General features: G+C 66.7%; 53 protein-coding genes and 4 pseudogenes (2 of these 57 running past the window's edge). 22 read left to right on the top strand and 35 right to left on the bottom strand.

Annotation, left to right across the window (positions count from 1 at the left end; translation table 11 throughout):
* The 7 genes and pseudogenes from tatC to D3874_RS30165 form a co-directional block, all read right to left on the bottom strand.
* On the bottom strand, positions 1-49 hold the 5' portion of the coding sequence (gene tatC / locus D3874_RS09825; protein WP_119777932.1) for a twin-arginine translocase subunit TatC. It extends 785 nt beyond the left edge of the window; the window shows 49 of its 834 coding nt (coding positions 1-49); its start codon is at positions 47-49; the stop codon falls past the left edge of the window.
* A 1-nt stretch (position 50) separates the two neighbouring features.
* A complete protein-coding gene (tatB, locus tag D3874_RS31145; protein WP_119777931.1) occupies positions 51-485 on the bottom strand; it encodes a Sec-independent protein translocase protein TatB in 435 nt (144 codons plus the stop codon).
* Between the two features lie 67 nt (positions 486-552).
* Positions 553-789, bottom strand: a complete 237-nt coding sequence (locus D3874_RS09815; protein ID WP_119777930.1) for a twin-arginine translocase TatA/TatE family subunit — start codon at positions 787-789, stop codon at positions 553-555.
* Positions 777-1,433: a TOBE domain-containing protein gene (locus tag D3874_RS29200; RefSeq protein ID WP_147385603.1), complete on the bottom strand. Its 657-nt coding sequence runs from the start codon at positions 1,431-1,433 to the stop codon at positions 777-779. The genes D3874_RS09815 and D3874_RS29200 overlap by 13 nt, the downstream gene beginning before the upstream one ends.
* Positions 1,328-1,950: pseudogene (locus D3874_RS29195) on the bottom strand (ABC transporter ATP-binding protein). Before D3874_RS29195 ends, D3874_RS29200 begins: the two are co-directional and overlap by 106 nt.
* Before the next feature lies 1 nt (position 1,951).
* Entirely contained in the window at positions 1,952-3,046 is a 1,095-nt protein-coding gene (locus tag D3874_RS09795) for an ABC transporter permease (RefSeq protein WP_233559893.1), read from the bottom strand.
* A complete protein-coding gene (locus D3874_RS30165) occupies positions 3,013-3,648 on the bottom strand; it encodes an ABC transporter permease (RefSeq protein ID WP_233559892.1) in 636 nt (211 codons plus the stop codon). Before D3874_RS30165 ends, D3874_RS09795 begins: the two co-directional genes overlap by 34 nt.
* 166 nt (positions 3,649-3,814) lie before the next feature.
* Between D3874_RS30165 and motA the strand changes: the two are divergent.
* The 5 genes and pseudogenes from motA to cysN all read left to right on the top strand — a co-directional run.
* Positions 3,815-4,567 (top strand): annotated as a pseudogene (motA, locus tag D3874_RS09790) (flagellar motor stator protein MotA); the annotation flags it as partial.
* Between the two features lie 112 nt (positions 4,568-4,679).
* Positions 4,680-5,720: a flagellar motor protein MotB gene (locus tag D3874_RS09785; RefSeq protein WP_119777926.1), complete on the top strand. Its 1,041-nt coding sequence runs from the start codon at positions 4,680-4,682 to the stop codon at positions 5,718-5,720.
* A gap of 82 nt (positions 5,721-5,802) precedes the next feature.
* Positions 5,803-6,252, top strand: a complete 450-nt coding sequence (locus tag D3874_RS09780; RefSeq protein ID WP_119777925.1) for a molybdenum cofactor biosynthesis protein MoaE — start codon at positions 5,803-5,805, stop codon at positions 6,250-6,252.
* Positions 6,253-6,370: 118 nt separating this feature from the next.
* Positions 6,371-7,279, top strand: a complete 909-nt coding sequence (gene cysD / locus D3874_RS09775) for a sulfate adenylyltransferase subunit CysD (RefSeq protein WP_119777924.1) — start codon at positions 6,371-6,373, stop codon at positions 7,277-7,279.
* Positions 7,279-9,177, top strand: coding sequence for a sulfate adenylyltransferase subunit CysN (gene cysN, locus D3874_RS09770; RefSeq protein ID WP_119777923.1), 1,899 nt, complete (start codon positions 7,279-7,281; stop codon positions 9,175-9,177). The genes cysD and cysN overlap by 1 nt, the downstream gene beginning before the upstream one ends.
* 400 nt (positions 9,178-9,577) lie before the next feature.
* On the opposite strand, the gene D3874_RS09765 is transcribed toward cysN, so the two are convergent.
* Positions 9,578-12,454: a CARDB domain-containing protein gene (locus D3874_RS09765; RefSeq protein WP_158595921.1), complete on the bottom strand. Its 2,877-nt coding sequence runs from the start codon at positions 12,452-12,454 to the stop codon at positions 9,578-9,580.
* Between the two features lie 17 nt (positions 12,455-12,471).
* Positions 12,472-12,834 carry a CARDB domain-containing protein gene (locus D3874_RS09760; protein ID WP_119777921.1) on the bottom strand — a complete coding sequence of 121 codons (363 nt, stop codon included), beginning with the start codon at positions 12,832-12,834 and terminating at the stop codon, positions 12,472-12,474.
* 384 nt (positions 12,835-13,218) lie between these two features.
* Here D3874_RS09760 and D3874_RS09750 point away from each other — a divergent pair, with 384 nt between their 5' ends.
* Positions 13,219-13,401: a hypothetical protein gene (locus tag D3874_RS09750; protein WP_199699005.1), complete on the top strand. Its 183-nt coding sequence runs from the start codon at positions 13,219-13,221 to the stop codon at positions 13,399-13,401.
* Positions 13,402-13,405: 4 nt separating this feature from the next.
* On the opposite strand, the gene D3874_RS09745 is transcribed toward D3874_RS09750, so the two are convergent.
* The gene (locus tag D3874_RS09745; RefSeq protein ID WP_119777920.1) at positions 13,406-13,669 is read right to left on the bottom strand and encodes a hypothetical protein; all 264 of its coding nucleotides are present in this window, start codon (positions 13,667-13,669) and stop codon (positions 13,406-13,408) included.
* A gap of 154 nt (positions 13,670-13,823) precedes the next feature.
* Between D3874_RS09745 and D3874_RS09740 the strand changes: the two genes are divergently transcribed.
* The 4 genes from D3874_RS09740 to D3874_RS09725 all read left to right on the top strand — a co-directional run bounded on the left by D3874_RS09740 (position 13,824) and on the right by D3874_RS09725 (position 17,375).
* Positions 13,824-14,474 carry a GAF domain-containing protein gene (locus tag D3874_RS09740; RefSeq protein ID WP_119777919.1) on the top strand — a complete coding sequence of 217 codons (651 nt, stop codon included), beginning with the start codon at positions 13,824-13,826 and terminating at the stop codon, positions 14,472-14,474.
* 84 nt (positions 14,475-14,558) lie between these two features.
* Complete coding sequence (locus D3874_RS09735; RefSeq protein ID WP_158595920.1) at positions 14,559-15,257, top strand: S8 family serine peptidase; 699 nt, start codon at positions 14,559-14,561, stop codon at positions 15,255-15,257.
* The gene (locus D3874_RS31140; protein ID WP_119777917.1) at positions 15,244-15,588 is read left to right on the top strand and encodes a hypothetical protein; all 345 of its coding nucleotides are present in this window, start codon (positions 15,244-15,246) and stop codon (positions 15,586-15,588) included. The genes D3874_RS09735 and D3874_RS31140 overlap by 14 nt, the downstream gene beginning before the upstream one ends.
* On the top strand, positions 15,549-17,375 hold the full coding sequence (locus tag D3874_RS09725; RefSeq protein WP_119777916.1) for an ATP-binding cassette domain-containing protein: 1,827 nt from the start codon (positions 15,549-15,551) through the stop codon (positions 17,373-17,375). The genes D3874_RS31140 and D3874_RS09725 overlap by 40 nt, the downstream gene beginning before the upstream one ends.
* 113 nt (positions 17,376-17,488) lie before the next feature.
* Here D3874_RS09725 and D3874_RS09720 read toward each other — a convergent pair whose 3' ends face one another.
* Positions 17,489-18,415, bottom strand: a complete 927-nt coding sequence (locus tag D3874_RS09720) for a tetratricopeptide repeat protein (protein WP_158595919.1) — start codon at positions 18,413-18,415, stop codon at positions 17,489-17,491.
* A 116-nt stretch (positions 18,416-18,531) separates the two neighbouring features.
* Here D3874_RS09720 and D3874_RS09715 point away from each other — a divergent pair, with 116 nt between their 5' ends.
* Complete coding sequence (locus tag D3874_RS09715; RefSeq protein WP_158595918.1) at positions 18,532-19,239, top strand: Crp/Fnr family transcriptional regulator; 708 nt, start codon at positions 18,532-18,534, stop codon at positions 19,237-19,239.
* Positions 19,240-19,260: 21 nt separating this feature from the next.
* Positions 19,261-21,114, top strand: coding sequence for an adenylate/guanylate cyclase domain-containing protein (locus D3874_RS09710; protein WP_119777913.1), 1,854 nt, complete (start codon positions 19,261-19,263; stop codon positions 21,112-21,114).
* Between the two features lie 3 nt (positions 21,115-21,117).
* Here D3874_RS09710 and D3874_RS09705 read toward each other — a convergent pair whose 3' ends face one another.
* The 8 genes and pseudogenes from D3874_RS09705 to D3874_RS32400 all read right to left on the bottom strand — a co-directional run.
* On the bottom strand, positions 21,118-22,047 hold the full coding sequence (locus tag D3874_RS09705) for a branched-chain amino acid ABC transporter permease (protein WP_119777912.1): 930 nt from the start codon (positions 22,045-22,047) through the stop codon (positions 21,118-21,120).
* A 2-nt stretch (positions 22,048-22,049) separates the two neighbouring features.
* The gene (locus D3874_RS09700) at positions 22,050-22,904 is read right to left on the bottom strand and encodes a branched-chain amino acid ABC transporter permease (RefSeq protein ID WP_119777911.1); all 855 of its coding nucleotides are present in this window, start codon (positions 22,902-22,904) and stop codon (positions 22,050-22,052) included.
* 72 nt (positions 22,905-22,976) lie between these two features.
* Positions 22,977-23,168: a hypothetical protein gene (locus D3874_RS31550; RefSeq protein ID WP_338016699.1), complete on the bottom strand. Its 192-nt coding sequence runs from the start codon at positions 23,166-23,168 to the stop codon at positions 22,977-22,979.
* On the bottom strand, positions 23,165-24,184 hold the full coding sequence (locus tag D3874_RS09695) for an ABC transporter substrate-binding protein (RefSeq protein WP_338016698.1): 1,020 nt from the start codon (positions 24,182-24,184) through the stop codon (positions 23,165-23,167). The genes D3874_RS31550 and D3874_RS09695 overlap by 4 nt, the downstream gene beginning before the upstream one ends.
* A gap of 35 nt (positions 24,185-24,219) precedes the next feature.
* Entirely contained in the window at positions 24,220-24,672 is a 453-nt protein-coding gene (locus tag D3874_RS32410; RefSeq protein WP_456306408.1) for an ABC transporter ATP-binding protein, read from the bottom strand.
* Entirely contained in the window at positions 24,606-24,953 is a 348-nt protein-coding gene (locus D3874_RS32405) for an ATP-binding cassette domain-containing protein (protein ID WP_456306407.1), read from the bottom strand. The genes D3874_RS32410 and D3874_RS32405 overlap by 67 nt, the downstream gene beginning before the upstream one ends.
* A complete protein-coding gene (locus tag D3874_RS09685; RefSeq protein ID WP_456306406.1) occupies positions 24,946-25,515 on the bottom strand; it encodes an ABC transporter ATP-binding protein in 570 nt (189 codons plus the stop codon). Before D3874_RS09685 ends, D3874_RS32405 begins: the two co-directional genes overlap by 8 nt.
* 65 nt (positions 25,516-25,580) lie before the next feature.
* Positions 25,581-25,628: pseudogene (locus D3874_RS32400) on the bottom strand (hypothetical protein); the annotation flags it as partial.
* Positions 25,629-25,948: 320 nt separating this feature from the next.
* Here D3874_RS32400 and D3874_RS09680 point away from each other — a divergent pair.
* Complete coding sequence (locus tag D3874_RS09680; protein WP_274380614.1) at positions 25,949-26,620, top strand: response regulator; 672 nt, start codon at positions 25,949-25,951, stop codon at positions 26,618-26,620.
* A gap of 3 nt (positions 26,621-26,623) precedes the next feature.
* Here the strand turns inward: D3874_RS09680 and D3874_RS09675 are convergent, their stop codons facing one another.
* A complete protein-coding gene (locus tag D3874_RS09675; RefSeq protein WP_119777909.1) occupies positions 26,624-30,052 on the bottom strand; it encodes an ATP-binding protein in 3,429 nt (1,142 codons plus the stop codon).
* 356 nt (positions 30,053-30,408) lie between these two features.
* Between D3874_RS09675 and D3874_RS09670 the strand changes: the two genes are divergently transcribed.
* The 3 genes and pseudogenes from D3874_RS09670 to D3874_RS09660 all read left to right on the top strand — a co-directional run bounded on the left by D3874_RS09670 (position 30,409) and on the right by D3874_RS09660 (position 34,768).
* Positions 30,409-32,004 (top strand): MFS transporter, encoded by a 1,596-nt coding sequence (locus D3874_RS09670; RefSeq protein ID WP_338016697.1) that lies wholly within the window; start codon positions 30,409-30,411, stop codon positions 32,002-32,004.
* A gap of 89 nt (positions 32,005-32,093) precedes the next feature.
* Positions 32,094-34,063 (top strand): annotated as a pseudogene (acs, locus tag D3874_RS09665) (acetate--CoA ligase).
* A 213-nt stretch (positions 34,064-34,276) separates the two neighbouring features.
* Positions 34,277-34,768, top strand: coding sequence for a hypothetical protein (locus D3874_RS09660; protein WP_147385601.1), 492 nt, complete (start codon positions 34,277-34,279; stop codon positions 34,766-34,768).
* Between the two features lie 27 nt (positions 34,769-34,795).
* Here D3874_RS09660 and pap read toward each other — a convergent pair whose 3' ends face one another.
* Positions 34,796-36,295: a polyphosphate:AMP phosphotransferase gene (gene pap, locus D3874_RS09655; RefSeq protein ID WP_119777906.1), complete on the bottom strand. Its 1,500-nt coding sequence runs from the start codon at positions 36,293-36,295 to the stop codon at positions 34,796-34,798.
* A 158-nt stretch (positions 36,296-36,453) separates the two neighbouring features.
* Positions 36,454-39,498, bottom strand: coding sequence for a hypothetical protein (locus D3874_RS09650; RefSeq protein ID WP_119777905.1), 3,045 nt, complete (start codon positions 39,496-39,498; stop codon positions 36,454-36,456).
* 607 nt (positions 39,499-40,105) lie between these two features.
* Between D3874_RS09650 and D3874_RS09645 the strand changes: the two genes are divergently transcribed.
* Together D3874_RS09645 and D3874_RS09640 are read left to right on the top strand one after the other, a co-directional pair.
* Positions 40,106-40,351 carry a hypothetical protein gene (locus D3874_RS09645; RefSeq protein ID WP_119777904.1) on the top strand — a complete coding sequence of 82 codons (246 nt, stop codon included), beginning with the start codon at positions 40,106-40,108 and terminating at the stop codon, positions 40,349-40,351.
* A gap of 136 nt (positions 40,352-40,487) precedes the next feature.
* On the top strand, positions 40,488-41,147 hold the full coding sequence (locus tag D3874_RS09640) for a class I SAM-dependent methyltransferase (protein ID WP_119777903.1): 660 nt from the start codon (positions 40,488-40,490) through the stop codon (positions 41,145-41,147).
* Here D3874_RS09640 and D3874_RS09635 read toward each other — a convergent pair.
* From D3874_RS09635 to D3874_RS09620, 4 genes are all read right to left on the bottom strand, one after another.
* The gene (locus D3874_RS09635; protein WP_119777902.1) at positions 41,144-41,524 is read right to left on the bottom strand and encodes a hypothetical protein; all 381 of its coding nucleotides are present in this window, start codon (positions 41,522-41,524) and stop codon (positions 41,144-41,146) included. The genes D3874_RS09640 and D3874_RS09635 overlap by 4 nt on opposite strands.
* 412 nt (positions 41,525-41,936) lie before the next feature.
* On the bottom strand, positions 41,937-42,419 hold the full coding sequence (locus D3874_RS09625) for a hypothetical protein (protein WP_119777900.1): 483 nt from the start codon (positions 42,417-42,419) through the stop codon (positions 41,937-41,939).
* Between the two features lie 96 nt (positions 42,420-42,515).
* A complete protein-coding gene (locus tag D3874_RS32395) occupies positions 42,516-42,971 on the bottom strand; it encodes an aldehyde dehydrogenase family protein (RefSeq protein ID WP_456306405.1) in 456 nt (151 codons plus the stop codon).
* Positions 42,972-42,985: 14 nt separating this feature from the next.
* On the bottom strand, positions 42,986-44,050 hold the full coding sequence (locus D3874_RS09620; protein WP_456306404.1) for an aldehyde dehydrogenase family protein: 1,065 nt from the start codon (positions 44,048-44,050) through the stop codon (positions 42,986-42,988).
* A 266-nt stretch (positions 44,051-44,316) separates the two neighbouring features.
* On the opposite strand from D3874_RS09620, the gene D3874_RS09615 reads away from it, so the two are divergent.
* Entirely contained in the window at positions 44,317-45,036 is a 720-nt protein-coding gene (locus D3874_RS09615) for a hypothetical protein (RefSeq protein WP_147385600.1), read from the top strand.
* A gap of 72 nt (positions 45,037-45,108) precedes the next feature.
* On the opposite strand, the gene D3874_RS09610 is transcribed toward D3874_RS09615, so the two are convergent.
* Both D3874_RS09610 and D3874_RS09605 read right to left on the bottom strand, forming a co-directional pair.
* On the bottom strand, positions 45,109-45,318 hold the full coding sequence (locus D3874_RS09610; RefSeq protein ID WP_233559891.1) for a Flp family type IVb pilin: 210 nt from the start codon (positions 45,316-45,318) through the stop codon (positions 45,109-45,111).
* 107 nt (positions 45,319-45,425) lie between these two features.
* Positions 45,426-45,599: a Flp family type IVb pilin gene (locus tag D3874_RS09605; RefSeq protein WP_119777897.1), complete on the bottom strand. Its 174-nt coding sequence runs from the start codon at positions 45,597-45,599 to the stop codon at positions 45,426-45,428.
* A 244-nt stretch (positions 45,600-45,843) separates the two neighbouring features.
* Here D3874_RS09605 and D3874_RS09600 point away from each other — a divergent pair, with 244 nt between their 5' ends.
* On the top strand, positions 45,844-46,455 hold the full coding sequence (locus tag D3874_RS09600) for a class I SAM-dependent methyltransferase (protein WP_119777896.1): 612 nt from the start codon (positions 45,844-45,846) through the stop codon (positions 46,453-46,455).
* A 16-nt stretch (positions 46,456-46,471) separates the two neighbouring features.
* Here D3874_RS09600 and D3874_RS09595 read toward each other — a convergent pair whose 3' ends face one another.
* A complete protein-coding gene (locus tag D3874_RS09595) occupies positions 46,472-47,548 on the bottom strand; it encodes a hypothetical protein (RefSeq protein WP_119777895.1) in 1,077 nt (358 codons plus the stop codon).
* Positions 47,518-48,294 carry a hypothetical protein gene (locus D3874_RS28470; protein ID WP_158595917.1) on the bottom strand — a complete coding sequence of 259 codons (777 nt, stop codon included), beginning with the start codon at positions 48,292-48,294 and terminating at the stop codon, positions 47,518-47,520. The genes D3874_RS09595 and D3874_RS28470 overlap by 31 nt, the downstream gene beginning before the upstream one ends.
* A 117-nt stretch (positions 48,295-48,411) precedes the next feature.
* Between D3874_RS28470 and D3874_RS09585 the strand changes: the two genes are divergently transcribed.
* Entirely contained in the window at positions 48,412-49,650 is a 1,239-nt protein-coding gene (locus D3874_RS09585; protein WP_119777893.1) for a TIGR03862 family flavoprotein, read from the top strand.
* A 4-nt stretch (positions 49,651-49,654) separates the two neighbouring features.
* Here D3874_RS09585 and glpX read toward each other — a convergent pair whose 3' ends face one another.
* The 4 genes from glpX to D3874_RS09565 are packed head-to-tail and all read right to left on the bottom strand — an operon-like array spanning position 49,655 to position 54,947.
* Positions 49,655-50,659 carry a class II fructose-bisphosphatase gene (glpX, locus tag D3874_RS09580; protein ID WP_119782229.1) on the bottom strand — a complete coding sequence of 335 codons (1,005 nt, stop codon included), beginning with the start codon at positions 50,657-50,659 and terminating at the stop codon, positions 49,655-49,657.
* Positions 50,660-50,701: 42 nt separating this feature from the next.
* Positions 50,702-52,006, bottom strand: coding sequence for a homoserine dehydrogenase (locus D3874_RS09575; RefSeq protein ID WP_119777892.1), 1,305 nt, complete (start codon positions 52,004-52,006; stop codon positions 50,702-50,704).
* Complete coding sequence (locus tag D3874_RS09570) at positions 52,003-53,235, bottom strand: LL-diaminopimelate aminotransferase (RefSeq protein ID WP_199699004.1); 1,233 nt, start codon at positions 53,233-53,235, stop codon at positions 52,003-52,005. The genes D3874_RS09575 and D3874_RS09570 overlap by 4 nt, the downstream gene beginning before the upstream one ends.
* Positions 53,236-53,291: 56 nt before the next feature.
* A complete protein-coding gene (locus D3874_RS09565; protein WP_119777890.1) occupies positions 53,292-54,947 on the bottom strand; it encodes an OmpA family protein in 1,656 nt (551 codons plus the stop codon).
* A 150-nt stretch (positions 54,948-55,097) separates the two neighbouring features.
* Between D3874_RS09565 and D3874_RS09560 the strand changes: the two genes are divergently transcribed.
* Positions 55,098-56,900, top strand: a complete 1,803-nt coding sequence (locus D3874_RS09560; protein ID WP_119777889.1) for a PHA/PHB synthase family protein — start codon at positions 55,098-55,100, stop codon at positions 56,898-56,900.
* 141 nt (positions 56,901-57,041) lie between these two features.
* Here the strand turns inward: D3874_RS09560 and D3874_RS09555 are convergent, their stop codons facing one another.
* A protein-coding gene (locus tag D3874_RS09555; protein WP_119777888.1) for a DEAD/DEAH box helicase crosses the window boundary here: on the bottom strand, positions 57,042-57,258 show its end. It continues 1,088 nt past the right edge of the window; the window shows 217 of its 1,305 coding nt (coding positions 1,089-1,305); its start codon lies off the right edge, out of view — the gene reads right to left on this strand; its stop codon occupies positions 57,042-57,044.

Here is a 57,258-nt window from a genome sequence, read left to right as displayed (position 1 = left end):
CGCGGCTCGATTCGATCTCGGCTTCGTCGGTCTCGGTCTTCGTCGCCATGTCAGACCCCTGCCCCGGTCGAACCAGCCGACGCTTTCGGCGTCTCCGGATCGGGCGAATTCGCTTCAGGCCAGGGTGATTCCGGCGCCTTGATTTCCGGCGAGTTGGCCTCCGGCAAAGGCAACTCCTCGGCCGGCAACGCCTCGGCGACTTCGGCCTTGTCGCCCAGGGCCGGCTCCGGCGTCACCGGCGGCTTCTCGATCTGCGGCAGCGCCGGCGAACCCGAGAAGGCCCGTTCCATGTCGGCCTTGGCCTTGGCCATTTCCTCGTCGCGCATCATCTGGTCGAAGGTGGACTGGAAATTGGACGCCATCCCCCGCGCCCGCCTGACCCAGCGGCCAACCGTGCGCAACAGATCGGGAAGCTCTTTGGGACCAACGACCAAAAGCGCCACAATGCCTACGAGAAGGATCTCGGACCACGCGAGATCGAACATGCGCCGGTCTCCAGCGGGGCCATTGCCCCGCAAGGTAAAATGCTAAGGACGCTGAACCTGTTTGGGCTCAGACCTTCTGGGGATCCTGGCTTTTCACCGGTTCGGCATGGTTGTCGATCGTCGCCGGGCGCGCGGTCTCGGCCGCGGGAGCAGGCGGGGTCGGCTCGTCGGCCATGCCTTTCCTGAAACTCTTCACGCCCTTGGCGACATCGCCCATCAGTTCAGAAATCTTGCCACGGCCGCCAAACAGAAGGACGACCAAGGCGATGACGATCAGCCAGTGCCACATGCTCATCGCACCCATCGCCGATACTCCTTTTTAATGCTCGGCCTCAACGCGGCCGGATATTGCCCCAAGGGTGCGCAGCAGGCAACGCGCAGATCTGCGGTGCCCGCTCCGCGATAGTGCTTATTTGGGGCTAGATGACGCCCGTGAAAAGGCAAAACATTGCCCAAGGTCGAGGGTGAGGCGCATTTCTGTCCCGGCCGGCGGTAAAGTGGGGGGGTCAGGCGGGCCGCGACCGATTGTCCCGCCGCCCCGACCATGACATCCACAAGACTGTCGGCCCCCAGCAGGCGAGCCCGCTGCACCGTTGCGACGACCCCGGCAGCGCCGGCGGGCGCGATGCGGATGGCATGGGGGCGGATCAGGACCTCGGCCGGCGACCCGGCCGCCAGGCCCGGCGCCGGCACGCCGCCCAGCGGCGTCTCGACCACGCCGTCGGCGCCGACGGTACCCTCGAACGCCGTCGCTTCGGAAAAGAAGCGGGCGGCCCCCTCGTCCACCGGCCGATTGTAAAGCTCCTCGGGCGAACCCAGTTGCACCACCCGGCCCGCGCGCATCAGCGCGATGCGATTGGCCATGCGCATGGCCTCCTCGGGGTCATGGGTGACCAGCAGGACGGCGGCACCGGTCGAGGCCAGCAGGGCCAGGGTCTCGTCCCGCACCGGTCGCGCAGGCGCACGTCCAGGCCGGAAAAGGGCTCGTCCATCAGCATGACATCGGGGCGCGGCGCCAGCGCGCGGACCAGGGCCACGCGCTGCTGCTCGCCGCCCGACAGCATGTGCGGGAAGCTGCGCGCCCGGTCGCCCAGGCCGACCTTGACCAGGGCGGCGCGCGCATCGGCCACCGCATCCCGCCCGGCCTGCCGGGCCACCCCGAAGGCGACGTTGTCGACGATCGAGAGATGGGGAACAGCGCGTAATCCTGGAAGATCAAGCCGACGTGGCGCTTTTCCGGCGGCGTCGCCACGCCCGGCCCGGCCACGATGCGATCGCCGATCGAAATTTCACCGGTCTGCAGAGCCTCGAGGCCGGCCGCCAGCCGCAAGGTCGTGGTCTTGCCGCAGCCGGATGGCCCCAGCAGGCAGACGACCTCGCCAGGCGCCACGACCAGATCGAGATTGTCGACGGCGACCCGGCCGCCAAAACGGTGGGTGACATTCCTGAACGCAAGACCGGCCATGCTATTCCCCGGCCACGGCACCCGATCCAGGCCTGGAACGGGCGATGGCGCGACTCATCAAGATTACCGGCAGGACGCCGACGAGAACGATCGCCAGCGCCGGCAGGGCCGCTTCCGACAGTCGTTCATCGCTGGCCAGTTCATAGGCCTTTACCGACAGCGTGTCGAAGTTGAAGGGGCGCATCATCAAGGTCGCCGGCAATTCCTTCATGACCTCGACGAAGACCAGCAGCCCGGCCGTCGTCAGGCTGGCGCGCATCATCGGCAGATGCACCCGGTGCAGCGTGTCCAGCGGGCTCCTCCCTAAGCTGCGCGCGGCGGCGTCCATGTTGGGGGTAACCTTGTCCAGGCCGGCCTCGATCGTGTTGAACGCCACCGCCAGGATGCGCACCAGATAGGCAAAGATCAGCGCGGTCAGCGAGCCCGTCAGCAGCAGGCCGGTGGAAAGGCCGACATTGGCCCGCATCCAGGCGTCGACCGCGTTGTCGAAGGCTGCCACCGGCACCAGCACCCCGACGGCGATCACCGCCCCCGGAATGGCGTAGCCCAGGGCGGCGACCCGGATGGCGAAGCGGCCGGCCGGCCCCATCCCTAAGCGGCGCCCATAGCCCAGCAGCACGGCCAGCGCGACCGCGAGAACGGCGGTCGGCGCCGCCACCGTCAAGGTATTGCGGGCATAGGTGAAGAATTGGGCCAGGCCCATCCCGCCTTCGCCCAGCGCCCAGATCCCCAGGGCCAGGGCCGGCAGGACGAAACCCAGCAGAATCGGCAGGGCACAGGCCACCGCGGCCCCGAAGGCGCCCAGGCCGTGCAGGGCCAGGCTGGGCAAAGGCCGATAGCGGGTGGAGGTGTGATGGAAGCGCGCAGCACCCCGGGCATAGCGCTCGCCCACCATCAAGACGGCGATGGCCAGCAGCAGCATCGCCGAAAGATGCATGGCCGAAATGGGATCGCCCAGGCCCAGCCAGGTGCGGAAAATGCCGGCCGAAAAGGTGTCGACGGCGAAGTATTGCACGGTACCGAAATCGCCCAGGGCCTCCATCAGCGACAATGTGACGCCGGTCACCAGGGCCGGGCGGGCCAGCGGCAGCCCCAAGCGCCAGAACGCCCCCAGGGCGAGCAGCCCAGGGTGCGGCCGATCTCCAGCACACAGACCGATTGTTCAAGGAAAGCCGCCCGCGTCACCAGATAGACATAAGGATAAAGCACCAGCACCATCATCGCGACGGCACCCGGCAGCGAGCGGATCTCGGGGAACCAATAGTCGCGCACCGCCCAGCCGGTCAGGTCGCGCAGCGTCTCCTGCACCGGCCCCGCCACGTCGAACAGGCCGGTGTAGGTATAGGCGAGGACATAGGCCGGCACCGCCATGGGCAGGAAAAGGGCCCATTCGAACAGCCGACGCCCGGGAAAGCTGCACATGGTAACCAGCCAGGCGGTCCCGGCCCCGATCACTGCGGTGCCGACGCCGACGCCGGCCATCAGCAGAAGGCTGTTGGTAATGTAGCGCGGCAGCACGGTTTCGCTCAGGTGCAGCCACATCTCGCCGGCCGGGGTCAGCGCGGCCGAGGCGACGGTTATCACCGGCAGCGCGAACAGGATCGCAACAGCCCAGGCCAGCAGCGCCCAGCCGTTGAACGGCCGGCGGTTGCGCGACCAGGGAAAGCCCGCCGACGGGCGGAGATCCGAAAGGGCCAAGGGAACCAAGTCCTGATGAGACGCAGCCGGGGGTGTCGGGAGCGCGAATGATTATCAGTATCTGCGCGGTATGCAACCCTATGATCACGCGCCGGGATAAGCGCTTGTTAACCACCAGGGGGCAAAGTCTCAAGGTATTCGTCGCCCTGGAAATCCTGGTCACCCCATGCTGCTGATTGTCGGATTCGTCGTCGTGCTCGGCTGTGTCATCGGCGGCTATGTCCTGGCCGGCGGGCATGTCGAGGTCTTGTGGCAGCCCTATGAATTCCTGATCATCTTCGGGGCGGCGGGCGGCGCCTACATTATCGGCAACCCGATCACCGTGCTGAAGAAGACCGGCGGTGCCGTGGCCTCGGCGATGAAGGGCCCGCGCTACAAGAAGGAAGCCTTCCTCGAACTGTTGTCCCTGCTCTACTCGGTCTTCAAGCTGGCCAAGACCAAGGGCATGCTGGCGCTGGAGCAGCATGTCGAGAACCCGCACGACAGCGCCCTGTTCAACCAGTTCCCGATCTTCGCCAAGGATCATCATGCGATGACCTTCCTGTGCGACTACCTGCGCCTGATGACGCTGGGCACCGAGAACAGTCACGAAATGGAAGCGCTGATCGACGAGGAACTGGATACCCACGCCCAGGAGGAACACCAGGTCAGCCACGCGATCCAGAACATGGCCGACGGCATGCCGGCCCTGGGCATCGTCGCCGCGGTGCTGGGCGTCATCCACACTATGGGCTCGATCACCGAGCCGCCCGAGGTGCTGGGCCACCTGATCGGCGGCGCCCTGGTCGGCACCTTCGTCGGCGTCTGGACCTCCTACGGCTTCATCGCCCCCATCGCCAACTCGATCAAGTCGACCCACGAGTCCGAGATGCGCTACCTCCACTGCATCAAGGCCGGCCTGCTCGCCCACCTCCAAGGCTATCCCCCGCGGTCTCGATCGAATTCGCCCGCAAGGCCCTGCAAAGCCACGTTCGCCCGACCTTCTACGAGGTCGAGGAATCGACCCAGAAGCTGCAGCCGGTGTAACCGCCATGGCTGGCCAGAACGATCTCCGTCCGATCATCATCAAACGGGTCAAGAAGGTCGAGGGCGGCCACCACGGCGGTGCCTGGAAGGTCGCCTATGCCGACTTCGTGACCGCGATGATGGCCTTCTTCCTGCTGCTATGGCTGCTGAACGCCACCTCGGAAGCGCAGAAGCAGGGCATCGCCGACTATTTCGACCCGGTCAGCGTCAGCGAAACCACCTCGGGCGCCGGCGGCGTGCTGGGTGGCCAGACCATCACGCAGGACAGCAACCGCAACGACGGCGGCAGCCCCACCGGCCTCGTCACCCAGATCGAACCCGACAGCGAGACGACCGACCAGGAGGAAACCGACCAGCCCCTGCCCTTGAGCGGCCTGGCCCAGAACGGCCCCGCCGACAGCACCCAGTCCGCCAACGGCGGGCTCATGAGTTCGGCGATCGCAGCACCGATCCCCGGCGCTGCCAGCGCCGCGCCGCCAAGCCCGCAATCGGCCGAAACGATCGCCCAGACCAACGCCCAGGCGCGCGCCGAACAGCAGCGCTTCAGCGCGACGGCCGAAAGCCTGCGCCAGGCGCTGCAGGCATCGCCCGAACTGCGCGAGGCGGCAAAACAGGTGCTGATCGACATCACCCCGGAGGGCATGCGGATCCAACTGGTCGATGCCGAGGGCAAGCCGATGTTCCAGACCGGTTCGTCGCGCATGTCCGACGAGATGGTGGCCCTGCTCGGCAAGATCGCCGGCGTGATCACCCGCCTGCCCAACCGGATCGCGATCGCCGGCCACACCGACGCCGCTCCCTATCGCACCACCAACGGCTATTCCAACTGGGAACTGTCGGCTGACCGGGCCAATTCCAGCCGCCGGGTGCTGACCGAATCCGGCGTGCGCCCGGCGCGGATCTACCAGATCTCGGGCAAGGCGGCGTCCGAGCCCCTGATCCCCGACAATCCCCTCGACCCGGCCAACCGGCGCATCACCATCACCCTGCTGCGCGAAAGCCCGGTCCTGCCGCCCGGCATCGCCATGGTCCCTGCGGTGCCCTGAGAGGCTTCTCCGAGACAGGGCTTGACGCCGCCGTGGTGACGGGAGAAGCCTGCGCTCTTCAGGCAAATCGGGCGGATCGGCTGTGGCAGTACGTATTCAGCAAGAGGATTTCGATACTGGCGCCGAGCTGGACAGGCTGGGCGGGTCGGCCGACGTCGGCGCCGTCGCCTCCTTCGTCGGCCTGGTGCGGGCGCGCGGCGACCACGACGACGTCACCGCCATCGAACTCGAGCACTATCCCGGCATGACGCAAAAGGCGCTCGAAGCGATCGAGGCCGAGGCGCGCAGCCGCTTCCCCCTGACCGACAGCCTGATCATCCACCGGGTCGGCCGCCTCACGCTCGGCGCCCGCATTGTGCTGGTCGCCACCGCCTCGCCCCATCGCGCCGCCGCCCTTGAGGCTTGCGCCTTCCTGATCGACTGGCTAAAGACCGGCGCACCGTTCTGGAAACGGGAGATCACCGCCGATGGCAAGGCCGCCTGGGTCGCGTCGAAAGCCAGCGACGACGCGGCCACAGACCGTTGGCGGTGAAAACTTCGCCCTTCTGCCTCGCCCGGGACTTGACAGAAATCGCCCGCGGCGTTCTTGTGCTCAAGCGTTTAGAAAATGACAATTTTCCATTTACGTCGATCGTCGGGAAGCAAAGCTCGTGTCCACTGACAGCCTGACCCACCTGCAACGGCTCGAAGCCGAGAGCATCCACATCATGCGCGAGGTGGTGTCCGAGACCGAGCATCCGGTGATGCTCTATTCGATCGGCAAGGACAGCGCGGTGATGCTGCACCTGGCCATGAAGGCCTTCTACCCGTCCAAGCCGCCCTTCCCCCTGCTCCATGTCGACACGACCTGGAAGTTCAAGGAAATGATCGCCTTCCGCGACCAGATGGCGGCCAGCCTTGGCCTCGACCTGCTGGTGCACACCAACCCGGAGGGCGTGGAGATGGGCATCAACCCCTTCATCCACGGCTCGGCCCTGCATACCGACATCATGAAGACCCAGGGCTTGAAGCAGGCCCTGGACAAGTACGGCTTCGACGCGGCCTTCGGCGGCGCCCGGCGGGACGAGGAAAAGAGCCGCGCCAAGGAGCGCATCTTCTCCTTCCGCTCGACCCAGCACCGCTGGGACCCCAAGAGCCAGCGGCCCGAGCTCTGGCGCCTCTACAACACGCGCAAGAACAAGGGCGAGTCGATCCGCGTCTTCCCGCTGTCGAACTGGACCGAGCTCGACATCTGGCAATATATCCACCTGGAGAAGATCCCCATCGTGCCGCTGTATTTCGCCGCGGAACGCCCGGTGGTGGAGCGTGACGGCACCCTGATCATGGTCGACGACGACCGCATGCCCATGCGCCCGGGCGAGAAGCCGCAGATGAAGAAGGTGCGGTTCCGCACCCTGGGCTGCTACCCGCTGACCGGGGCGATCGAGTCGGAGGCCGACACGCTGACCGCGATCATCCAGGAAATGCTGCTGACCACGACCTCCGAACGCCAGGGCCGGGTGATCGATCACGATCAGTCGGGCTCGATGGAAAAGAAGAAGCAGGAGGGGTACTTCTGATGGCCCACGTCTCCGACCTCATCGCCACCGACATCGACGAATACCTCAAGGTCCACGAGCGCAAGAGCCTGCTGCGCTTCATCACCTGCGGCTCGGTCGACGACGGCAAGTCGACCCTGATCGGCCGCCTGCTCTATGATTCGAAGATGATCTTCGAGGATCAGATGGCGGCCTTGGAAGCCGACTCCAAGAAGGTCGGCACCCAGGGCGGCGAGATCGATTTCGCCCTGCTGGTCGACGGCCTGGCGGCCGAGCGCGAGCAGGGCATCACCATCGACGTCGCCTATCGCTTCTTCTCGACCGAGCGGCGCAAGTTCATCGTCGCCGATACCCCGGGCCACGAGCAGTACACCCGCAACATGGTCACCGGCGCCTCGACCGCCGACGTCGCCGTGATCCTGATCGACGCGCGCAAGGGCGTGCTGACCCAGACCCGGCGGCACTCGTACCTGGTCTCGCTGATCGGCATCCGCAAGGTGATCCTGGCCATCAACAAGATGGACCTGGTCGATTACGACCATGCCACCTTCGACCGCATCCTGGGCGATTACACGGCCTTTGCCGCCCAGATCGGCCTGAGCGACATCACCGCGATCCCGTTGTCGGCCCTCAAGGGCGACAACATGCTGGAACCCAGTCCTGCCACGCCCTGGTACCACGGCCCCACCCTGATGGGTTACCTGGAAACGGTCGAGGTGGCGGATGCCACACGGGGCGCGCCGTTCCGCCTGCCCGTGCAGTGGGTGAACCGGCCCAATCTCGATTTCCGCGGCTTCTCGGGCGTCATCACCGGCGGTGAGATCCGCCCGGGCGATGCCATCCGCGTCGCCCCCTCGGGCAAGACCTCGACGGTGACCCGCATCGTCACGCAAGGCGGCGATCTCGACGTGGCCGTGGCCGGCCAGTCGGTCACCCTGACCCTGGCCGACGAGATCGACATCTCGCGCGGCGACGTCATCGCCCACAAGGACAGCCCCGCCCATGTCGCCGACCAGTTCGAGGCGACGGTGGTCTGGATGCACGACCAGCCCATGCTGCCGGGCCGGCCCTACCTGCTGAAGCTGGGCGCCAAGACCGTCACCGCCTCGATCACCGAGCCCAAGTACAAGGTGAACGTCAACACGCTGGAGCACCTGGCGGCCAAGAAGCTGGAACTCAACGAGATCGGCGTGTGCAACATCGCGACCGACCAGCCGGTGGCCTTCGACCCCTACGCCGAGAACCACGACACCGGCGGCTTCGTCCTGATCGACCGGCTGACCAACAACACGGTGGGCGCTGGCCTGATCCACTTCGCCCTGCGCCGCTCGGAGAACATCCACTGGCAGGCGCTGGACGTGGCCAAGAAGGAGCGCGCCCAGCTCAAGAACCAGAAATCCTGCATCCTGTGGTTCACCGGCCTGTCGGGTGCGGGCAAATCGACCATCGCCAACCTGGTCGAAAAGCGCCTCTACACCCTGGGGCACCACACCTATCTGCTGGACGGCGACAACGTCCGCCACGGCCTGAACAAGGACCTGGGCTTCACCGATGCCGACCGCGTGGAGAACATCCGCCGCGTCGCCGAGGTCTCCAAGCTGATGGTCGATGCCGGCATGATCGTCCTGGTCTCGTTCATCTCGCCCTTCCGGGCGGAACGGCGCATGGCCCGCGACATGGTCGAGGTGGGCGAGTTCTTCGAAGTCTTCGTCGACACGCCCCTGGCGGTGGCCGAGGAGCGCGACGTGAAGGGCCTCTACAAGAAGGCCCGGCGCGGCGAGATCAAGAACTTCACCGGCATTTCCAGCCCCTACGAAGCACCGGAACACCCGGAAATCCACCTCGACACCACCAGCCTCAGCTCCGAAGCCGCCGCCGAGGCGATCGTGGCGCGGCTGAAGGAAGCCGGGGTGATCTGAGCACCATTTCGGCCTCACCCCTGGGCAGACACACGAATGTCCAGAATTTGGAGGCTGGCTTGGGAACCACTTTTTATCGTCATGCCCGGCCTTGTGCCGGGCATCCACGTCGGGACGAATACAGGTACTGCGCGAGTTTGCTGCGGATTTGGCGCGCTCACGGATGGCCTCTAGGGAAACGGTGAATCCCTATGGCAACGCGAGACGCCTTATCGAATGTGAGCTGGCGGCGATAATCTCACGCTCGTCTCGCTCAAGTTGCGCCGAGTCTCAAACAATCTGAGCCAATAGGCCGCAATAGTCTCAGCTAGTTCGAGCCGAAACCCGTCATGATCTTGCACCGAAGCGCCGATGGTTGCGAGCCACCACAGGTAGCTCCAACTTCAAGGCATAGGTTGTGTCAAATCAAGAATGCATCAACGACACCTGCGGTTGCATGCAAATGCTCCAATTCCGATGCAGTATAATCATGGTACGTTACATCCCCAATGTCGACTCCCATCGGAGTATCATCAGAAACGGACGCTGTATCATTTGTATCCCAAACAACTCCTGGGGTGGCCGACTTGTTCAATGGGTCATAATACACCGTGCGATCGTCGCTAAAGTACTTTCCGCTAGACTTCCGCGCACTCGCTTCGATGATCTGATAACCGTTGCCTACCGACATCATAACGTGCTCTTCAATCCAGATTACGGCGCCAACAGTTTCCAAAGCGGTCTGCAGAGTGACTTGGGTAACACCAAGTTCATTCGCAATGGCATACTTCCATCCAGCGGACGAGAACTCAAATGAGCTGGGATTACTTGGGTCTGCGAGGCCGATCCTATTTCCAGTCTCTTGATAGATGCAATAACTGACAAACTCCGCGCAATCCCAAGGCCCTGAGAAGTCGGCATCATTTATAGTTGTTGAATTGAACGTCGTATAAGTTCTAGAACCATCCGCATTCAGACGGTACCTCCAGTAATAGTCTTCCCCGAGGTGACTGCGAGCTTCCGCAAGCATTTCAGTAGCAGACGCCGCTCCACTGATGAACGTCGTAGCCAGTCTGTAGTTGGACGACGCCACGCCGAAGGGATCGACGTGCAAGTAGTAGACCTGCCCGGCGGTAACATTGAACGAGATCGACTCGCTGGAATTGCCCTCCAGTTCGCCCGCTACGATCTGAGTCCCGCTGCTGTTCAGCGCCCGAATATCGAGGTCTGCCGACAGTCCGGTCAGATTCGCCGTAACGTGGCCGCTGCTGGCCGCCGTGAAGTGGAAGAAGTCGTTGGAGTCCGGACTGCTGCCGACCGATTGCAAGACCGTATTGCCCAGTGTCAAGTCGGTCGCCGTCGCCAACGTGTTGCCCGCGTCCGTCGTCATTCCGGTCACCGTCCCGGTGACGACGAAGTTGAACGCGCTTTCGTTGGGATCGTTGCTGGCGAACGTGATCTGTCCGGTCTTGGTCCCGGCTGTCGCTGCGTCCATCCGCACCCGGAACGTGTCCGTGGCGCCGGGGGCCAGCGAGGTCACCAGACCGTTGACGAGGGTGAAGCCTGTGGGAAGCGTCAGGTTCGACAGGTTGAGCGTGCCGCCGCCATCATTGCGCACGGTGAAGGTCCGCGTCACGCCCGCGCTGCCGACCTCGACGCTGCCGAAGTTGGTGTGATCGGTGGCGACCGGCGTCGTGTCCCCATCGGCAATGCTCACCGCATTGCCCAGAACCGTCACCTCGGGCGTCGTAGGCGCCGCCGTTACGGTCAGCCGGACGCCACTGGAGGGATTGTTGCTCTCGTTGGACTCGGAGATGGCCTTGTTGTAGTCCGCCACCGCGCCGATGTAATAGCTGCCGGCAGCCCACCCGGTGGTGTCGATCGTGAACGTCTCGGTCCGGCCGGTATTGGCGGCGAGTGACCCGTTCGAGTCGGTGCCGACCCGTGTGTCGCTGGTCGAAATGGTGCTGTCGCTCGACCGGTAGATGCCTGTCACCGAGGACGGGGCGCTGCCCGTGCCGAAGTTGCTGAGACGGTAGGTGAGCGTGACGCCGCCGCCCGCGACGACGCTGGAGGCGCTGAGGGTCGGCGGATAGGAGTCGCCGGCGTTCTGTACGTCAAGGTCGGGAAGCTGCACAGGCGGCGCCGTTACGGTCAGCCAGACGCCGCTGGAGGGGTTGTTGCTCTCGTTGGACTCGGAGATGGCGTTGGCGTAGTCCGCCACTGCGCCGATGTAGTAGCTGCCGGCAGCCCACCCGGTGGTGTCGACGGTGAAAGTCTCGGTCCGGCCGGTATTGGCGGCGAGCGACGCGTTCGAGTCGGTGCCGATCCGCGTGTCGCCAGTGGATATGGCGCCGTCAGTCGACCGATAGATGCCTGTCACCGAGGACGGGGCGCTGCCCGTGCCGAAGTTGCTGAGACGGTAGGTGAGCGTGACGCTGCCGCCCGCGACGACGCTGGAGGCGCTGAGGGTCGGCGGATAGGAGTCGCCGGCGTTCTGCACGTCAAGGTCGGGAAGCTGCACAGGCGGCGCCGTCACGGTCAGCCAGACGCCGCTGGAGGGGTTGTTGCTCTCGTTGGACTCGGAGATGGCGTTGTTGTAGTCCGCCACCGCGCCGATGTAATAGCTGCCGGCAGCCCAACCGGTGGTGTCGACGGTGAACGTCTCGGTCCGGCCGGTATCGGCGGCGAGTGACCCGTTCGAGTCGGTGCCGACCCGTGTGTCGCTGGTCGAAATGGTGCTGTCGCTCGACCGGTAGATGCCGGTCACCGAGGACGGGGCGCTGCCCGTGCCGAAATTGCTGAGACGGTAGGTGAGCGTGACGCTGCCGCCCGCGACGATGCTGGAGGCGCTGAGGGTCGGCGGATAGGAGTCGCCGGCGTTCTGTACGTCAAGGTCGGGAAGCTGCACAGGCGGCGCCGTCACGGTCAGCCAGACGCCGCTGGAGGGGTTGTTGCCCTCGTTGGACTCGGAGATGGCGTTGTTGTAGTCCGCCACCGCGCCGATGTAGTAACTCCCCGGTGTCCAGCCCGAAGTGTCGATCGTGAACGTCTCGGTGCTGCCGCTATTGGCGGCGAGTGACCCGTTCGAGTCGGTGCCGATCCGTGTGTCGCCAGTGGATATCGTGCCGTCGGTCGACCGGTAGATGCCAGTCACCGAGGACGGGGCGCTGCCCGTGCCGAAGTTGCTGAGACGATAGGTGAGCGTGACGCTGCCGCCCGCGACGACGCTGGAGGCGCTGAGGGTCGGCGGATAGGAGTCGCCGGCGTTCTGCACGTCAAGGTCGGGAAGCTGCACAGGCGGCGCCGTCACGGTCAGCCAGACGCCGCTGGAGGGTTGTTGCTCTCGTTGGACTCGGAGATGGCGTTGGCGTAGTCCGCCACCGCGCCGATGTAATAGCTGCCGGCAGCCCAACCGGTGGTGTCGACGGTGAAAGTCTCGGTCCGGCCGGTATTGGCGGCGAGTGACCCGTTCGAGTCGGTGCCGACCCGTGTGTCGCTGGTTGAAATGGTGCTGTCGCTCGACCGGTAGATGCCGGTCACCGAGGACGGTGCGCTGTCGAGGCCGAAGTTGCTGAGACGGTAGGTGAGCGTGACGCTGCCGCCCGCGACGATGCTGGAGGCGCTGAGGGTCGGCGGATAGGAGTCGCCGGCGTTCTGCACGTCAAGGTCGGGCATAGCCACCCCCAAAAAAGACGCATTGCCAAACCAGGAGATTCTATACTATTCGTTGATTCTGTCGAGGAGATTCGTCGCTTGGTTGTCTCCGAGAGGCGACGCGTTGGGGCGACGTAGGTCAACGCTTTTCAGGAATGGCTGTAGGGGCTCGGAATCATCGGCGCTCTTGGAGAATTCGAGCGCGGTTTCATCCAAAAGCGCACCGGCGCCGGTCTCGATGCCACACGAGCCCGCGGTCGTCCGGGCGGCTGAGTCAAGTCCGTCGAAGGCATAGGCTGCGTGGCGACGTGGATGGCCGGGACTTCGCCCGGCCATGACGGTAGGGGTGGCGGTGTTCAGGCGCCAATGTAATGCTCTGAAGCCTCAAATCCCGGACATACGGAAATGCCGACGACCGATCCCAAGATCCTGGACATGTCCCAACGGGTGAGCTTTGCAGACGAGGCCGCCGCTGCCTGGGCCGAATACCAGGAGACCGGCCTTCACCTGACACAGCAGGAAATCGAAACCTGGCTGGACAGTTGGGGCACCGACGCCGAAACCGAAGTTCCCCGCTGCCACAAGTAGCGCGCTACGCCCTGAAATACGCCCCGCAACTGCCGCAGACGACGTCGACATAGAAGTCGGTGTTCAGGCCCATGGTCCGGCCGACATGGCCGCACCAGGGGCATTGGACATAGTCGCTGTACCAGTCCTGGAGTTCGACGCCGTCGATCGGGCGCGGGCGCGACAGCAGGAGCCCCAGGCGGGCCATGTCGATGGCGCCTTCGTCCACAGGATCGATTTTCACCCCGCGCCGGATTGTGGTGCCGCCGCCCGATTCGCTCGTCGCCATGTCCCGGGGGCCTCCCGCCCGTCGATAGACGAAACCAGCATGCCGTGCCGCGCGGCTTCGCGCTATGAATTCGCTCACAGCCAACAGGCCGGCGTCTGTCGCAGTTTGCCGATCACGCTGCTACACTCCGGCCCGTCAATAAGGGGGAAACTCAATGACCACCGACCGTTCGCTGTTGAGCCACTATCTGGGCATCGCGCCGTCCACGCGCGAGGAAGGCGTGCTGCGCCTGCTGCTCGAGACGGCGATTCGCACGGTCGATGCCGCCGAAGGCTCGGTCCTGGCCTATGACCACGATGCCAATGACCTGCGCTTCGTGATGGTCGCCAACGGCCCCGGCTCGCTGATCGGCCAGCGCGTGCCGATCGGCGCCGGCCTGACCGGCCTCGCCGCCCTGACCCACGAAGTGCAGATCGGCGCGCCGACCTTCAAGACCGTGGACGATGCCAACAAGGCGACCGGCGTCGAGGGCGAGCCCAGCGCGGTCATCGCCGCCCCCATGGTTTCGGGCGACACCCTGATCGGCGTGCTGACGGCGGTGCGCTTCAAGAGCGGCCACCGCTTCACCACCGACGACGGCCGCGCCTATGGCAATTTCGCCACCGTCGCCGCCCTGATGCTGGACCAGCACAACCGCCTGCGCAGCATGACCGGCGACCGCGGCGGCGAACTCACCACCGCCGGCGGCTATGGTCCCGAGGAAGCCCGCATCCTCAACGCCCTGGGCACGGTGGCCCGGACCCGGCCCGACCGGCTGCCCCGCCTCGCCCAATTGTTCGAGCAGATGGTCGACATCGCGTCCTGAGGCCGCATGAACATGCCGCCTCGGTTCCTTCTTGAAGCATCCGCGATCGACTTCCGCGATCTGGCTACCCGAGAGCTCGAGCCGGTGGAGGTTGCCGTCATCGATTCAGGGGTGGATGCCACCCATCCCGACCTGGCCGGCCGGGTGGTCAGTCAATGGACCGTGGAAGGCGATGTGGGCCAGCTTGCCGTGCAGCCCCTGGGCACGGGGATCAACAACGACACTTTCGGCCACGGCACCGCGGTCGCCGGCATCATCGCGCGCATGGCGCCCAATGCCCGGATTCACGACATTCGCGTGCTCGACGCCCGCAACAAGGGCGATCCCACCGCCTCGCTGGTCGCCTTCCGCCACATCCTGGCCCAGCGCCTGCGCCTGGTGAACATGAGCCTGGCCATCCCGGCCTCGCAGCGCGAGCCGCTCTACAAGCTGTGCGAAAGCGCCTATCAGCGCAACCAGGTGGTGGTCGCGGCCAAGCGCAACGTGCCGGTCACCGACGAAGGCCTGCCGGCGGAATTCTCCAGTGTGATCTCGGTCGACAATCACGATCTGCCCTCGTCCTACGAGGTCGATTTCATCGGCCAGGGCCTGATCGAATTCGCCGCCCTGGGCAACGAGTTGACCGTGCCGGCGCCGGGCGGCGGCTATACGGTGAAGACCGGGACCAGCTTTGCCACCCCCACGGTCTGCGCCATGTGCTGCCTGTTCCTGGGGCGCTGGCCGGAATTGCGTCAGTTCGAACTGAAAACCATCCTGAAGGCGCGCGCCGATGGCATCGATTGACAATCCGCCGCCCGGAGCCCTCAAGGGCGAGATCCCGCCAGGTGCCGTCCTGAAGGGCGGGCCGACGCCCGGCCCGGGTCCGGGTCCACAGGGCATTCCCCTGCCCCTGGCCGGCGCGCCCAAAGGTGCCCCGCCCGGGGCCATGCCGCCGCCGGGTGCCATGAAGGGCATGCCGCCGGCCGGCGGCATGAAGGGGCCGATGGGGGGCTTTCCGGGCCTGCCCTTCCCGCCGACGCCGATGAACTTTGGCAAGCTGGTGCGCTGGGCCTTGATGCTGGCGCGCTCGGCCCCTTGCCGTTCCTGCTCTCGGTCGGCATCGGCGCCCTGGTGAACGGCCTCACCCCCTATACCCAACAGGTGCTGGTGTCGCTGACCTCGGCCCTGGAAGGCAAGCCGGGGCCCGGCGGCAATATCGTCGACCCGCGCATGATGGCCCTGCTCTATGCCGTGCTGGCGGTGGTGGTGATCCTGCTCTCCATGGCCAGCAAGCTGATCACCACCTGGTCGAACGAACGCATGTTGGTCACCCTGCGCGGCCTGCTCCACGACCGCATGCTGCTGCTGGGGCCGATCTTCCACGGCAAGGTGACCGGCCCGCAACTGGTCCAGATCATCAACAATTTCTCGGCCGGCGCGCAGTTCACCCTGCGCGAGATCCTGGCCTATCCCTTGACCCGCGGCGTCGGCCTGGTGACCGCCGGGGTCTTCCTGGCCGACAACCTGGCCGCCTTCGCCGGCATTCCGCCGTTCATGCGCTGGGTCCTGCTGGCCCTGGTGGTGATCATCCCGCTGATCGGCTGGAAGCTGTCGGGCGTGGTCGGCCGCGCCTTCGAGCAGGTCCGCGCCGAGGAGGCGGCCTTCGCCGACGAGCTGGGCAATTCGACCGCCCAGCCGCTGGAAGTGCAGTTGATGCGTGCCCATGCCCAGCGCTCGCGCTCGATCGCCGAGCGCCTGACCTCGGTCATGCGGGCGAAACTGCGGGCGACCCTGCGACGCGAGGCGGCCCAGCAGTTCCAGGGCTCGATGTCGACCATCCTGACCACGGTCATCCTGATCTATGCCGCCTTCTCCTTCGATGCCTCGACGCCGGTCGGCGCCCTGCTGGGCCTGATCTTGATGGTGCCGCTGGTGGTCGGGCCGATCCAGGAACTGGTGACGTTCTTCACCGGCCTGTCGGTGAACTGGCCGATGATCCGCCCGGTGGGCGAGATCATCGACGCCAAGCCGGAAATCGAGGATGCCGCCGCTGCCCGGGATATCGCCATCACGCAACGCTCGGCCGAGCTGAAGAATGTGATCTTCGGCTACCCGCCGGCCAAGACGCCGATCATCCTGAACGGGGTCAGCCACAAGTTCCGGGCCGACGCCATCACCGCCATCGTCGGCGGCTCGGGCTCGGGCAAGAGTTCGATCATGCGCCTGCTGGTGCGGCTCTACGACCCGCAGAACGGCGATGTCATGCTCGGCGGCCAGCCGGTCGCGGCCTATACGCTCGAATCCCTGCGCCGCCAGGTCGTCACCCTGTCCCAGTTTCCGCTGATGCTGCTGGGCTCGCTGCGCAAGAATTTCGAGCTGGTGAAGGCCGACATCACCGATGACGAGATCACCGCCGCCCTGCGCCGGGTCGGCGTGTGGGACGCCCTGGTGAAGATCCAGGGCAACCCACTGGAGATCCCGGTGACCCAGGCGGCCGGCACCGGCACCCTGTCGGGCGGCCAGCGCCGCCTGGTGGCCTTGGCTCGCGCCCTGGTCCTCAACCCGGCGATCCTGCTGCTGGACGAACCATCCACCGGCGTCGATGTGGAATCCACCTCGCGCCTGGTCTCGGTGCTGAAGGAGCTGGCGCGCGACGTCACCATCATCATGGTGGAACATGACGTGGACTTCGTCACGGCCGTGGCCGACGAGGTGGTGTGCATCGAGAACGGCGGCTTTGTCGCGACCGGCTCGCCCCAGGCCCTGCTCGCCCAGGGCGGCAACCTGTTCGCCCGCTTCGTCGACGCCCGCCGCCGCGCCACCTCGACCGAGCACCTGGACATCGAGCGCGTGCCCCTGCCCGACATCGCCAAGAGCAGCCCGACGCCGAAGCTGGCCCCGCCGATGGGAGGCAAGATGTGAGGCGAACGGCCACTACACTCAGGTGTCATCCCGGCGAAGGCCGGGATCCATTGCGACATCGCGTGCTGGCCCAGAATGGATCCCGGCCTTCGCCGGGATGACACCTGTGGGGTCTACCGCCCCGCTTGCTGCTGGGCCTTTACATGGTCGCGCCAGCGCACCGCCTCGGCGGCGAGGTTGGCGGCGACGCGGTCGTTGCCCATCTCGCGTTCGGCCTTTTCCAGGTCGCCCAGGGCGGTCAGGAAATCCTCGACCAGGCCTAGGTTCCGCGTCTCGTTGACCAGGCTGCGCATGGCCTCGACCGAGGTCACCAGATGGGGATGCGCCTCGTAGGGTTTGCCGGACACGACCAGCGCCCGGCCCAGCCGGTTGGAGGCGGCGGCGTGGACGTTGAACAGCATGGGCGGCAGGTTGCCGTCGGTCGCCTGGGCGATCTCGTGCAGTTCGGCTAGGCAGGTTTCCAGTTCCGCCACCGCGGCATCCGGATTGCCCAAGCTCAGGTGCAGGCGACCCAGGGCATTGCGGGCCGAAGCGAGGCCCGCCCGCTGATCCGGCAGGTCGTTGCGGCCGATCAGGCCGGCGCGGCGGGCAACCGCCTCGCCCTGTGCGTCGCGCGCCTCTTCCCGCCTGCCCAGGGTCTCGTAGGAGGCGGCACGGGCTTGCGCCAGATCGGCCTGCAGCGGCGCCCCCAGGCCACGACCGTCGCCCTTGGTCGCGGCGATCCGGGCCGAGGCGGCAATCGCCCGGTCGATTGCTTCCTCGTGCCGGTTGGAGGCTTGGAGCACACGTACCGAGAGGAAGCCCAGGATCGCCGATTCGATGCCGAAATCGGCCAGACCCGGCAGATCCCACACCTCATCGAGCACGGCGGCGGCCTCGGTTGCCAGCCGCCTCGACATCAGGGCATCTACCAGCCGGCGGCTGCCGTCCAGCAGCCGCGCCGCGACGGCGGCATCGGGCGCCTTCTCCAGTTCGATCTTGGCCTGGGCGACCATAGCTTCCAGGGGGCTGAGTTCGGGATCGGCGGCGGTGGCGGACATGAACAACCTCATCAGCGGCTGGGAGCTATGCCCAACCTTAAGGTGCTTCGGGCTTGGCCCTGGGCGCGACAGGCCTCAATATGCCCATCGGATGGCATTGCGCCAAGGACGGGGGCATGAACGAGCAAGAAAGAGCGAAGCGACGCACGCTTTTGGCGCGTCACTTCCTGTTGCGTGATGTACCCGAAAAGGTGCTGGACGATCTGATCGGATTTTCCACGATCCGCCGCTTCGGCGACGACGAGCTGATTTTCGCCAAGGGCGACGACGGCGACGGCCTCTATGGCATTCTCGAAGGCCAGGTGCGCATCTTCGCCGGCGATGCCGAGGGGCGGGAGATCACCTTGAACCTGCTGGAAGGCGGCGACCTGTTCGGCGAAATCGCCCTGATCGACGGCAAGGCGCGTTCGGCCGATGCCGCCGCCATGGGGCCGACCACCCTGCTCCATATCCCGCGGCGGCAGTTCGTGCCCTATATGCACGCCAATCCCGACCTGTGCTTCTCCCTGCTGGAAATCCTGTGCGCCCGCGTGCGCTGGACCAGCAGCGTGATCGAGGATCGCGCCTTCCTGCCGCTCGAGGCGCGGCTGGCCAAATGGCTGGTCAGCCTGGCGGAAAGCTCGGCCGAAAAACTCGAAAGCGGCGCGCTGCGCCTGCGCCTGAAATTGTCCCAGCGCGAGTTGGGGGCGCTGGTGGGCACATCCCGCGAGGCCGTGAACAAGCAGTTCGCGACCTGGCGCGATGCCGGCCTGATCAGCATGGACAAGGGCACGATCGTCTTGAACGCGCCCAATGATATGCGGGCGATCGTCGATCTCGCCTGAGAGGATTTGGGACCTGAACGAATGTCTGCCGAGGCTGTCGACGATGTCCTGCGTGCCGTGCGCGCCGCCCGCAAGCGGGGCGAACTGTTCGAGGCCTTCGATCTCGCCCGCACCGCGATCGATGAGCATGGCTTCGACTCCCGCCTCGCCTTCGAGGCGGTGCTGTGCCTCGCCCGCGCCGGGGCCAGCGAACTGGCCCACCGCCGCTACGAGGAATACGGCCTCAACCCGGACTTGGGACTCGACTATGCCACCCTGATCGGCCGCATCCTGAAGGACGAGGCCCTGGCCCTGACCGGCGAGGAGCGGCGGCTGAAGCTGCACGAGGCGGCCTCCTCCTACCGCGCGGCCTATGTCCGCTATCCCGACTACTACCCGGCGATCAATGCGGCGACCTTGTACCTGCTGGCCGGCGACGAGGTGAATGCCAAGGGCTTTGCCGAACTGGCCCAGCGCCACCTGAAGCCCGCGGCCGATGCCCCTGCCCGGCCGCTCAACTTCTGGGAACTGGCAACCACCGCCGAGGCGGCGCTGATCCTGGGCGATACCGCAACCGCCGGCGACGCCGTGGCCCAGGCCATGACCCTGCCCGACCTGGACCTGACCGAGATCGCCTCGACCAGGCGGCAATTGCGCCTGGTGATCGGCGCGCGCGGCCTGGACAAGGCGATCCTGGCGCCGATGACGCCCCCGGCGGTCGCCCATTTCACCGGCCATCGCCTGACCCCCTGGGGCCGGCCCGGCCGCTTCCCCGCCGCCATGGAGGCAGCGGTTGCCGCGGGTATCCGCGACGCGGTGGCGCGCTACAAGGTCAAGGCCGGTTACGGCTCGCTGGCCTCGGGCGCCGACATCCTGTTCGCCGAGGCGATCATCGAGGCCGGCGGCGAGGTGCATGTGGTCCTGCCCTTCGCCTACGAGGACTTCGTCCGTACCTCGGTCGCCGATTCCGGCCCCGCCTGGGTCGAACGCTTCGAACGGCTGATCCATCACCCGCGCATCCGGGTGAGCCTGGCGACCTTCGACCCGTTCCTGGGCGACGACGATATTTTCGGTTATGCCGCGCGCTATGCCATGGGCCTTGCCGTGATGCGGGCCGACATGCTGGGCGGGCCGGCGGTGCAACTGGCGGTGTGGGACGGCGTCGCATCGGCCGGGCCGGCGGGTACGGCGGCCGATGTCGCCTTCTGGCGCGACGAACTGGGGCGCGACTGCGACGTCATCTGGCCGGGCGAGGTCGCCGGGGCCGCCCAGATGCTGACCGCCGAGGCCTGCGCCCCGGCGGCCAACGGCGTCGCCGCCGTGCCGGCCCAGTCGGTGGTGGAGCCTGGCGCGCGGGTGCCGTCGCGCGTGCTCCGCGCCCTGCTGTTCTGCGACGTCAAGGGTTTCTCGAAGCTGAACGACGTGACCATCCCCGCCTTCTTCCGGGAAGTGATGGGCAAGCTGGCCCGGGCGACCAAGCGCCACGACAATGGCGTGCTGTTCAAGAATACCTGGGGCGATGCCATCCACACCGTGATGCGCGACGCCCCCTCGGCCGCGGCCCTGGCCCTGGATTTCCAGGACGAGATGGGCAGGATCGACCTGGCCAAGCACGGCCTGCCCGAGGGCCTGGCCCTGCGCGTGGGCGGTCACATGGGGCCGATCTATTCGGGCTGGGACAATGTGCTGGAGGAGGAGACCTTCTTCGGCGCCCAGGTAACCCGTTGCGCCCGCATCGAGCCGATCGCCTTCACCGGCAAGGTCTTCGTCTCGGAAGCCTTCGCCGCCGAACTGGCGCTGACCTCGCGCGATTTCAGTTCGGAATATGTCGGCACCATCCCGACGGCGAAACAGTTCGGCCGCATGCCGATGTACCTGCTTCGCCGCCGGCGGTGACGACTACCGCTTGCGTGTCAGCAGGGCATTGACCTCGCCGACGATGCCGCGCCGGAAGGCCAGCACGCAGACCACGAAGATCGCGCCGATGATCATGGTGACCGGCAGGCCCGAGGTGGCGAGGAAATGCTCCAGCGTCACCACCAGGGCACCGCCCACGGCCGGGCCAACCAGGGTGCCGACGCCGCCCAGCAGGGTCATCAGGATGACCTCGCCCGACATCTGCCAGGTCACGTCGGTCAGCGAGGCGAGCTGGACCGAGATCGCCTTGGTGCCGCCGGCGACGCCGGCCAGGGCCGCCGACAGGCCGAAGGCGAAGAGCTTGAAGCGTTCGACCTTGTAGCCCAGCGAAATCGCCCTGGGCTCGTTCTCGCGGATCGCCTTCAGCACGTTGCCGAAGGGCGAATGGACGATGCGCCAGATCAGGGCAAAGCACAGCAGGAACACCGCCAGCACGAAGTAATACATGACCAGCGGTTCTTCCAGGCTGATCAGGCCGAAGAGATGGCCGCGCGGCACGCCCTGGAGGCCGTCTTCGCCGCCGGTGATGGAGCCCGCCTGGATCGCGACGAAGAAGATCATCTGGGCGATCGCCAGGGTGATCATGGCGAAGTAGATGCCCTGGCGGCGGATCGCCACCCAACCGACGATCAGGCCCAGCGCACCTCCCACCAGGCCGCCGAACAGGATCGCCAGCTCTGGCGTGAAGCCCCAGAACTTGGCGGCATAGCCGGTGGCATAGGCCGCGGCCCCGAAGAACGCGGCATGGCCGAAGGACAGCAGGCCGACAAAGCCCAGCATCAGGTTGAAGGCGCAGGCGAACAGGGCAAAGCACAGCGCCTTCATCACGAAGGCGGGGTACAGGCCAAAGGGCGCGATCAGCAGCAGGCCGACCAGGACGACGGTGATGGTGAGGGTGGTGTTCTTCGACATGCTCAACGCTCCCGCCCGAACAGGCCCGCCGGGCGCAGCAACAAGACGACGACCATGATGACGAAGACCACGATATTGGACGCTTCGGGCAGGAATACCTTGGTCAGGCCTTCAAAAATGCCCAGCATGTAGCCGGACACCACCGCGCCGAAGATCGAGCCCATGCCGCCGATCACGACCACGGCAAAGACCACGATGATCAGGTTGGAGCCCATCAGCGGGTTGACCGAATAGATCGGCGCCGCCATCACCCCGGCAAGCCCCGCCAGGGCCACGCCGGCGCCATAGGTCAGGGTGATCATGGCCGGCACGTTGATGCCGAAGGCCTGGACCAGCCGGGGGTTTTCGGTCGCCGCGCGCAGATAGGAGCCCAGCCTGGTCTTCTCGATGGCGAACCAGGTGGCAAGGCACACGACGATCGACAGCAGCACGACCCAGCCGCGGTAGAACGGCAGGAACATGAAGCCGAGATTGGTGCCGCCCGCCAGTTCCGCCGGCGTCGCATAGGGCAGGCCCGAGACGCCGAATTGGTGGCGGAAGGCCCCTTCCAGCAGCAGGGCCAGGCCGAAAGTCAGGAGCAGGCCGTAGAGATGGTCGAGCTTGTAGAGGCGCGACAGCATGGTCTTCTCGATCAGCATCCCGAAGGCACCGACGACGACGGGGGTGATGATCAACGCCCACCAGTAGCCCAGGCCCAGCTTGTTCAGCAGGAACCAGGCCACGAACGCCCCGACCATATAAAGGGCGCCGTGGGCGAAATTGATCACGTTCAGCATACCGAAGATCACGGCAAGCCCGAGGCTCAGCAGGGCGTAGAAGGAGCCATTGATGAGCCCCAGCAGAAGCTGGCCGAACAAGGCCTGGGGGGAACACCGATCAGGTCGAACATGCGTTTCGTTCCGTCGTCGTCGGGCGTTTCACCTCGCTGGTTACTGTACGAGCGGGCAGCCGGACTTCGCCGGATCCTGGAACGCCTGGGCGCCCGGGACCGTCTTGACCAGCTTGTAGATGTCCCATTCGCCGGTCGACTCGGACGGCTTCTTCACTTCCATCAGGTACATGTCGTGAATCACGCTGCCGTTGGCGCTGATCTTGCCGTCGTGGATGACGGCGTCCTTCACCGGGTTTCCCGCATCTTGGCCGCAACCACGGCACCTTCGTCGGTACCGCTGGCCTTGACCGCATTGAGGTAGTGCAGGGTGCCGGAATAGACCGCCGCCTGGACCATGGTCGGCATCTTGCCGAACTTGTCGAAAAACTTCTTGGAGAAGGCGCGGGTCTCGTCGTCCAGGTCCCAGTAGAAGCCGGTGGTGACGGTCAGGCCCTGGCCCAGTTCCAGGCCCAGCGAATGAATGTCGGTGTCGAAGGCGAGCAGCGCGACGAGCTTCTGGCCACCCGAGACGATGCCGAATTCAGCCGCCTGCTTCACCGAGTTGATGGTGTCCTGGCCGGCATTGGCGAGCGCGATCACCTTGGCGCCCGACGCCTGCGCCTGGAGCAGGAACGAGGAGAGGTCGGACGACGGGAACGGGTGGCGGACCGAGCCGACCACCGTACCACCCAGTTCCTTGACCACGGCCATGGCGTCGGCCTCGAGGCTGTGACCGAAGGCGTAGTCGGCGGTCATGATGAACCAGGTGTTGCCGCCTTCGGCAATGATTACCGGCGGCGTCACATGGGCCAGCGCATAGGTGTCGTAGATCCAGTGGAAGCCGGTCGGCGAGCATTCCTTCTGGGTCAGGCGGACGGAAGCGGCACCGGTATTGATGGTGACGATGCCCTTTTCCTTGCCCACGCCCTGTACCGCCAAGCCGGCGGCCGAGTTGACCAGGTCGACCATGACGTCGGCACCCTTGGTGTCGATCCACTCGCGCGCCACGTTGGCGGCGATGTCGGCCTTGTTCTGATGGTCGGCGCTGAGGATTTCGATCGGCTTGTCGAGCACCTTGCCGCCGAATTCGGCAACCGCCATTTCGGCCGCCAGGATCGAGCCCTTGCCCGAAATATCGGTGTAGACGCCCGACAGGTCGGTCAGGACACCGATCACCACCTTGTCGCCGGAGACCCCGGCCGCCATGGCCGAGCCGGTCAGGAACGCCGACAGCGCAACGCCCGCAAGCAATGCCTTCTTGAACATGTCATCCTCCCCAGGAAGTCCAGATATGTGATAAGTTACACGCCGAGATAAGTCACGAGCCGGTCACGATTGGCGGCGAGTTCCGCCGCGGTCATGGCATCGACCACATGGCCGTCTTCCATGACATAGAAGCGGTCGGCAATGGTCGAGACGAAATGAATCGACTGCTCGACCAGGATCATGGTCAGGCCATGTTCCTTGAGGCCGCGCACGGCCTTGCCGATCTGCTGGATGATCACCGGGGCCAGGCCCTCGGTCGGCTCGTCGAGCAGGATGAAATCGGCACCGGTGCGCAGGATCCGGGCGATCGCCAGCATCTGCTGCTCGCCGCCCGACAGCTTGGTGCCCGGGCTGCGCAGCCGTTCCTTCAGGTTGGGGAACAGGGTGAAGATGTCGGCGACACTCATGCCGCCCGGCTTGATCACCGGCGGCAGCAGCAGGTTTTCCTCGACATTGAGGCTGGCGAAGATGCCGCGTTCCTCGGGCACGTAACCGATGCCGAGGCGGGCGATCTTGTTGGGGCGAGGCCGATGGTCTCGACGCCGTCGAAGCGGATCGTCCCGGTCCGCCGCCCCACCAGCCCCATGATCGAGCGCAGGGTCGTGGTCTTGCCGGCGCCGTTGCGGCCCAGCAGCGCCACCACTTCGCCCCGGCGCACCTCGATATCGAGGCCGTGCAGGACATGGCTTTCGCCATAGAAGGCGTTCAGGCCGGAAATCGTCAGCCGCACATCGCTGGCGGCGGCCTGCCGCACTGCCGCTTCAGCCATGGTCGGTCCCCATATAGGCTTCGATCACCGCGGGATCCTTGGACACGGTGGCATAGGGTCCCTCGGCCAGGATCTGGCCGCGCTGCAGCACGGTGATGGTATCGGAGAGGTCGGCCACAACGGACATGTTGTGTTCGACCATCAGAATGGTCCGGCCTTCGCGGATGCGGCGAATCAGGTCGATGATACGGCCGACGTCCTCATGGCCCATGCCCTGGGTCGGTTCGTCCAGCAGCATCAGTTCCGGGTCCAGCGCCAGGGTGGTGGCAATCTCGAGCGCGCGCTTGCGACCATAGGACAGCTCGACGGCCAGGGTGCGGGCATAGGGCGACAGGCCTACCGCCTCGACCAGTTCGAGCGCCCGCTCGTTCAGGTGGTCGAGTTCACGGGTCGAACGCCAGAAATGAAACACCATGGGGCTCGTCGCCTGCAGGGCGACGCGGACATTTTCGATGACGGTGAGATGCGGAAACACGGCCGAGATCTGGAACGAGCGGACCACGCCCTTCTTGGCGATGTCGGCGGGCTTGGCACGGGTGATGTCGTGACCGTTGAAGCGCACATGGCCCCCGACGGCTGCAGGAACTTGGTCAACAGATTGAAAACAGTGGTCTTGCCTGCACCGTTGGGGCCGATCAATGCATGGATGCTGCCGCGGCGAACCTTGAGGTTCACGTCCTTGACCGCAAGGAAACCGCGAAACTCCTTGGTCAAGCCCTCGGTTTCGAGAACCAGGTCAGTCAATGCGCCCCCCGTCCTTCATATGACGCGCCGGCGCCGCGTTGATCGCGATCTTCCGGAACGTCGGGTGTCCTCTCGCTCGCTTTTTTTTGGCGTCCGTCGCGCCCTGTTCCTTCCCTTTACCGGCTCGCTCCGCGCAAGGCCATCCCCTACTTAAGTCTAAGGGTTATTATTGTGTTCCGCGACTCCTGATCGCAGGCGTTGCCTTTACCCGACAAGCCCGGCTAGGCTAGACAAAATGGGGGAAACAAACGATTTCGACCACGGAAGGTACTGATACCGGCTGGACCGTCGTCATAGCCGACGATCACCCTTTGGTAAGGGATGCCATGCGGCATGCCCTGACCCAAAGCTTGCCCAATGTCACGATCATCGATGCCGCCAGTTTCGACGAGGCCAAGGTCGTGGTCGATCGGCTGGGGACGGCCGATCTCGTCATCCTCGACCTCAACATGCCCGGCATGAACGGTTTCACCGGCCTCGCCGCCATGCGGGCCGCCCATCCCCTGGTACCGGTCGCCATGGTCTCGGCGACCACGGACGAGACGGTGATGCGCCGGGCGATCGAATTCGGCGCGGCCGGCTTTATCCCTAAGTCAGCCCCGCTCGAGACCATCGCCGAGGCGATCGGCCAGATCCTGGAGGGCCAGGTCTGGCTGCCCCCGGCCGCGGTCTATGGCGGGACCGAGGCCGGCACCAGCCGGCAGGAAATCGCCAAGCGCCTGCGCGAGTTGACGCCGCAGCAGCTCAAGGTCCTGTCGATGATGTCCCAGGGCCTGCTGAACAAGCAGATCGCCTTCGAGTTGACCGTGGGCGAGGCGACGGTGAAGGCCCACGTTACCGCCATCCTGAAAAAGCTGGGCGTGCACAGCCGCACCCAGGCGGTGATCGCCGCCCGGCTGCTGGACATGAAGACCGCCGAATAGACCTCAGCTCGCCGCGGCCAGGCCCTTCATCTTGCGCAAGTGATCGAGGTAGGCGCGGAGGGCCGCGGGCTTCACCGGCTTGGGCAGCAGTTCGACCTGGTGGCGCTTGGCTTCCTGGCGCAGGCGCGGCTCGCGATCGGCTGTAATCAGGGCTGCGGGCAGCAACTGGCCGGCCTGCTGGCGCAGGGCGGTGATCACTGCCAGGCCGCTGGCGCTGCCGCCCAGGTGGTAGTCGACCAGCAGCACGTCAGGGAGTCGCTGTGCATCACGAATGACGCCGCGCGCCTCCTCGAGCGAGGCCGCCGTCACGACATCGCAATGCCAGCCTTCGAGAAGCGCCGTCACCGCCTCGCGAATCGTGGCCTCGTCGTCGACGGCAACGACGAACAAGCGTGTCGACGGCACTTCGACCGGCCGCGGCAGCACCACCTCCTTGCGCACCGCCACCGCCTCGCCGGCGATCTGCACTTCGACGGAGAACACCGAGCCGCGCCCGAGGATCGAGTGCAGCCCGACGGGGTGGTCGAGGATGCGGCAGATGCGATCGACGATGGCCAGGCCCAGGCCCAGGCCCCTGCCCCCGAATTCATCGCTCTTGGCCCCCAGCCGGACGAATTCGCCAAAGACATTCTCCTGCTGGTCCAGGGGAATGCCGGGCCCGCTGTCCCACACTTCGATCACTGCCTTGTCGCCGCGCCGCCGGACCCCGACCAGAACCCGGCAATGGGGCCGGGCGGGGTCGCTGTAGCGAATGGCGTTCGACAGGAAGTTCTGCACCACCCGGCGCAGCAATTGCGGATCGGTGCGGACCGCCAGGCCCGACGGCACCACCACCAGCTCGACCCCCCGCCGCGAGGCGAGCGGCGCCAGCGACGCCGCGGTCATTTCCATCAGCGGACCGACCGCGACCGATTGCCAGTCCGGATTCATGACTCCCTGGTCGAAGCGCGCGATGTCGAGCAGGGCATCCAGCAGTGCTTCGACGGCACCGAGCCCCTGGTCGACCTTGCCCACCAGCGGTTCGTCGGGATGACGGTCGGCCAGGGCCGAGGCGAACAGGCGCGCCGCGTGCAGGGGCTGCAACAGGTCGTGGCTGGCGGCGGCCAGGAACTTGGTCTTGCCCAGGTTGGCCTCCTCGGCGCCGGCGCGGGCCTTGTCCAGTTCCGCGATCACGCGGGTCAGGTCGGCGGTGCGCTCGCCCACGCGGCGCTCCAGGCTTTCGTTGGCCAGTTTCAGCGCGGCCTCGGCGACATAGCGTTCGGTGACGTCCGTCACCATGATCGAAAAGCCGCCGCCGGGCATGGGATCGAAGCGCAGCTCGATCCGGGCGCCGTCGGGGCGCTGGACCTGGCGCAGGGCGGCGAGGCCGTCGGCCGGCTTGGCCAGCACGCTGCCCAACTGGTGAAGCCTGGCCATCGCCACCAGTTCGCTCGTCTGCGCGCCCACGCGGGCCTGTTCCTTGGGCAGCCAGAGCATGTCGAAGAAGCGCTCGTTCCAGGTGGCCAGCCGGCTCTCGTGGTCGAACACCACGATGCCTTGGCTGACATGGTCGAGCGTGGTGCGCAGCAGGGCGAAATTCTGCCTGATCGCCTCGGACGCTTCGCCCAGCACGGCGCGCATGGCCCGGCCCGACAGCCGGGAGCCCTGGCGGGCGCTGGCCAGCACGACGCGGGCCGAAGCGGCGCCGATCACGCCCGAGAGCAGGCGCTCGGTGAAGGCCGCCAGGTTGACGCCGGTGCGTTCGATCCCGGCGAAGGCCTGCTCGGCCTGCTCGGCGCCGATGAAGCGGGCGGACAGGTCCTTGAGCTCGGCGATCGACAGCGACCCGCCGGCCCGCTGGACGGTTTCGGGATCGAGGATGACGCTGGGCGCGACGAAGGCCTCGGCCTGCTCGACATCGCGCTGGCGCGACTGGGAGAACAGCGACACCACCACCAGCAGGAGCAGGTTGGTCCCCAAGCTGAGGAAGACACCCTGGCTGAGCGGGTCGAGGCCCGAGAGCGGGGCCGGCAGAATCGACAGCAGGGGCACGACCCCGGTCACCCCCTCGACGATCGACGGCAGGAACAGGGTCAGCAGCCAGACCAGCGCGCCGCCGGTCAGCCCCGCCACGGCGCCGTTGCGATGAGCCCCCCGCCACAGCAGGCCGACGACCAGGGCGGGCGCGAACTGCGCCACGGCGGCAAAGGAAATCAGGCCGATCGACACCAGGGTCAGGCTACCCACCATCGCGCGCTCGTAGAGATAGGCGAGCAGCAGGACAACGACGACGGCAATCCGGCGGGTGACGACCACCACCCGGCCGCTGTCGTGCCGTTCCAGCCGGCGCCAGCGCAGCAGGAAGGGCATGGCAATCTCGTTCGATGCCATGATCGACAGGGCGAGGCAGGCGACGATGACCATCGACGTCGCCGCCGACAACCCGCCGATGAAGGCGAAGGTCGAGACCAGATCGTCGCCGCGCATGATCGGCACCGAGAGCACGTACATGTCGGGATTGGTACCGGCCGGTGCCGTGGCCATGCCCGCCATGGCGATCGGCACGACCAGCAGGTTGATCACCACCAGGTAGAGCGGGAACAGCCAGCGCGCCGTTCCCAGGTGGCTGCCGGGGCCGTGTTCGACCACCGCGACATGAAACTGCCGCGGCAGGCACAGGAAGCCGCAGGCCGAAAGCACGGTCAGCGTCACCCAACTGAAATCGACGCGCGGCGAGACGAATTGGACAAAGGCGGGGTCGTCCCTCAAGCGTTCGAACAGGCCGCCGAAACCGCCAAAAATCTCGATCGTGGCATAGAGGCCGACGGCCAGGAAGGCCGCGAGCTTGACCAGGGATTCGAAGGCGATCGCCAGCATCATGCCGCGATGCTGCTCGGTCGCCTGGGCCCGGCGGATGCCGAACAGCATGGTGAAGGCCGCCATCATCACGGCGACGATCAGGGCCGTATCGCGCCAGGCGTCATAGTCGCCGGCCTTGCTGTGGAGAGGCAGGCCGACCAGGGCATCGAAGCTGTCGGACACGGCCTTCAACTGCAGCGCGACATAGGGCAGCACGCCGACGATCGCGATCACCGCGATGATGGCCGAGACCGCCCGGCTCTTGCCGTAGCGCGAGCCGATGAAATCCGCGATCGAGGTGATGTTCTGATTGCGCGCGATCAAGATCATGCGGGCGAGCAGCCGATACCCGAACAACATCACGAGGATGGGCCCCAGGAAGATCAGGAAGAAATCCCAGCCGGTGGCCGACGCGCGGCCGACGCTGCCGTAGAAGGTCCAGGATGTGCAGTAGATCGCGAGCGAAAGGGCATAGATCAGGTGCTGCGACGTGGCAGCCTGCCGCGGGCGCCAGTCGCCGGCATAGGCGATGGCGAACAAGCTACCGATATAGACCAGCGACAAGAGCAGGATCGCCCAGTCCTGCAGCATCATTGTGACCTTTCATTCGCGAGCCTCCCCGGCCGCGCAGGCACTTGTCCTCAAACTAGAGCCGACACCCTGTAATATTCAAGCCCGCGCCGTGCCAACCTCGGCCCCTCTTTTCTGTTGCAATGCAGCATTGATCCCCTGCGCCGCATCTAATACTAAAGTCAAGCCCGGATTCGACCAACGTCGGGGCTCTCCTTTTGCATGGCCTCCGGTACCACTGTTGACACCGATAAAGGCGACGGCTGCGACCGCGCCGGTCCGGAGGCAACGGGCGGATAACCGCCAAGGGAGGTTACACTATGGTCAGCATACCCGTGAGTCGCGTCGGCGAAGACGCGTCGCCCGCCGAAAAGCGAAAGGTGGTTTTTGCCTCCTCGCTCGGCACCGTTTTCGAATGGTACGACTTCTATCTCTACGGCTCGCTCGCCGCGGTGATTTCCAAGCAGTTCTTCTCGGGCGTCAACCCGGCGGCTGCCTTCATCTTCGCCCTGATGGCCTTCGCCGCGGGCTTTGCCGTGCGGCCCTTCGGCGCCGTCGTGTTCGGCCGCCTGGGTGACCTCGTCGGTCGCAAATACACCTTCCTGATTACCATCCTGCTGATGGGTTCGTCGACCTTCGTCGTCGGCGTCCTGCCCAACTATGCCTCGATCGGCATCGCGGCACCGATCATCCTCGTCGTCCTGCGCCTGGCCCAGGGCCTGGCCCTCGGCGGCGAATACGGCGGCGCAGCGACCTATGTCGCCGAGCATGCCCCGGCCAACAAGCGCGGCATCTACACCTCGTGGATCCAGACCACGGCCACCATCGGCCTGTTCCTCTCGCTGCTCGTGATCCTGTCCACGCGCCTGTCGATGTCGAACGACGACTTCGAGGCCTGGGGCTGGCGCATTCCGTTCCTGGTCTCGATCCTGCTTCTGGGCGTGTCCGTCTGGATCCGGCTGAAGCTGAACGAATCGCCGATGTTCCAGAAGATGAAGGCCGAGGGCAAGCAGTCGAAGGCGCCGCTGACCGAGAGCTTCGCCCGCTGGGGTAACCTCAAGATCGTCATCATCGCCCTGCTCGGCCTGACCGCCGGCCAGGCCGTGGTCTGGTACACCGGGCAGTTCTACGCCCTGTTCTTCCTGACCCAGACGCTGAAGGTCGATGCCCAGACCGCGAACCTGCTGATCGCCGGCTCGCTGCTGATCGGCACGCCCTTCTTCATCGTGTTCGGCGCCCTTTCCGACCGTATCGGCCGCAAGCCGATCATCATGGCCGGTTGCCTGATCGCCGCCTTGACCTTCTTCCCGATCTTCAAGGCCATCACCCACTATGCCAACCCCGCGCTCGAGGCGGCGGTGGCCAATTCGCCGGTCGTCGTGGTCGCCGACCCCGCCGAATGCTCGTTCCAGTTCAACCCGGTTGGCACGTCCAAGTTCACCACGAGCTGCGACGTCGCCAAGAGCGCCCTGGTGAAGCGCGGCACGCCTTATGCCAACGAAGCGGCACCGGCGGGCACGGTCACGCAGATCAAGGTCGGCTCGGTGGTCGTCGCCAGTTACGACGGCACCGCTGCCGATGCCAAGACGCAGGGCGCGGCTTTCGACGCCGCGGTTTCCAAGGCCCTGGCCGACGCGGGCTACCCCGCCAAGGCCGATCCGGCGCAGATCAACCATTTCATGGTCCTGATCATGCTGTTCATCCTGGTGATCTACGTCACCATGGTTTATGGCCCGATCGCGGCCATGCTGGTCGAAATGTTCCCGACCCGCATTCGCTACACCTCGATGTCGCTGCCCTATCACATCGGCAACGGCTGGTTCGGCGGCTTCCTGCCGACGACCTCCTTCGCTATCGTCGCCGCCACCGGCGATATCTACGATGGCCTGTGGTACCCGATCATCATCGCCTCGATGACTTTCGTGATCGGCATGGTCTTCGTCCGCGAGACCAAGAACAACAGCATCACCGAATAGTCGGTGACCGGATCCGGCGACGCGCGAGCGTCGCCGGCTTCTTTCCAAGGAATGCCGAGCGTTCCTAGCCTGACCTAACGGAGTGTTCCATGACTGCCGCCGCCAAGATCGAGTCTGGCCACGAACCCCTGTACCCTGTGCTTCCCGCGTTTGCCGCCGGTGCCCACGTCGATGCGGCCGGCTATGCCCGCGACTACCGCCGCTCGGTCGAGGATCCGGCCGGCTACTGGGGCGACGTCGGCCGCCGCCTCGACTGGATCAAGCCGTTCTCGGCCGGCGCGGTGAAGGACACGTCCTTCGGCCCCGGTGACGTCCACATCCGCTGGTTCCACGACGGCGTGTTGAATGTCGCCGCCAACTGCCTCGACCGGCACCTGGCCACGCGCGGCGAGCAGGTCGCCATCATCTGGGAAGGCGACAATCCCGCCGACAGCCGCCGCATCACCTACCGCGAGCTTCACGCCGAGGTCTGCCGCTTCGCCAATGTCCTCAAGGCCCAGGGCGTCAACAAGGGCGACCGCGTCACCATCTACCTGCCCATGATCCCGGAAGCCGCGGTCGCCATGCTCGCCTGCGCCAGGATCGGCGCCATCCATTCCATCGTCTTCGGCGGCTTCTCCCCCGACAGCCTCGCCGGCCGCGTCACCGACTGCGCCTCAACCATCATCATCACCGCCGACGAGGGCCTGCGCGCCGGCAAGACCGTCCCCCTCAAGGCCAATGCCGACAAGGCCCTGGAACAGTGCCCCGACGTCAAATCGGTCATCGTCGTGCGCCGCACCGGCGGCAAGGTCAATGTCGTCCCGGGCCGCGACCTCTGGTACCACGAGGCCATGGCCGCGGTGGCGGCGGATTGCCCGCCCGAGCCCATGGGCGCCGAGGATCCCCTGTTCATCCTCTATACCTCCGGCTCCACCGGCAAGCCCAAGGGCGTGCTCCACACCTCCGGCGGCTACCTCGCCTATGCCAGCCTCACCCATGAGCTGGTCTTCGACTACCATGCCGGCGACGTCTACTGGTGCACCGCCGATGTCGGCTGGGTCACCGGCCACAGCTACATCGTCTATGGCCCGCTCGCCAACGGCGCCACCACCCTGATGTTCGAGGGCGTGCCCAACTTCCCCGATCCCAGCCGCTTCTGGCAGGTCATCGACAAGCATCAGGTCACCATCTTCTACACCGCCCCCACCGCCATCCGCGCCCTCATGCGCGAGGGCGAGGACTGGGTTGCCAAGACCGCCCGCACCTCCCTGCGCCTGCTCGGCTCCGTCGGCGAGCCGATCAACCCGGAAGCCTGGACCTGGTATCACCGCGTCGTCGGCGACGGCCGCTGCCCCATCGTCGACACCTGGTGGCAGACCGAGACCGGCGGCATTCTCATCACCCCCTGCCCGGCGCCACCGACCTGAAGCCCGGCTCCGCCACCAGGCCCTTCTTCGGCGTCCAGCCGGTCATCGTCGATGCCGAGGGCCACGAGCTCGAAGGTGCCACCGAAGGCAACCTGTGCATCGCCGACTCATGGCCCGGCCAGATGCGCAGCGTCTACGGCGACCACGAGCGCTTCGTGCAGACCTATTTCTCGACCTATCCCGGCAAGTACTTCACCGGCGACGGCTGCCGCCGGGATGCCGACGGCTACTACTGGATCACCGGCCGGGTCGACGACGTCATCAACGTCTCGGGCCACCGCATGGGCACGGCCGAGGTCGAGAGCGCCCTGGTCGCCCATCCCAAGGTCGCCGAGGCAGCCGTCGTGGGCTATCCCCACGACATCAAGGGCCAGGGCATCTATGCCTATGTCACCCTGAACGCCGGCGAGCAGCCCTCCGAGCCCCTGCGCAAGGAACTGGTCGCCTGGGTGCGCCAGGAGATCGGCCCCATCGCCAGCCCCGACCTGATCCAGTTCGCCCCCGGCCTGCCCAAGACCCGCTCGGGCAAGATCATGCGCCGCATCCTGCGCAAGATCGCCGAGAACGAACACGGCGCCCTGGGCGATACCTCCACCCTCGCCGACCCCAATGTCGTCGAAGACCTCGTCACCAACCGCATGAATCGCTGAGACCTAGCACCCCTCCTCACCCAACCCTCTCCTCTCAGAGGAGAGGGCTCTGTAACCCCCCTCTGCCCTTCAGGGCGGAGGGGTTGGGGAGGGGGGTCAGCCGCACCATAGACCAGCAAGCGGCCCTCGCATGTGAGCCTTGCTCATATTGCAGTGCATGATGCCAACAGTTGCAGTGCAATATCTCGCCACCGATATCAGGCGAGGTCAACCATGTTGCGTTTTGCTTTGGGAGCCGCTGTTGCTGCGGCCGTGTCCTTTGCCACCCCGGTCTTCGCCGGCAACACGGGCCCCTTCGACACCCTGGGTCATGCCGAACTGCTGGGCCTGGACGTGACCAATGACAAGGTCGCGGTGGGTGCCGCGCATCTGATGTGCCGCGAGGCGACCATTGCCGCGACCGAGCCCGACATGCCCTGGAGCCTCAGCCGCCAGGTCGCACAGGTCCAGTACGAAGGCCTCGCGCAGCACCTCGAGGCAACCGCGGCCCGCGCCGATGCCCTTCTGATCGAAGGCCTGCGCGAGGCCGGCATGGCCGATGCCTCGGCGCAGACTGTCGCTGCCATGGCCGTGCGTGTCCGCCGCGGCCTCGAATCGCGGGTCTTCCAGGTCAACCCGGCCACCGCCGGCGACATGGCCCTGGCCTGCAAGTCCCTCGCCGCCACGGCGTTCGATTCGATCCCCTCGACGATCGCCGCGCGCTGACTCGAAACGGCGCCATCGAACGGGCGGTCAACCCGCCTGTTCGATGGTTTCCACCAGGGTGCGCAGCACCTTGATTCGGGCGTGGTATTTGTTGTCGGCCTCGATCAGCGTCCAGGGCGCGATTTCGGTCGAGGTGCGCTGCATCATTTCGACCACCGCCTCGTCATAGGCCGGGCGCATTTCCCGGTTGTGCCAGTCGTCGGGCGTGATCTTGTAACGCTTGAAGTCGGTTTTCTCGCGCTCCTTGAAGCGGTGCAACTGCTCCCTGGGCGAGACCACCAGCATGAACTTGGCCATGACGATGCCGAAGTCGACCAGTTCCTGTTCGAATTCGTTGATTTCCGCATAGGCGCGCCGCCACACCGGTTCGGGGACGAAGCCGTCCACCCGCTCGACCAGGACCCGGCCGTACCACGACCGATCGAACATCACCAGCCGCCCGTGTGCCGGCACATGGCGCCAGAAGCGCCACAGGTAGGGATGCGCCCGCTCCTCTTCCGTAGGCGCGGCGATCGGCACAATCTGATAGAAGCGCGGATCCAGCGCCTCGGCGACCCGGCGGATGGCGCCCCCCTTGCCCGCGGCGTCGTAGCCCTCGAAGACGGCGAGCGCGCCGCGCTTGTGGAAGCCCTTGCTTCTCGACAGCTTGGCCAGGCACCCCTGCCATTGGGCCAGCTCGCTGCGGTAGGCGTCCTTGTCCAGCGGCTGCTTCAGGTCGAGGGCGCTGAGGACGTTGGTCGTGCCACGGACCCGGGTCGTCGGCGTGGGCTGGTCGGTCGCCCGCCGCTTGAGCTTTGCCCGGCCTTCCGCGTCCTGGCGGTCGAACTGGCGCGAGATCTCGTCGACCAGGATCTGGGCGACGGTAACCTCGCAGTAGTCGCGGTCCAGGCCCTCGACCACGAACCAGGGGCCGACGCCGGTCGAGGTTTCACGCACCACCCGTTCGCCGATATTGCGCAGGCGCTTGTAGTGCCGGTGGCGTTTCCAGTCGGCCTTGGTGATCCGCCAAGCGGTTTCGGGGTTCGACTCGAGGGCCTGGAGGCGTTCCTTCTGATCCTTGCGCGCCAAGTGGAACCAGAATTTCACGACCAGAGCGCCTTCCTCGACCAGCATGCTCTCGAAGCGCTTGATCGATTCGAGGTCGGCGTCGAAATGGACCAGATCCTCGCGCCTGGCCATGCGTGCCTGGATCGCGGCGCTGTACCAGCCGGTGAAGAAGATACCGATCTTGCCCTTGGCCGGCAGCCCCTGCCAGTACCGCCACATCGGCGGCCGGGCCGCCGCTTCGCAATTGGGCGCTTCGTCGGGCCGGACCTCGACATGGCGCGGATCGAACCATTCGCTCAGAACCCGGGCGGTTTCGCTGCGCCCGGCGCCGTCGGCGCCCGCCAGCACGATGACGACCTCGGTCTTGCGGCGCGCCAGGAGCCGCCCCTGCAGTTCGATCAGGCGGGCACGCAACCGGGGCATTTCACGGTCGTAGACTTCGCGCTGCAGCCGGTTGCCGATCTCGGCACTTTCGAACATCGCCCGCCCCTTGCCCTTGTCGCTGACCGTACCAAGGTGGCGCCATGGCGGCGGGGTTGCAATCTCGCCGTCATCAAACGAAGAAGGGCCGCGGATTTCCGCGGCCCTTCGTCTTGATAAGACTGTCGTCCTGGCCGGTCAGACCGGCAGCAAGCCCGTCAGTGCCCCAGCGGGTTGGCCGAAGGATCGAGGCTGCCGGTCAAGGTGCCGATCAAATCGCCCAGGACCGGGATGCCGGCCAGGGGATTGTCGCCACCAGCGCCCGGCAGGCCGGGAAGACCACCGCCGAGCAGATCACCCAGAACCGGGATGCCAGCCAAGGGGCTGTCCCCGCCAGCGCCGGGCAGGCCCGGGAGCGAGGGGATGTCACCGCTCAGCAGGTCCTGGACCGCATCGAGCACCGGATCGAGCGCGCCGTTCTGTGCGCCGACCAGGCTGTCGGCCAATTCGGTCAGCGGCGCACCGGGTCCGGTCAGGACGTCGGTCGCATCGTTGATCGGATCGGTCAGCGGGGCCAGCGCACCCGTGGCCGGATCGACCAGGGTGGTCACCCCGTCGGCCACCGGCTCGAGCGGGGTGGCGACCAGAAGGTTGTCGACCGTGCCCTGAACCGTATCGATCAGGCCGCCGGTGATCGGCACGCCGCCACCGGTCCCCGGGATCGGCAAGCCACCCAGGAGGTCACCCAGAACCGGGATGCCAGCCAGCGGGCTGTCGCCGCCGCCACCGGCACCCGGCAGCGGCAAGCCGCCCAGCAGGTCACCCACCACCGGAATACCGGCCAGCGGGTTGTCGCCACCGCCGGCACCGGGCAGGCCCGGGATCGACGGGATCTCACCGCTCAGCAGATCCTGGACACCGTCGAGCACCGGATCGAGCGCGCCGTTCTGCGCACCGACCAGAGTATCGACCAGCTCGGTCAACGGTGCGCCGGGCCCGGTCAGGACATCGGTTGCATCGTTGATGGGGTCGGTCAGCGGCGCCAGGGCACCCGTGGCCGGATCGACCAGGGTGGTCACGCCGTCGGCTACCGGCTCAAGAGGGGTGCCGACCAGCAGATTGTCGACCGTACCCTGCACGGTATCGATCAGGCCACCCGTGATCGGCGTACCACCGCCGGCGCCCGGGATCGGCAGACCGCCGAGGAGATCACCCAGGACCGGGATGCCGGCCAGCGGGCTGTCGCCGCCCGAGGCACCAGGGATCGGCAGGCCGCCCAGCAGGTCGCCCACCACCGGAATGCTGGCCAGCGGGTTGTCGCCACCGGTCGCACCCGGGATCGGCAGGCCACCCAGCAGGTCGCCCAGGACCGGAATGCCCGCCAACGGATTGTCGCCACCCGAGGCACCGGGGATCGGCAAGGCGTCGAAGGACAAGAGGTCGCTGACCGCGTCGAGAGTCGGGTCGAGCGTGCCATTGGCCGGACCGGCCAGGGCATCGACCGTTTCGGTCAACGGCGCCAAGGGGGCATTGGTCACGATATCGGACGCGTCGTTGAGCGGACCGGTCAACGGGGCCAGCGCACCCGTCTCCGGGTCGACCAGGGTGTCGATCCCGTCGGCCAGCGGTGCCAGCGGGGTGGTGTCGAGCAGGTTGCCGACAATCCCCTGAACCTCGTCGATCAGACCAGCGTCGACGGTCGAACTGTCGGCGTTCTGGCTCAGCAGGTCCTGCACGCTGTCAGTGGTCGGGTCGAGTTCGCCGCCTGGGGCGCCGGCGAGCGCATCGACGATCTCCGTCACCGCGGCCAGCGGGGCATTGCTGGGCACGTCGGTGACGTCGTTGAGCGGGCCGGTCAGCGGGGCCAGGGCACCGGTAATCGGATCGACCAGCGTGTCGATGCCGTCGGCCAGCGGCGCCGCCGGGGTGCCGTCGAGCAGGTTGCCGACAACACCTTGGACCTCGTCGATCAGGCCGCCCGAGACGTTCGAGCTATCGGCATTCTGGCTGACCAGGTCCTGGACACCGTCCAGCACCGGCCCGAGAACGCCGTCGCCACCGGCCAGGGTGTCGACCACGTCGGTCAGCGGGCCCAGCGGCGCGGTCTCATCGACCGGCGTGGCGGGGTTGTCGACCGTGGTGACGTCGTTCAGCGGATCGGTCAGCGGCGACAGGGCACCGGTAACGGGATCGACCAGGGTGTCGACCAGATCGCCGACCGGGCTGAGCGGCGTGCCGCCGGTCAGATCGCCGACCACGTCCTGAACCAGATCGATCAGGCCCGAGCTGCCGCCCGCGCCCGGAGGCGGCGGCGGAGGGGGCGGACCCGGAGGCGGCGGCGGGCCCGGCGGGCAAGGCGCCTGGGTGCAGGTGGGGTTGTCGTCGTCATCACCCAGTTCGCCGCCGCCGCGCAGGCTGATCTGGCGCAGGCCGAAGCCGGTCGGGTAGCCGGTGAAGAAGTTCGGCAGCGTCAGGTTACGCTGCATCTCGATCAGGGTCGGTACGCCGGCCTGCTTGGTGCGATCGTTGGAGATCAGCGAGGTACCGCTGTTCAGGAAGAAGCGGACGCCGCCGAAGCCCATCACGCCTTCGCTGTCGTAGGTGCCGGTCGCGAACAGGGCCATGCCCGGGACATCGGCCAGCAGCGCTTCGATCTGGATGTCGCCGGCGAATTCGGTTTCCTCGGCATAGCCGACGCCGGCGCCGATGCGCAGGTTCGGGTTGAGGTAGATCGAGGCGCCGAGGCGGCCGTAGAAGGAACCGTCGACGATATCGCCGTCCTGGTAGCCGGCCAGGGCCTCCAGCGTCACATTATCGAGATAGAATTGGCCGATCGCGGCCACCGCATATTGCGCGTCGCCTTCGACATAGTAGCCGCCGCCGGCCAGGCCCAGCGCCATGGTCTGCGGATCGCGGTAGAACAGTTGCGCGGCACCGCCGGCAAAGCCGGCCTCGTCGGCCGCAAAGCCGGCGATACCGTCGACCTGCAGGCCCATCTGGTCGCCCAGGGGAATGGTGAAGCTCGGCGCACCGCCGAACATGCCGCCGTTCTCGTCCCCGCCGCCGAAGACGTCGAACTTGAAGTTGGCCTCGGCGACGGCCTTGGTGCCGTAACCGAACTGATCGCTCGATACGGGGACCGCATCCTGCGAGGTTGCCAGGGAGGCGACAGCCAGTGTCGATACGAGGGCCGTGGATGACAGAATCACCCGCAATCCCTTGGCAACCGAGGTCCTGCCCGGCTGGCGAATCTTGTCTTCCATAAGGAGCCCCGCTCATGAACACAGTGTAGAAAACTGTCTTTGCAGTGCACCAATGCCCGGCGAGCGTCAAAGACGGCCGCTCCCAAAATGGATGCTATTGCCGTCATATCCGATGCATCGACCGAGACACCTGTGCGGTGCATCTGCCAAGACCTCAGTTGTTCCAATTCAGGATTAACCGAGTTCATGAACTGATCTTGGCCGGGGCGGGCGAGAAGCGCGATCAAGGACGCCGCCGGAATGAAAAGAACTACGGGTTGCTTGCACCAAACTGGTGGGATGTTGCTGTTTCAGTGCAATTTGAAGCAGCCGTTAACCATAATTGCTTGAGACCAAGCTTTTCGCCGTAACAATACTACTAAAAATGGTATTTGTTTTTGCTTCCATCCGTTTTGCGGGTGCGGTATTCACGGCGCTTGCCGGACCGAAAATCGCGGTGCGGTGCAAAACTGCATCGGTCGGCGCCCCGCTCTCCCCAAAGCCGCGCCCTATACCTGTCAATTGTGTGAGCTTGCTCACTTCGTTAACAAGTGCCCGCGGCTACAGTCCCCACAGGTCGGCGGTGAAACCGTCCAGACCGCCGAACTCTTCTCCAAGGGGATGCACCATGAGCAACGAACTGAGCATTAAGCGCGGCACCAAGACCGATCCGGCCGACGTCGCCAAGATCGACAAGAGCAAGCTGGGCATTCTGCTGGCCAAGCCGCCGCAGACCGAGACCGAAGGCCAGGCCATGTACAGCGGCTATACCCAGTGCCCGTGGTGCGGCCATGTCGGCTGGACCGTCGGCCTCGACACCAACTACTACGTGGACATCGTCTGCGGCGCCTGCGGCGGTTATTTCCGCGCCTGATTTCGGCCAGGCGATCGCCGGTCGGCCACGGCCGGCGGTTCCAGACAGCCCGATTGCCCCGCAGTCGGGCTGTTCTCGTTTGCCCCACGGTATTGCCGCTTGATGTGCCCTGCGCGCCGGGCCACCTTGCGCGGACATGGAAATCCTGCCCGTCGTCGACCGCCGCGCCTTCATCGAAGGCAACACGCGCGCCCTTGCCCCGCCGCATACGCCGGAGATTCGCCTCTACCTGGCCGACGAGGCCATGGACCTGTGGCAGAAGACCGAGGACGAGCTGGACCGCCTGGGCCTGCCGCCGCCCTTCTGGGCCTTCGCCTGGGCCGGTGGCCAGGCCCTGGCCCGCTACATCCTGGACAACCCGGCCCTGGTTGCCGGCAAGCGGGTCTATGACTTCGCATCCGGCTCGGGCGTCGTCGCCATCGCCGCCATGATGGCGGGCGCCAGCGCCGTCACCGCGACCGAGATCGACGAATTCGCTTTGGCCGCCATCGGGCTCAACGCCGGGCTGAACAAGGTCGACCTCACCATCACCTCGGGCGACGCCATCGGGCGTCTCGACCTGGAGCAGGAGGTCGTCCTGGCCGGCGACGTCTGCTACGAGAAGCCCATGTCCGACCGGGTCACCGACTGGCTGGCCCAGCTCGCCGCCGCGGGCAAGCTGGTCCTGATCGGTGATCCCGGCCGTTCCTATCTGCCGCGGGACCGCCTGGAAAAGCTGGCCGAATACCAGGTCCCGGTTTCCCGGGCGCTGGAAGACGCCGAGGTCAAGCGAACCGCCGTCTGGTGTTTCCGCTAGAGCAGGAAATCGGCAGCCACCAGATACACATTGCCGGTGAGCACCAGGTGGAAGTCCGCGGCGCGGTCGCCGTCCAGGTCGCCGCTGACCAGGGTGTCGCCCCCTGCCTTCTCGACGTGCAACTCGCCCGCATGGCCGCCGAACCCGCGCCCGCCGATGAAACGCAGGCTGTCCGCCGCGCCCAGGGGGTCGAGCGCCGACAGATCGATCCGGTCCCCCTGGAGGTGGCGGAAGTCGGCGATACGGTCGCCGGCGATCTCGTCGAGCGCGCTGAAGACGAACAGGTCGGCCCGGCCGCGCCGTGCAGCAGGTCGTCGCCGCCATGGCCATCGAGCCGGTCGGCCCGGTTGCTGCCCACAGCTCGTTGTCGGCACCATCGCCGCGTACGCTGACCGAGACATTGCCGGGCGAGCCGTAAGGCCCGATCACGTGATACTGGGATCCCAAAGCCCCGGCGAGGGTCGCAAGCTTGATGTCGCCGGTCCAGTCGGCGGGCGGATTCTGGGCCAGCAATGGCTTGGCCCAATCGGGCAGGCCAAAGGCCTGATTGTAGACGCTACCCTCCTTGGCCGGGAAATGGGCATCGAGGCGGTTCAGCAGCACGGCAACAGGGTCGGTCACCGACAGCCCGAGGAGGTTCACAGTCTCCTTGTTGGGGTGGGCAGGCGCCAGTTCGTATTGGGTGCCGATATCATCGAAGCTGAACGTGCCGTTCTGCCCATGAAGATATCGTTCTGCAGATAGTAGTTGGTGGCATGCCCCTCGAGGTCCTGCGGCGTCAGGCCGTAGTCATGGGCGATGGCCGCCGAGGTGCTGGGCGCGGCGAAGCTGGTCGCCTCGAATCTGTCCGCGTCGGCTGGATGCGTCGCCATGGCATGGGCCAGGGCATACTGCGCCAGGCCCCGCCCAGCGACTGGCCAGTGAAATGAAACTGGGCATCGGCATAGGCCGGGTTGGCATAGGCCGCCTCGAACAGTTCCGTCGCCTGGCGGGCCTGGGCCCCGATACGCCGCCCTTGAAGAAGACAGCGTCTTCGAGCGCGTCGCGGATCGACTCGAACAGCGCGAAGGGATCGAGCGGCCGCTCCACCGAATCATGGTCGGTGCCGCGGTAGGTGATGATGACATCGGTGACCTTGCCGGCCGCGTCGCGCTTCTCGATCACGCCGCCGGCGAAGCCGGTCGAGGCGTCGCTCTGCGCGCGCGCCACCGCGTAGCCGCCGCCGACCGGCGCCTCGGGCTTGTAGTTCCAGTTGGTGCCGAAATAGTTCAAGTCGGACAGCGTGACGGCCCGGACGATTTGCCGGGCACCAGTGACGGCGCAAACATGAGACCCTCCCCGTGTTATTTAGTTATACCGACGGGTAGATCATATTATGCGGGGCGGCAACTCGGATTTGTGCCGCCCTGGGGACAAAGAAAAACGCCCGCCGAAACCGGCGGGCGTTCCCTGAAATGCGTGGATCAGATGACGATCAGGCGGCCTGCCAGCCCAGCACGGCCTTGATCTCGAGGAATTCCTCGAGGCCGAACTCGCCCCACTCGCGGCCATTGCCCGACTGTTTGAAGCCGCCGAAGGGCGCGGCGAAGTCGGGCCCGCCCCGTTGAGGTGGACATTGCCGGTACGCAGGCGCCCGGCGACCTTGCGGGCATGGTCGATGTCGCCCGACTGGACATAACCCGAGAGGCCATAGACCGTGTCATTGGCCATGGCGATGGCCTCTTCCTCGGTCTTGTAGGGCAGGATCGCCAGGACTGGCCCGAAGATCTCTTCCCGGGCGATGGTCATGTCGTTGGTGACATTGGCGAAAATGGTGGGGCGCACGTAGTAGCCTTTGTTCAGGCCTCGGGCAGGCCCAGGCCGCCGGTGACCAGGGTGGCGCCTTCCTCGATCCCCTTGGCAATCAGGCCCTGGATCTTCTTGAAATGCACGTCCGAGACGACCGGGCCCATGGTGGTGTCGGCCGCGAAGGGATCGCCGACCTTCACCTGCTCGGCCGCGGCCTTGGCGATGGCGGCAGCTTCGTCATGCTTGGCGGCGGGCACGAACATGCGGGTGGGCGCATTGCACGACTGGCCGGAATTGCCCATGACGCCGCGCACGCCGCCGACCACGGCCTTCTTCAGATCGGCATCATCGAGGATGATGTTGGCCGACTTGCCGCCCAGTTCCTGGTGTACGCGCTTGACCGTGTCGGCGGCCGCCTTGGCCACCAGCACGCCGGCGCGGGTCGAGCCGGTGAAGGAGACCATGTCGACGCCGGGATGGGACGACAGCGGCTGGCCGACGCCGGGGCCGTCGCCGTTGACCAGGTTGAACACGCCCTTGGGCACGCCCGCCTCGTGCAGCACTTCGGCGAACAGCAGGCCGTTGACCGGTGCGATTTCCGAGGGCTTCAGCACCATGGTGCAACCGGCCGCGAGCGCCGGGGCGACCTTGCAGACGATCTGGTTGATCGGCCAGTTCCACGGCGTGATGAAACCACACACGCCGACCGGCTCCTTGGAAATGGCGGTGGTGCCGCGCACTTCCTGGAACTCGAAGCCCTGGAGGACTTCGATCAGCTTGGCGAGGTGGGCGACACCGGTCGCCGCCTGGGCGGCCTGGGACAGCGACTGCGGGGCGCCCATCTCGGTCGAGATCGCCTCGACGAAATCGGCGTAGCGCTTCTGGTAGACACCCAGGATCGACTGCAGCAGGTCGATTCGTTCGGCCTTGGTGGTGCGCGAGAAGCTCTCGAACGCAGCCTGGGCGGCCTTCACGGCCTTGTCGACATCGGCCGCGGAACCCAGCGAGATGCGGGCGAAGGCCTCTTCATTGGCGGGATTGATGACATCGAGCGTCTTTGGGCTGACCGGATCGACCCAGGCACCGTCGATATAGAAACGCAGATACTCTTTCATGGTACCTCTCCCTCACTGCTACGCGGCAACGCGCTTATTATCGCCCGAGAAGCTAGGGCCATTCGCGCCCAAGGTCGAGAGCCGGCGGGCACGCCGCCGCAGAATACGAGCCCTGCGCTGGCACCATTTCGGCGTCAATTGTTCGCCCAACGACAGCGCCCGACCTTGACGCTGGCCTCAGGGTGTTCCAAGGCATTGCCAGGGATTTAGGACAGGAGTCCAAAGGCATGCAGCAGATCGCACGTCTCGTGATCGTTACCGTTTGCGTGAGCGTCGCTGTCGGTGGGTGTTCGCGGATTTCCAAGCGCGCCGTGTTCCCGGCGCAGTATCAGACCGCCCCCGCCGCGCAAGCCGCGCCGGCGGCAACGGAACAGGCCCCCGTCGCCGCGCCCGAACCGACGCCGGAGGCCGCAACGCCGCCGGCGCCGGAGACTTCCCCCGCCGCGGCCGAGAGCGCGCCGCCCCCGCCGGCCGACACCGACCCGGCCGCAGGCGCGACGATCATTTATGATGCCACCCAGGGCACACCGCCGGCTGCGGCCGAGGCGCCGCCCGCCCCGCAGGCCGCGCCGGTCGGTCCCGTCGAGAGCGCGGCGCCCGCCGATGCCGACCCCGCGGCCGGGGCAACGATCATCTACGATGCTACCCAGGGAGCACCCTCACCAGCCCCAGCCCCGGTCCCAGCCGCCGGCCCCACGGTCATCGAGCCGGGTGCCGCCACGCCGCCCGCCGCCCCTGCTCCTGCCGCAGCACCGACGGAAGCAGCGACGCCCGATGCGGCGCCGCAACCGGCCAGGAGTATCCGCACCATCAGCACGGGCGGCAACCCGGCCCCCACCGGCACCGAAACCACCGGGACGCCACCGGCGGCCCCTGCCGAAGGGGCGGCGAGCCCCGATGGCACGAGCGCGGCACCGGCGGCCACGGGCCCCAATGCCCAGCCGGCCCAACCCGCGCGCAGCATCAAGGTCATTACCCCGCCCTGACCCGGCGGGATCTTGCCCACAAAGAAAAAGGCCGGGAAACCCCGGCCTTTTATCTGCGTGTCCTGTCTCGCGTCACGGAAACGCATTGAAGATCGAATCGAAGAACGCGATCACGTCCTCGCCGATCAATGTCATGCCGGCAATGCCGGCGATCGAAATGAGCGCCGCAATGGCAGCATATTCGATCGCGGTCGCGCCGGCCTCACGCGCAGCACGGCACTGGCCCGGTCTTGCGACGGACCGCTCGGGAATCACCCGCATCGACCGATCAACCGATGCCATGGGCCACCGCCATGTAAGGCGGTATCCGCCGCCAAGCGGCGACAGATACCGCGATTAAGCAGGAACTAGTATCCGGCCACAGGCGATCAATCGCCGCGGCCCGCCAGTTAGAGCTTGTTGGCAACGTTCTGGAATGTGGCATTGACCTCGGTGCCGACCAATTCCATGCCGACGATGGCGGCCACGGCGATCAGAGCGGCGATCAGGGCGTACTCAATCGCGGTGGCGCCACGCTCATCGGAGCGGGCCATGGCGAAACGGACAAAGAGATTGCGCAACATTTATTTTCTCCATAGGCAGCGTCGGCCTAGGGCCGATCTCGTGGAACTGTTACCACATCGACGGCATCGTTCAACCAGTTCGCCGTTGAGACACAGTATCAGCGCAAGAAGTAAACAGATCGTTGAGACGGCTTAACTACTACCGCCTCCGATGAACGGCAGTTTCGCGGGCGCCCGGCCGGCCGGATTGACAAAAGCGAACCCAGATGACCCACTGGCCTCGAGCCTACACGCAGGAAGATGAATGAGCGACGTTCTGACCGGCCTGCATCACAGCCTCGTCTTCAACCGGCGTACCCGCGTGTTGGCCGAGGCGATCACCCCCCTGTTGCCGGCAGGCCGGGTGCTCGACGTCGGCTGCGGCGACGGCACGATCGACGCGTTGATCATGCGCCAGGCAAAGGCGGATGGGCGAAAGGTCGAAATCACGGGCATCGATGTCATGGTCCGCCCGGTCACCCATATCCCGGTTCGCCCCTATGACGGCCGGACCTTGCCGGCGGCGGACGGTGGCGCGGATGCCGTGCTTTTCGTCGATGTTCTGCATCACACCGACGATGCCCTCGTCCTCCTGAAGGAGGCGGCGCGCGTGGCGCCCGCTGTAATCATCAAGGACCATTTCCTCGAAGGGCTGGCCGCCGGGCCTACCCTGCGCTTCATGGATTGGGTCGGCAATGCCGGCCACGGGGTAGTCCTGCCCTACAATTACTGGACGCGGGCGCAGTGGCTGGCCGGTTTCGCCGCCGCAGGGCTGAAGATCGACACACTGATCGAGAAGATCCCGCTCTATCCCTTCCCCGCCTCGCTGCTCTTTAGCCGCGGGCTTCATTTCATCGCCCGCCTGACGAGAGCCTGACGGGCGGTCATTCGCGTCACCGCTTCACCGTGTAGGCCACGAAGTCCCTGCCCAGTCTCTCGGGCAGCGGCAGCTGCGCCAGGAAGGCGGGCACTCCTTCGCCCGAGAGCAGGCGCCCCTCGAGGTTACCCGGCGGCTGTTCGGGCGGCTGAGGCGCCATGCCGCTGCGGCAGAGGATGACGAGCGCGACCTCCCGGCGGCCGAGAATCGACTGCGCCGCCGCATCGTCGGTCGCCATGAAGAACACCATCGCATCCCGAATGGCCGCGGCCCCGCGGTGGTAGGAGGCGGCAACGAAGCGGAACGGCGTCTCATAGGCCAGCCGCGGCGTCAGGTTGAAATTGTTCAGCATCACGATCGGATCGGGGCCGCCCGGCGGCGCCGATACCGGCGGCGTCACCCGTAGATAGGCCGACAGGTCGGCAGCGTCGCATCCCTCTGCCTTGTCCAGCGAGGCCTTCAGTTGAAGGCCGATTGCCGGCAGCCCCACCGTGCCCAGCAGCGCGACCAGCAACAAGGCCGCGACCCGGACCACCGGCCGAACCGCCGACAAGGCGGCGGCGGCGACGGCCATCAAGCCGGCGACGCCGATGGCGCCGGGCGCGGCGAACTCGACCACGAACCGCAAATAGGCCAAGGCCGCGGCCAAGGTCGCCAGAAGGGTCACGGTCCACACCACGGCCAGGCGCCGCGTCGCCCCGTCGGGCGCGCCCCACAGCACAAGCGGCACGAACGGCAGGGCCAGGAGGGTGCCGCCGATATCGATGAGCAGGTCGCTCAGCCCGGCGCGGGTCCAGAAGCGGATCGGCTGCATCTCGCGCACCTGGGAGACCAGGGATTGAATCACGGGATCGTCCGTCGCCAGGGTCGACCGATAGAAACCCGGGAAAACCACGCCCAGCACGGCCACCGCGGCCAGGGACAGGGCGAGCCCCAGCAGCAACCGCCGCCACACGCCCCGGCGCCCCTCGGTCCCGCCGCCCAGCCACAGGGCGAGCGCGAAGACGGCCACCAGGAGCAGGGCCGTCGCAACGTGAAGGATGGAAATCCGGTCATAGGCCGTCACCAGCCAATCGCCGAGCGGAACATCCACGCCGACGCCGACGAGGATACCCAGGGCAAAGCCCAGGGCACTGTACAGGCCCTGACGGGCGATGGCCGGGCCGTCCCGGCCCCGAAGACCCACAGCAGCCCGAAACCGGCCAGGAGCGGCATGACGACAAGCTGGGCCTCAGGCCCGATCCACACCCCTGCGCCGCCGCTCAGGCCCGCGATCAGTGCGGCCCGGCGGTTGTGCAGGTCTTTCGCCGCCCACAGGCCGGCCGAAAGACAGGCGGCGACGCACAGCAGGATCAGCACGTGATGGTCGGCCCTGCCGACCCCGCCGTAGGAGGCCACGGCGGGCTGCGCCAGCATGGCCAGGCCGGCGAACCAAGCCACCTCGCGCATTACGAGCGCGCGGGCACCCCAGACGATGATCAAGCAGGCCAGAACATGCAGCAGGGGGCAGACCCACATGCCCGACCACCAGATGGCCCGGTCGATCGGCACACCCACGGCATGGGCTGCAACGGCCGGTCCCAGAATCAGCAGGTCGAGCGGCCGCGTCCAATGGATCGGCATGCCTTCGGGGGCGCCCAGGCGGTCGAGGGTGCTGTCGTACCAGCCCTTGCCCGCCCATAATTGTTCCACCCGCATCAGCCGGGCATAGCTGTCGGTGTCGAGCAGGCGATGGGCGGCGATCGGCCCGTCCGGCCCCATCGCCAAGCGCCAGTGCAGCAGCAAGGCGAGAACAACGAACAGGAATGGCAGCAGGCGGGAGATGATTGACCGACTCATGCCCTTGCCGCTCCGGTTGATATGGTCATTGATGGCGCGGTCGCCGGGCAACCGCAACCCGTGGCACAGCATCGAGGCCCACGACAGAGAGTCATAAGGCGGATTTCCGGTTAACAAATGATTGGTGCCCTCCCTCCCCACACCGCCCCCCATGCCGTCGTCATCGGCGGCGGCCCGGCCGGCCTGATGGCGGCCGAGACCATCCTGGACGCGGGTTACCCCGTGACGCTCTACGACGCCATGCCCTCCCTGGGGCGCAAGTTCCTGATGGCCGGCAAAAGCGGGCTGAACATCACTCATGGCGAACCCATCGACCGGCTGCTCGATCGCTATGGCCCCGCCCGCGCCCGCCTGGAAGCCGCGATCCGCGCCTTCGGCCCGGCGCAGATCGAGGCTTTCGCCCACGACCTGGGGATCGAAACCTTCACCGGAACATCCGGCCGGATCTTTCCCGTCGGCTTCAAGGCCGCGCCGCTGCTGCGCGGCTGGCTCCATCGCCTGCGCGCCAAGGGCCTGCTGGTCAAGGTCCGCCACCGGTGGACCGGCTGGGCCGAGGACGGCCGCCTGTGCTTTGCCGCACCGGCCGGCCCGGTCGCGGTACAGGCCAGCGCGGTTCTGCTCGCCCTGGGCGGGGCCAGTTGGGCCAAGCTGGGCAGCGACGGCCGGTGGGCGGCGGCGGTTACGGACCGCGGCGTGGCGACCACGCCCTTTGCCGCCGCCAACTGCGGCTTCGATACGCGGTGGAGCGAGCATTTCAGCGGGCGTTTCGCCGGCCAGCCGGTAAAGCCTGTCGCCCTGACGTTCCAGGGCCAGCGCCTGCGGGGCGAATTCGTGGTTACCGCCGGCGGCGTCGAGGGCGGTGCGATCTATGCCCTCGCGGCCGGCTTGCGGCAGGCACTCGACGCCGGCCGCCCCGCCGTGGTGGATCTCGACCTGCTGCCCGAGCGCCCGGCCGAAGCCGTCGCCGCCGCCCTGTCGCGCCCGCAGGGGCGGCATTCGCTGGCCAACCACCTGCGCCGAACCTTGAGTATCGAGGGGGTCCGCGCCGGCCTGGTGTGGGAACTGTCCACGGCGGAGGACCGGCAGGACATGGGCCGCCTGGCCCGCCGCCTGAAGGCGCTGCCGCTGTGCCTGACCGCGCCGAGGCCGATCGACGAGGCGATTTCGACGGCGGGCGGCATCAGCCTCGAAGCCCTAGACGAGCGCTGGATGCTGCGGGCGATGCCGGGCACCTTCTGCGCCGGCGAGATGATCGACTGGGACGCCCCCACCGGCGGCTACCTGCTCACCGCCTGCTTTGCCACCGGCCGCGCCGCCGGCCAGGGTGTTGCCACCTGGCTGGCGGAAAGCCGGTAGAAACCTACTTGTTGTGGCCGTGGCGGGCCTTGACCCAGCGCACCGTGCCGGATTTCGAGCGCATCACGATCGAATGGGTGGTGGTGACGCCGCCGGTCTGCTTGACGCCGTCCAGCATCGAGCCCGAGGTGACGCCCGTCGCCGCGAAGATGACGTTGCCGCGGGCCAGTTCCAGCAGGTCGTACTTCTTGTTCAGGTCGGTGATGCCGACCTTCTTGGCACGCGCGCGTTCCTCGTCGTTGCGGAACAGCAGGCGTCCCTGCATCTGCCCGCCGATGCAGCGCAGGGCGGCGGCGGCCAGCACGCCTTCCGGCGCGCCGCCCGAACCCATGTAGATGTCGACGCCGGTATCGGGATCGGCCGTGGCGATGACACCCGCGACGTCGCCATCGGGAATCAGGTAGATGCGCACGCCGGCCGCGCGCAGCTTGGCGATCAGCTCGGCGTGGCGGGGCCGGTCGAGCACGCAGGCGGTGATTTCCTCGAGGCCGACACCCTTGTGCTTGGCCAGGGCCTTCACATTGTCGATCGGGTCGCGGTCGAGATCGACGATCCCGGCGGGCAGGCCGCCGCCGACGGCGATCTTGTCCATGTAGACGTCGGGTGCATGCAGGAAATTGCCCCGGTCGGCCAGCGCGATCACGGCCAGTGCGTTGGGCGCCGCCTTGGCGGTCAGCGTGGTGCCCTCCAGCGGGTCCAGCGCGATGTCGATGGCCGGGCCCTTGCCGCTGCCCACTTCCTCGCCGATGAAGAGCATCGGCGCCTCGTCGCGCTCGCCCTCGCCGATCACCACGGTACCGCGGATATCCATCTGGTTCAGCGCCGTGCGCATGGCATCGACCGCCGCCTGGTCGGCGGCCTTTTCATCGCCGCGACCGGCCAGCTTGGCCGCCGAGATCGCCGCCGCCTCGGTCACCCGCACGAGTTCGAGCACCAGCACGCGGTCGACGGGGGTTACGGCTTCGCCCGCTACCGGTTCCACCGCCTTGGTCGTCTTCTTCGTGGCCATGTCGAATTCCTTCAAATCTGCCGTTCATCTATCGAGGCACGCTCACGCGCGCTTGATCTCTTCAATTCTGATCATCGTGGGCGGTTCCAGCACCGTCGCCAGCGCGCCCATGCGCGCCAGTGCCCGGCGCATCGCCGCCTCTTCCACCTCATGGGTCACAATGACCACGGGCACGGCTTCGCCGGGCGCGCGGCCCCGCTGCAGCAGCGATTCGATGGAAACCTGCTCGTCGCGCAGGATCGCGGCGATGTCGGCGATCACCCCCGGCCGGTCGACCACCGACAGGCGCAGGTAGCAGGCGCCGATGCGCCGATCGATCGACGCCATGGCGATCTGGCCCAGGCGATCCACCGGCACGCCGTAAAGCGGCAGCTTCAGGCCCAGGGCGATATCGACGATGTCGGCCATCACCGCCGAGGCGGTCGGGCCGGCGCCGGCGCCGCGGCCTTCGAAGACCATCTGGTCGACGAAATCCCCCTCGATCACCACGCCGTTGTAGACCCCGTCGACATGGGCGAGCGCCGTCCCCTCGGGCACCATGGCCGGATGCACCCGCACCTCCAGGCCGTGGTCGGTGGCCCGCGCGATCCCCAGGATCTTGATGCGGAAGCCCAGTTCGTGGGCGAAGGAAATGTCGAGCGCGGTAATCCGCCGGATCCCTTCGACATAGACGGCACTGAAATCGACCGGCGCCGCAAAGGCGAGGCTGGCCAGCAGGCTGAGCTTGTGGGCGGCATCCACGCCATCCACGTCGAAGCTGGGATCAGCCTCGGCATAGCCCAGCGCCTGCGCCTCCGCCAGCGCCGACTCGAACGAGGCCCCGGTGGCCGCCATCGAGGTCAGGATATAGTTCGAGGTGCCGTTGAGGATGCCGAACAGGGCATTGATGCGGTTGCCGGCAAAGCCTTCGCGCAACGCCTTGACCACCGGGATGCCGCCGGCCACCGCCGCCTCGAAGTTCAGCGCCACCCCTGCCCGCTCGGCCGCGCGGGCCAGCGCCAGGCCGTCATGGGCGAGCAGGGCCTTGTTCGCGGTCACCACCGGCTTGCCCAGGGACAGCGCCGCCTCGACCGCGTCCTTGGCCACCCCGTTGCCGCCGATCAATTCCACCAGCACGTCGACCTGCGCGTCACGCGCCAGTGCCACGGCGTCGTCGTGCCACCGCACCCCGTCGAGGGCATGGCCAAGACCCCGATCCTTGGTCTTGTCGCGGGCACAGACGGCGGCGATCTCGATCCGCCGCCCGGTACGCAGGGCCAGCCGGTCGCCATGGGCATCGAGCAGGCGAACCAGCCCCCCGCCGACAGTCCCCAAGCCGGCGATGCCCAGACGCAGCGGTTCCGTCACGCCACGACCTTTTTCATCGCCGCCAGATTGTCGCCCACCGGCATCTGCGGGTCGGCTGACCCTAGGAACCGCTTGATGTTGCGCACGGCCTGGCGGATGCGATGCTCGTTCTCGACCAGGGCGATGCGGACATGGCCGTCGCCGTATTCGCCAAAGCCCAGACCCGGCGCCACGGCCACCTTGGCCTCGGTCAGCATCAGCTTGGAAAACTCGAGGCTGCCCAAGTGGGCGAAGGCCGGCGGGATCGGCGCCCAGGCGAACATGGTCGCGGGCGGCGACGGTACGTTCCAGCCGGCTTCCTGCAAGCCCTTGATCAGCACGTCGCGGCGCGACTTGTAGATCTGGCGCATCTCCTCGACACAGTCCTGCGGGCCGTTCAGGGCGGCGGCGGAAGCCACCTGGATCGGCGTGAAGGCGCCGTAGTCCAGGTAGGACTTCATGCGGCCCAGGGCCTGCACCAGTTTCTGGTTGCCGACGGCAAAGCCCATGCGCCAGCCCGGCATGGAATAGGTCTTGGACATCGAGGTGAATTCGACCGCGATCTCCTTGGCGCCCGGCACCTGGAGGATCGAGGGCGGCGGATTGCCGTCGAAATAGATCTCCGAATAGGCGAGATCCGACAGGATGTAGATGCCCTTGGCCCGGCAGAACTCGACGATCGGGCCATAGAAGTCCAGGCCTTGGACCTCGGCCGTCGGGTTCGACGGGTAGTTTAGCACCAGGGCGGTGGGCATCGGCACCGAATGGCGCGTCGCCCGTTCCAGCACGCTGAGAAAGTCGATATCGGGACCCGTCGGCAGCGAGCGGATGGCCGCACCCGCGATGATGAAGCCGTAAGGGTGAATCGGGTAGGACGGGTTGGGCACCAGGATGGTGTCGCCGGGCGCGGTGATCGCCTGGGCCAGGTTGGCAAGGCCTTCCTTGGACCCCAGGGTCGCGATGACCTCGCGCTCGGGATCCAGCTCGACACCGAAGCGGCGGGCGTAATAGGCGGCCTGGGCCCGGCGCAGGCCCGGTATCCCGCGCGAGGTCGAATAGCGATGGGTCCGCGGATCGGCCACGGTCTCGACCAGCTTGTCGACGATGTGCTTGGGCGTCGGCAGGTCGGGATTGCCCATCCCGAAGTCGATGATGTCCTCGCCGCGGGCGCGGGCTTTCGCCTTCAGCGAATTGACCTGTTCGAAGACATAGGGCGGCAACCGCCGGATGCGATGAAATTCGGGATCCATGATCGGACCTGATGACCCTTGAATGAGGGATAGTTGACGTTGAAAGGTTGAGTTTATTACTCGACGAAGACGACCGCTTCCGGTCCCTTGCCCCTAGCTCGGGCGGTGGCGGCGCCGGCATCGGCGACGATCGCCTCGACCTTGACGGCACGCGGCGGCACGCCGGCTGCCATCAATTCGGCAGCGACGGCATTGGCCCGGTCGATCGACAGACCGAAAGCCTCGATCGAATCGGCAGCGTCGCCGCGCGAGCGGGCATAGCCGACGATCCGCACCTGCGACACGCCCGAGTGCAGGGCGGCCGCCATCTGGCGAATGCTCTCGCGCGCGGCGGGCGTGAGGTCGATGGAGCCGGCGGCGAAGCCGATCACCGTGCTGCCATCGGCCGCAACAGTGGCACGCCGGGGCGCCGGCGCCACCGCGGCCCGCGGCCGGGTGGTTTCGGCCGGAATATCGAGGCGCACCGGCGCACGGGCGCGGGTCGAACCGCTGCTGCCCAGGGCGGCCTGCATGGCCGGCGACATCGGCACGGCGGCGCCGGCCGGGAGGGCGGGCGCGGTGGAAACCTCGAACTGCGGCATCGAGACGGGCACGCTGGTTGGGCGCCGGGTTTCCGCGAGCTGCTGCAGATAGACGTCGTTGACGACGACGCCCGGCGGGGCGTTGGCGGGCACGGCCAGTTCGCGCGAACCGCCGGCGACCGACGGTGTCAGCGGCCGGGCCTCGACCGCGGCGACGGTGGTCGAGCCGCGCGGCGCCACGGCCGGCGTGGCGCCGCCGGCAACGCGCAGAGCCGGCTGCGACGCGGTTGCGGCCGGCGGCGCATACCGGCTGCCGGCTGCGGGCGCGGCGGCTGCGGCAACCGCGGTTGCGGCCGGGCGGGTTGTCGCGGGGCGGGCCGCCGCCGGACGCGCGGCGGGCGGCGAATTGATCGAGGCGATCACCTGCGGCGTCGGGCCGGCGGCGATCTCGCGCTGCGGCTGCCCGGCGGGGGCCGGCAGGCTGGCAACGGTCGGCGGCACCTTAAGCGGCCGCACGGCATCCGTCCGCGGGGCGGCGGGGTCGGCCGACTCAGGGACCGCCGCGGCAGTCTCGGTCGCCGCTGCGGCTGAAGGACGCGCCACGGACCGCGGTACGCCGGCCGCCATGCCACCGGCGGAGGATGCCGGCACCGGACGGGTGGCGTAGGTCTGCGCCTCGGGCGTCACGGGCAACGGCGGGGGCACCTGGGCGCCGTTCTCGCGCCGCTGATAGCTGCCGAAGGCGGTCTGGCCGGTCTCGTCGGCGAGGCGGCGGCGTTCCTCGTTGGGATCGCGAATCTCGCTGGCAGCAACCGGCGGCAGGCTGCGCGGCGGCGGCGCGGCAGCCTCCTGCCCCCCGCGCAGCGACTCGGCGGTATGGCGGGCATTGTTGCGGTCGCCGATCAGGCTGTTGGTGATCGCGGCGCGATCCGTGGCCGAGATCGACGGCTTAGGCCGGCCGGGAACGGTGCCCAGGTTGGGGAAGCTGTCTTCGATGGTGGCCGGGCGGCGAACCGCGTCGGGATCGACCGTGGTGGCCGGGGTATTGCCGGTCGCCGCCTCCTGGGCGGTCGTCACGGCGCTCGTCGCCATCACGGCACCCAGGCTTGCCGAAGCGAGCCCCACCGCGATCACGAGCGAAGGCACGAGACGCGGCGACGCATCCCCACCCTGGACGACCTTTGCGACCATCTCTGTCAAACCCCAACTTAAAGCGGCTGCGCAGGCGCCGCGTCACTTTGTTCGCCTTCGTCGACTTTAACGCATAAGGCGAAGCACATATACTCCGCGCCGCGAGGAAGCCCACCCTATTTTCGATACGCCCAGAATAAGGAATGGCCGATGGCCGATCAACACGGCAAAGACCAGCAGCCGATACCAGATCCAGCCGTTCTAGCCCGAAATATGGTGGAAATCGCCAAGCGGTGCCGGAAACTGGTGGCCGAGTTCATGGAACGGCAGGACATCGTCCGCAAGAACGTCAATTTCGACCCGTCGAACCTGGCCTCCGCCTATCTGGAGATGACGGCGAAGATCATCGCCAACCCCGGTCAGCTGCTGGATGCCCAGGTCAGGCTGTGGCGCGACTATGTCTCGCTTTTCCAGACTGCGACGAAACGCCTGCTGGGCGAAAAGCCCCAGCCGGTGATCGAGCCGGCCAAGGGCGACAAACGCTTCAAGGACGCGAGCTGGGAAGAGAATCAGGCCTTCGACTTCATCAAGCAGGCCTATCTGCTGTCAGCCCGCTGGATCCAGAGCACCGTCCACGACGTCGAGGGGATGGACCCCAAGACCAAGAAGAAGGTCGAATTCTATACCCGCCAGTTCATGGACGCGATCGCGCCCTCCAACTTCGTGCTGACCAACCCCGAAGTGCTGCGGGTCACGATCGAGAGCAACGGCGAGAACCTGGTGCGCGGCCTCGACCACGTGCTCGAGGACCTGGAGCGCGGCAAGGGCCGCCTCGACATCCGCATGACCGATCCCAATGCCTTCGAGGTCGGCCGGAATATCGCCGTCACCCCGGGCAAGGTGATTTTCCGCAACGACCTGATGGAGTTGCTGCAGTATGAGCCGGCGACCGAGAAGGTCTACAAGCGGCCCCTGCTGATCACCCCGCCCTGGATCAACAAGTTCTACATCCTGGACCTGAAGCCGCAGAATTCGTTCATCAAGTGGGCGGTCGACCACGGCTATACCGTGTTCGTCATCTCCTGGGTCAACCCGGACAGCAAGCTCGCCCAGATCGGCTTCGAGGGCTACATGAACCAGGGCCTGCTGGCGGCGCTCGACGCGGTCGAGCAGGCGACCGGCGAGCACCAGGTCAATGCCATCGGCTATTGCATCGGCGGCACCCTGACCGCGGCGACCCTGGCCTATCTCCAGACCATCGGCGACAAGCGCATCGCCGCCTGCACCTTCTTCGCCGCCCAGGTCGACTTTACCGAGGCCGGCGAGCTGTCGGTCTTCGTCGACGAGGACCAGCTCGAATTCCTGGCCGACCGGATGTCCGAGAAGGGCTATCTGGAAGGCGGCGACATGGCGCAGACCTTCAACATGCTGCGCGCCAACGACCTGATCTGGTCGTTCGTGGTGAACAACTATCTCCTCGGCCGCGACCCGTTCCCGTTCGACCTGTTGTTCTGGAACCAGGACGCGACGCGCATGCCGATCGCCATGCACATGTTCTACCTGCGCGAGTGCTATCAGAAGAACAAGCTGTCGCAGCCCGGCGGCATCACCATGAACAACGTGCCGATCCACCTGAACAAGGTGAAGGTGCCGCTCTATTTCGTGGCCAGCCGCGAGGATCACATCGCCCCTGCCCGCTCGGTCTTCCGGGGCGCGCGGATCTTCAAGAACAACGCCCGCCTGGTGCTGGCCGGCTCGGGCCACATCGCCGGCGTGATCAACCCGCCGGAAGCCAACAAGTACCAGCACTGGATCAACGACGACCTGGTCGGGGCCGAGAGCTTCGAGGACTGGCTGTCCAAGGCGACCGAGCACAAGGGCAGTTGGTGGCCGGATTGGGACCGCTGGATGTCCACCAAGTCGGGCGCCAAGATCGCCGCGCGTACCCCCGGCGACGGCAAGCTGCGCGTCCTGGACGATGCGCCGGGGACTTACGTGAAGATCAAGGCCTGACGCCATCGAAAGCCCTCTCCTCCGCGGGAGGAGAGGGTTGGGTGAGGAGGTCGTGGGTACAGGTCACCGGCATCTCGAAGCGGCCCGACCCACCTCCCCGACCCCTCCCCCCGCAAGCGGGCGGAGGGGGGAAAACAGCGTTCAGCCGCGGGCCTGGCGGCGATCGCCGCCCTGGGCCCGGCCGCTCGGGCGGCCCTGACCGCCCCGATTGTTCTGCTGCGGGCGGCCACTGCCGTGGTTCTGTTGCGGGCGGCCGCCATGGCCATGGGGCCGGGCCGGACGCGAGGCCGGTGCCGCATATTCGGCAGCGGCGTTGGGGTTCACCCGGCGATCGATCACCGGCAGCTTCTGGCGCGTG

The sequence above is a fragment of the Oleomonas cavernae genome, from assembly GCF_003590945.1.
Lineage (GTDB): Bacteria > Pseudomonadota > Alphaproteobacteria > Zavarziniales > Zavarziniaceae > Zavarzinia > Zavarzinia cavernae.
Note: the sequence above shows the minus strand (reverse complement) of the source record. Positions and strands in the feature narration are given on the sequence as shown.

Bases quoted from the DNA above. Each gene is read 5' to 3' on its own strand.
- tatB (WP_119777931.1), bottom strand. From the start codon at position 485: ATGTTCGATCTCGCGTGGTCCGAGATCCTTCTCGTAGGCATTGTGGCG.
- D3874_RS09815 (WP_119777930.1), bottom strand. From the start codon at position 789: ATGGGTGCGATGAGCATGTGGCACTGGCTGATCGTCATCGCCTTGGTC.
- D3874_RS09785 (WP_119777926.1), top strand. From the start codon at position 4,680: ATGGCTGGCCAGAACGATCTCCGTCCGATCATCATCAAACGGGTCAAG.
- cysN (WP_119777923.1), top strand. From the start codon at position 7,279: ATGGCCCACGTCTCCGACCTCATCGCCACCGACATCGACGAATACCTC.
- D3874_RS09760 (WP_119777921.1), bottom strand. From the start codon at position 12,834: ATGCCCGACCTTGACGTGCAGAACGCCGGCGACTCCTATCCGCCGACC.
- D3874_RS09750 (WP_199699005.1), top strand. From the start codon at position 13,219: ATGCCGACGACCGATCCCAAGATCCTGGACATGTCCCAACGGGTGAGC.
- D3874_RS09745 (WP_119777920.1), bottom strand. From the start codon at position 13,669: ATGGCGACGAGCGAATCGGGCGGCGGCACCACAATCCGGCGCGGGGTG.
- D3874_RS09740 (WP_119777919.1), top strand. From the start codon at position 13,824: ATGACCACCGACCGTTCGCTGTTGAGCCACTATCTGGGCATCGCGCCG.
- D3874_RS31140 (WP_119777917.1), top strand. From the start codon at position 15,244: ATGGCATCGATTGACAATCCGCCGCCCGGAGCCCTCAAGGGCGAGATC.
- D3874_RS09720 (WP_158595919.1), bottom strand. From the start codon at position 18,415: ATGTCCGCCACCGCCGCCGATCCCGAACTCAGCCCCCTGGAAGCTATG.
- D3874_RS09715 (WP_158595918.1), top strand. From the start codon at position 18,532: ATGAACGAGCAAGAAAGAGCGAAGCGACGCACGCTTTTGGCGCGTCAC.
- D3874_RS09710 (WP_119777913.1), top strand. From the start codon at position 19,261: ATGTCTGCCGAGGCTGTCGACGATGTCCTGCGTGCCGTGCGCGCCGCC.
- D3874_RS09705 (WP_119777912.1), bottom strand. From the start codon at position 22,047: ATGTCGAAGAACACCACCCTCACCATCACCGTCGTCCTGGTCGGCCTG.
- D3874_RS09695 (WP_338016698.1), bottom strand. From the start codon at position 24,184: ATGTTCAAGAAGGCATTGCTTGCGGGCGTTGCGCTGTCGGCGTTCCTG.
- D3874_RS32405 (WP_456306407.1), bottom strand. From the start codon at position 24,953: ATGGCTGAAGCGGCAGTGCGGCAGGCCGCCGCCAGCGATGTGCGGCTG.
- D3874_RS09675 (WP_119777909.1), bottom strand. From the start codon at position 30,052: ATGATGCTGCAGGACTGGGCGATCCTGCTCTTGTCGCTGGTCTATATC.
- D3874_RS09660 (WP_147385601.1), top strand. From the start codon at position 34,277: ATGTTGCGTTTTGCTTTGGGAGCCGCTGTTGCTGCGGCCGTGTCCTTT.
- pap (WP_119777906.1), bottom strand. From the start codon at position 36,295: ATGTTCGAAAGTGCCGAGATCGGCAACCGGCTGCAGCGCGAAGTCTAC.
- D3874_RS09650 (WP_119777905.1), bottom strand. From the start codon at position 39,498: ATGGAAGACAAGATTCGCCAGCCGGGCAGGACCTCGGTTGCCAAGGGA.
- D3874_RS09645 (WP_119777904.1), top strand. From the start codon at position 40,106: ATGAGCAACGAACTGAGCATTAAGCGCGGCACCAAGACCGATCCGGCC.
- D3874_RS09640 (WP_119777903.1), top strand. From the start codon at position 40,488: ATGGAAATCCTGCCCGTCGTCGACCGCCGCGCCTTCATCGAAGGCAAC.
- D3874_RS09635 (WP_119777902.1), bottom strand. From the start codon at position 41,524: ATGGTGCCGACAACGAGCTGTGGGCAGCAACCGGGCCGACCGGCTCGA.
- D3874_RS09620 (WP_456306404.1), bottom strand. From the start codon at position 44,050: ATGAAAGAGTATCTGCGTTTCTATATCGACGGTGCCTGGGTCGATCCG.
- D3874_RS09610 (WP_233559891.1), bottom strand. From the start codon at position 45,318: ATGGCATCGGTTGATCGGTCGATGCGGGTGATTCCCGAGCGGTCCGTC.
- D3874_RS09605 (WP_119777897.1), bottom strand. From the start codon at position 45,599: ATGTTGCGCAATCTCTTTGTCCGTTTCGCCATGGCCCGCTCCGATGAG.
- D3874_RS09600 (WP_119777896.1), top strand. From the start codon at position 45,844: ATGAGCGACGTTCTGACCGGCCTGCATCACAGCCTCGTCTTCAACCGG.
- D3874_RS28470 (WP_158595917.1), bottom strand. From the start codon at position 48,294: ATGAGTCGGTCAATCATCTCCCGCCTGCTGCCATTCCTGTTCGTTGTT.
- D3874_RS09585 (WP_119777893.1), top strand. From the start codon at position 48,412: ATGATTGGTGCCCTCCCTCCCCACACCGCCCCCCATGCCGTCGTCATC.
- glpX (WP_119782229.1), bottom strand. From the start codon at position 50,659: ATGGCCACGAAGAAGACGACCAAGGCGGTGGAACCGGTAGCGGGCGAA.
- D3874_RS09570 (WP_199699004.1), bottom strand. From the start codon at position 53,235: ATGGATCCCGAATTTCATCGCATCCGGCGGTTGCCGCCCTATGTCTTC.
- D3874_RS09565 (WP_119777890.1), bottom strand. From the start codon at position 54,947: ATGGTCGCAAAGGTCGTCCAGGGTGGGGATGCGTCGCCGCGTCTCGTG.
- D3874_RS09560 (WP_119777889.1), top strand. From the start codon at position 55,098: ATGGCCGATCAACACGGCAAAGACCAGCAGCCGATACCAGATCCAGCC.